Genomic DNA, 57,671 nt, shown 5'->3' on the forward strand with positions numbered 1-57,671 from the left:
GAACGCGCGCTCTCCGCCGCCGTGTTCCGCTGCTTGCGGGCCGCGGCGAGGATGTCCTGCGCGTCCTGCATCAGCGTCCTGCCCGGATCCTCGAAGGAGGTGGCGGGTTTCGGCGGCAGGGAGGCGGGGTGCCGTTGGTCGGCGGGCTGGGCGTTGTAGTGGTCGACGGCCTTGTTGTAGTCGTCGATCTTCTTGCGGTGGGCGTCGGCGGCGTCCTCCGACGCCTTCACCCCCGCCTTCCACAGGTCGATCGCCGTCTGCGCCTGGGCCTGCGCCCAGGTGACGGTGCCCGAGAACGCCTCCAGCGCACCGACCGCACTGGTGCACGCGTCGGCGGCGGTGTACCACTTGGGCGGCTGGGTGCTCACCGCGGTACGCAGCGCCTCGGCCGTCTCGCCCTTGAGACGGGAGGAGTCCAGGCCCTTCAGGCCGCCGCCGGTGGTGTCGAACGCCACCTGGAAACCGCCGAGTTGCTTTACGACAGCGTCGATCCTGGCCGGGCTGCCGTAGATGAGCTTGGTCTTGTCCTCGGTCTGCCCGAGGTCCATCTCGTCGACCTCGGCGCCGAGGCGGTTGGCGACCGAACGGGACTGCTCACGCACCCAGTCGGCGCCGGACTTCCAGCCCACGTCCTGAAGCCGGTCGGCGGTCCAGTCACCCGCGTCCTCGACCTTGCCGCCCACCCACTCGACACCGTCCCCGACCGCGTCCTCGACGGAGTCGGGCGTGATGTCGCTGATGAAGTCGCCGATACCCACGCCTACTTGCCCCCGCCATCACCCTGTTGTTGCTGTTGCTGCTGTGCGCGCTCCTCCGGCGACGGGCCGAAGGTGTCGTCCAGTTCCTTGTTCCATTGGTCGTCGGAGACGCCGGACAGGTAGTTGAGCACCTGCGACTGCCGGCCGCCCTGTCCCTCGGTGACCAGGCTGCGGCCGGTGTCCTTCCAGGTCTGCCCCATGTCGTGACCGGCCTTGTCGAACGAGTCGGCACTCCAGTCGGGGTTCAGGTAGTCCGGCGTGAGGACGTCGCCCCAGCTCTGCTGCTCGATGTCCTCCTCGCTCGCGTGCGGGTTGCCGCCGAACAGGGAGTTGGCGCCCACCTTGAGCGAGCCCGCCACGTACTGGTCGCGTTCCCACAGGGTGCCCGCCGCCAGACCGAGCCGGTTCGCGATCTCACTGGCGTCCCGCACCAGGGCGCGTACGCCCCACTCCCAGCGCTCGCAGAAGTCCTCGAAGTCCTCGGCCAGGCCGTGGTGTCCGGCCTCCATCCCGGTGATGGCCAGCCCCGAAAAGCCCTTGCCCAGCACCGAGCCGGTAGGCCCGCCGAGGTCACCGAGCTGGTCGATGACCGCACCGAGGCCCTGGGTGAACTTGGTGACCGATTCCTTGCCGAGCTGGAGGTCCGCTCCGTCACCGCCCATGACCACGCCTCTCCTCACTGCGACCGGTGTCGACGGCTGCCGCGTCCGGGACGATGCCGGTGACCGGCGGGAAGAACATCGCCCCGTCCTCGGTGGCGATGTCGACGGCGAGGCCGGCGGGTTCACCGAGACCGGGCACGATCTCGTCCACGATGCGCGCGCCGAGCAGCGCGGCGTAGTCCAACGACCGGTCACCGGGTGCGTGATGCACGGCGAAACGCGCCAGCGCCTCCTCGTCCGTGAACCCGCACACCCACCGCACCCCACCCGAATGCGCCGACCACAGACGCCCGCCGACGGACGGAACGAGCAGCACCGAACGCCGCATCTCACCCACCAGTGCCCTGGGGTCGCCGATGCCCGCTCTCCGCTCGGCGATCCGCTCGGCCAACACCGTCCTGGGTTGCTCCACGGCCCCTCCCTCGTCTCTGCCTACCGATGGCCCCGTACATGCAGACGCTCGCGAAGGAGGTAGTGGTTCTCAGCGAGTTCACACCAATGCTTTGCAGGTGTCGCCCAGTTCGGGACAACCGTGGACAGGTTCGTCGCCGAGGCGCAGGCCCGAGCGGCGCTGGGTCGGCAGGAGGCGCGTTCACGAACGCACTGCGCAGGTGAACACGCTGCAGGTGCGCCCGGACCGCAGGGGGTGCCCGGACCGTGGCCCGGCTTCTCCTCGGCACCGAGGGCTGTGTCCCGCGCCCGCATCGCCGGTGCGGCCCGGTGCGGTCAGCCGGCGGGGTGCTGTGCCGCCGGGCGGACGTTCTCGGTGGCGGCCAGTGAGGCGAGCAGGCGCAGGCCCTCTTCCGAGGAGGAGCCGGGTTCGGCGGTGTAGACGGTCATGCTGAGTCCCGGTTCGGCGGCCAGGTCGAGGGACTCGTAGGCGAGCGTGAGGTCGCCGACCGCCGGGTGGTGGAACCGTTTGGTGCCCGTTCCGTGCCGCCGGACGTTGTGGGCGCTCCAGCGGGTGCGGAAGTCCTCGCTGCGGGTGGACAGTTCGCCGACGAGGTCGTGCAGGTCCTTGTCGTGGGGGTCGCGGCCGGCCTCGCGGCGCAGGATGGCCACCGCCATGTCCCCGAACAGGTCCCAGTCCGGGTAGAACCGGCGGGAGGCCGGGTCGAGGAAGTTGAAGCGGGCCAGATTCCGCTGGTTGCCGGGGTTGGCGAGCAGGTCGGCGTAGAAGGCGCGGGCGAGCGGGTTGGCGGCGAGGATGTCCGTCCGGCCGTTGCACACGACCGCGGGCCCCGCCGTGATCGCGTCCAGGGTCCACTGCAGGCTGCGGTGCGGGGTCCACGACCGGGTGGAGCCACGGCGCCGGGGGCGGGTGAGGACGTCCGAGCCGTCGGCGGCCTGGGCCAGGTTCAGGAGGTGGGCGCGTTCGGCGTCGTCCAGCCGCAGGGCGCGGGCGACGGCCTCCAGTACGGCGGGGGAGGCGCCGGCGAGGCTGCCGCGCTCGAGTTTCGCGTAGTACTCGACGCTCATGTCGGCCAGGGCCGCGACCTCGCTCCGGCGCAGCCCGGGGACCCGGCGCCTGCTCCCGGCGGGCAGCCCGGCCTGCTCCGGGGTGATCTTCGCTCGCCGCGAGGTGAGGAACTCGCGGACCTCGTCTCGGTTGTCCACACCTCGACCGTACGGCCTGGCCGCCGTCGGAGGGATGTACTGCCGGTACACCTCTCACCGGTGACTCGTTGCGCGGGCGGAGAACGGGTTACCTGGAGGGTGCGGCTCGCGATCCGCGATCCGTGAGCACGTGAAAAACGTGAAGAACGCAAACAGTGCAAACAGTGCACAAAATGCGAAGACGTAAGGAACCCCTCATGCGCGGAGCAGTGATCCACGCCCCCGGCGACGTCCGCTTCGAGACCCTGCCGGATCCCGAGATCCTCAAGCCGACCGACGCGATCATCCGTACGGCCGTCACCTGTGTCTGCGGCTCCGACCTGTGGCCCTGGCGCGGTCTGGACGTGACCGGTGAGGCGCACCCGATGGGCCACGAGTACGTCGGCTTCGTCGAGGAGGTCGGCAGCGAGGTCACCGCGGTGAAGCCGGGCCAGTTCGTGGTCGGCTCGTTCGCGACCTCGGACAACACCTGCGCGAACTGCCGCAGCGGCTTCCCGTCGAACTGCCTGAACCGCGAGTTCATGAGCACCTGCCAGGCCGAGTACGTGCGTATCCCCAACGCCCAGGGCACTCTCGTCGCCACCGACGGGATACCGGGCGAGGAGCTGTGGCCCGGTCTGCTGGCCGTCTCCGACGTGATGGGCACCGGCTGGTGGGCCGCCGACGCCGCCCAGGTCACGCCGGGTTCCACCGCCGTGGTCGTCGGTGACGGGGCGGTCGGCCTGTGTGCGGTGATCGCCGCGAAGGAACTGGGCGCCGAGCGGATCATCGCGATGAGCCGCCACGCCTCCCGTCAGGAACTCGCCCGCGAGTTCGGCGCCACCGACATCGTCACCGAGCGCGGCGAGGAGGGCGTCGCCCGGATCAAGGAGATGACCGGCGGGATCGGCGCCGACGCGGTGTTGGAATGCGTCGGTACCGCCGAGGCCATGCGGCAGGCCCTGCACGCAGCGCGTCCGGGCGGCAGCGTCGGCTTCGTCGGCGTCCCCCACGACGTCGCCGTCGACGGCCAGGAACTGTTCTTCTCCCACGTCGGCCTGCGCGGCGGCCCCGCCCCGGTACGCCGCTACCTGCCCGACCTGATCGAGCGCGTGCTGTCGGGGCGCATCGACCCGGGCAAGGTCTTCGACCTCACCCTCCCGCTGGAGCAGGTCGCCGAGGGGTACCGGGCCATGGACGAACGCCGCGCGGTCAAGGTCCTCCTCAAGCCCTGACGCCCTCCTCCCGAAGCCCCGCCCCTCCCGCCACCCGCCTCCCGCCACCGGCCGTCCGTAACTGGCCACCCGCCACTCCGCCACGTCCCACGAGTGCACAGAACAGGTACGACCATGCAGATCACCCGAAGCTCGATCGACACCGTCAAGGGTCCCGCCGACTGGTTCACCGGCGATGTCTACATCGACCCCGTCGCCGCCGCACCCGGGCCCTCCCGGCTCAGCGCCGCCCTGGTGCACTTCATGCCCGGCGCACGCACCCACTGGCACCGCCATCCGCTGAGCCAGACCGTCTTCGTCACCGAGGGAGTCGGTCTGTGCCAGCGCCGGGGCGGGCCGGTCGAGGTCATCCGGCCCGGCGACCGTGTCCTGTTCGAGGCCGACGAGGAGCACTGGCACGGCGCCGCACCGAACCGGCTGATGGTCCACCTGGCCCTCAACGAGAGCGACACCGACCATGACGTCGTCCACTGGCTGACCCCCGTCACCGACGAGGAGTACGCCGCCGCCCCGGCCGCTGACTGACCCCCTTGGTCCCTCTGCGAGCCCCGGAGCGGTTCGTGAACCGGTGGGCCTGCCTGACCACGCCGGTGGTAGGCACCGGCAGGTCTGGTTGCCCGGGGGGCCACGACTTCAGGATGAGTCACACGGCCGACGGCACTCACCGGGCGGGTCACGGAAGGGCTGCACACGCAGTGCGGCTGTGCCTGCTCGCCGTGCCGTCGGCCAGGTGTTCCATCCCGACGTCCGTCCGTTCCCGGAGCCGAGGCGAGACCCCGGCCGGCCCGCCGAACCGTCAAGGTGGGCGCGTCCAGCCGCCGGCCACCTCTCTCCGGCTCCCCGCTCCACAAGGACCAAGAAAGAGCCATGCGTACTCGACTGCATCGCATCATCGTCGGGGCGTCCGTCGCCTCGGCGTTCCTGGGCACGCTCACGGCGGGCACCGCCGCAGCCGCGGCGCCGCCGGTCAGCACGTCCTCCGTGCTGCATCTGGACCTGCAGGCAGGCCAGATGCCCGAGAACATCGTGCCCGACCGGCACGGCAGTGTCACCGTCACGTTCGCCGGAGCCCGCCAGGTCGCCCGCATCACGGCGGCGGGCCGCATCCGGGTGCTCGCCACCCTGCCGGCCCCCGCGGACACGACTGCCAGGACGCCGCTGCTGGGATTCCCGCTGACCACCGGCCTGGTCCGTGAAGGACACACGTTCTACGTCCTCTACGCCACCGGCACCGAGGCGGAGACCGGTGTCTGGACGTTCACCGAAGGGCACAGGCCCCGGAAGTTCGCCGACCTCCCCGCCGACGGACTTCCCAACGGCCTGGCCATGGACCCCGGGACCGGCACGCTCTACGTCACCGACTCCGCGAAGGGCGCCGTCTACTCGGTGCCCACCAGGGGCCGCGCGGCGGGCCGGACCGCCCTCTTCAGCGACAGCGACGCCCTCGCCCCCACCGGCTTCTTCGGCGTGAACGGGGCGAAGATCCACGACGGGGACCTGTACGTGTCCAACCTCGACAAGGGCACCGTTCTGCGTACGCCGCTGAGCGGGTCCCGCGCCGGTACGTTCACGGTCTTCGCCGACGGGCTGAAAGGCATCGACGACTTCGAGTTCACCGGCAGGCACGGCAGGCACGACGAGTTCCTGGCGAGTCTCGTCACCGAGAACACGGTGGTGCTGGCCGACGGCCGGGGAGCCCGCAGGACCGTACTGACCCGGGCCGACGGCCTGTCCAATCCCACGTCGATCGCGATCCGCGGCAGCGAGGTCTATGTGCCGAGTGCCGCGTACACGACACAGAGCGACCCGAACGTGCTGTTCGGTCATCTGTCCCGGCCCTGACACGGCGGGCCGTGCCCCCGTACGATGCTTACCGTGCAGGGCACGGCCTCGGCCGAGTGATCCGGGCGGAGGGCGTCCGGCGGCACGGGGGCCATGGGCCGCCGCCTCAGGCGCGGTCCGCGGGGTGCTCCGGACGGGCCGCCGGGCCGGTCGCCTGGGAGAGCAGGCGGAGCGCGGCCTGGGACGGGGAGCCGGGTTCGGCGATCGCGAGCACGATGTGCCGTTCCTCGTCCTGCGGAAGCCGCAGGCTCTGCTGCGTCACGGTGAGACTGCCGACCAGCGGGTGGTGCATCGCGAACACCGTCGCGGCACAGGGGCTGACCCGGTGATCGGCCCACGGCTCGGCGAACTCCGCGCTTTTCATGGCCAGTTCACCGACGAGTGAGGCGAGCAGCGCGTCGTCGGGGTGCCGCCCGGCGGTCATGCGGAGGTTCTCGACAACGGCCCTGGCCTTGCTCGGCCAGTCGGCGTAGAGCGCGCGGATGTGCGGGTCGAGGAAGACCATGCGGGCCAGATTGGGGCGGTTCTCCGGATCCGCCGGGTCGTCCCGGTCGATATGGGACGCGAACAGCGCGTGACCCATCCGGTTCCAGGCCAGTACGTCACTGCGCCGCCCGCTGAGGAGGGCGGGAACGTCACCGAAGGCATCCAGCAGGTTCGAGACCGACGCGTCGACGTGTTCCGCCGGCGGACGGCGGGCGACCACACGCCGCTTGGCGCTGCCCGCCAGGTCGTGGAGATGACGCTGCTCGGCCCCGTCGAGACGCAGGGCCCGGCCGATGGCGTCGAGCACCTCCGGCGAGGCCCCCACGGACTGGCCCTGCTCCAGCCGCGTGTAGTACGACGAGCTCACGCCGGCCAGCAGTGCCAGTTCCTCGCGGCGCAGGCCGGGGACGCGGCGCCGGTCCCCGTAGTCCGGCAGCCCGACGTCCTCCGGCCGCAGCCGGGCCCGCCGGGTCTGCAGGAAGTCCCCGAGTTCTCGCTGTCCGCTCATACGACCGAGTATGCGGACCCCGCCACCCGGCAACCTGCCCCTGCGGGGGACAGGCACGGCCCGGTCCGGTCCGGTCACAAGGCGGTGCGCCCGGCCGGCGGCTGGTCGTTCTTCGTGGCGGCCGTCAAGAGCGGGCGCCTGGCTGGAGGCGTCCAAGGAGCAAGTTGAGGCTTCTGCCCCTGCGCAGGCTGCGACTGGCAGTATGCCAAGGCCGGGGCGCAGTGCCGGTTGCAGGGTGAGGTCATCGCCGAGCAGTGCCGGCGGCTGGCGTCGAGGGCGTACTGGACACGGGTCCGCCGCTGCGGCACCTGGTCGGACGGCGGCTTGCCGCCCGGACCGCGCGGGCCTGCGAGGCCACCGCTCGCGCGAGGCGGAGCGGATCGACCACTGCCTGATCGCGGCCGAGGGCGTCAGTTGTGTTTCCCCCCGTCATCAGGTGCTCAGGCGGTCGGCAGCCCCAGGGCCCTGAGCGTCCCCGGGGAGACGTCCGCGCCGTCGAGGGCGCGGGCGAGACGGAGCGCCTGTTCCGCGATCACCAGGTCCTGCGGGACGTCGGGGACCGGGTCGCCGATGTCCCGCAGGAACGCGGCGACCCGGTCCCAGGAGTAGAGAACCGTCCCTTCACCGGATACGGGTTCGGGGAAGCGCTGGTCCTGGGACAGCTGAGCCAGCGACTGCATGCTGTGTCCGCTGCGCTGGGCGGCTTCGTCGAGTGTCACCGTGCCGGGCAGGGTGGCGCCGACGGGTTGGAGCCCGTCGATGAGCCGGATGCGTTGCACGGCTTCGGCAACAGCGTCCAGCAGGGTCGGGGCTTCGATGTCGCAGGCCAGCTCCCGCAGCATGGCTGAGTCGGCGGAGTTCGGGTGGGCGTGGGGATTTTCCGGGGCGAGGGTGTAAGAGATCGCCCCGTCCGCGAGGGCATCGCAGCGATCGAACGCGTCAGCCTGCTCGCGAGTGAGCGGCTGGTCGAGAAGGACGCTGAAACTCCACTCCACTTCGTACCTCCCTAGTGCATGTGGGCGTTGACGAAACGGTCGATCTTCTTCGCCTCGTTACCTGGGTTCTTGGGCGTGCCGGAGACAGCAAGGCGTGCTCCGCACGAGCAGCAGACGACCCATCCCCACCGGTGACCGTTCTTGTCCGGCACGACTGTGCAGCCGGCCTGCTTGGCACGGTCGAGCGCACTGGCCACGTCCGCGTTCTGGTGCCGCCCTTTGGAAACCACCTGCTGACCGTAGTGGTGATCCTGCTCACCACAACGCGATCAGAGCTCTCTCTGCCAGCCTTGGGTGAGACGTCCCGCTTCGTCGGGCGAGCTCGGTGGATGGCGATCGCGATCTGTCCGGGTTGGTCACGTAGGACAGCGGGCGGCAGTCGTCGCGGATGGTGGAGGGTGGCGGCGACGCTGATGGCGAGGTCGCGCAAGAAGGCCATGGCGCGGGACAGGGAGTCGGTGCGGACCTTGGAGCCGTCTTCGCGACTGACACGGGCTCAGCGGCCCTCGCGGTGATCGTCACGGTGAGGGCCGTCAACGTACCCGCCCTGAAAAATTCGGACATCCGGTACAGGCAAGGCCGCCCGTCCGGAACAATGGGGCCACGATGAGCTCCGAGATCTCCCCGGCCGCCGCGTCCGCCGACTACGCCCCCTTCACCCACCTCACCGTCCCCAACGCACCCCTCTACCGTCAGGTGATGCGGGCCTTCCTCGCCGCCAAGGAGCGGTTCGCGGTGCATCTGCGGCCGGAGGATGTGTACGCCGCGCTGGACGCGGGGAGTCGGCCCGCCGATGTCGAGGCGGTGACCCTGGCGCTGGACAAGCTCGTGGGGTGGGGCAATCTGCGGGCCGATCCGGACCACGCGCACGTCACCACGGTCGAGGACTGGTACCGCCGGCGGTTCATCTACCAGCTCACCCGGGCCGGTGAGGCGGCCGAGGCGGCACTGGGGACGTACGACGAGGTGCTGGGGCGGCGCGGCGAACTCCAGGCGGTCGCGCTGCACGACATCGTCACGCAGCTGCGGGCCCTGCTCGTGATCGCCGCCGAGGACGAGCCCGACCCCGCCAAGACCTACGTCGCCCTGTCCGTGCTGACGGCGCGCTTCACCGACCTCGCCGACAACGCCCGCGCCTTCATGGGCTCGCTCCAGCGCACCATCGACCTGCACGACATCGAGGTCGAGGCGTTCCTCGCCTACAAGGACCGGCTGATCCAGTACCTGGAGCGGTTCATCCAGGACCTCATCACCCTCGGCGGGCGGATCGCCCTGCTGATCGGGGAACTGGAGCAGCAGAAGCGGGTCGGGCCGCTGCTGCGGCTCGCCGCCGCCCGTGAGGCCGCCGACGCCTCGCCGGAGGAGGCCGAGCGGGCGGAGGCGGTGGCGTACGAGAGGTGGGCCGCGCGATGGTCCGGGCTCGCCGACTGGTTCGTGTCGGGGGAGGGGCGGGAGTCGCAGGCCAGACTGCTGCGCGGGCGGGCACTCGGTTCGATCCCGCAGCTCCTCGCCGTCGTACGGCAGCTCAACGAGCGGCGGTCCGGACGCTCGGACCGCTCGGCCGACTTCCGAACCCTGGCGCGCTGGTTCGCCCAGGCACCGGACGACGAGGCGCGCCACCGGCTGTGGCGGGTGGCGTTCGGGCTGCACCCCTCGCGGCACCTCACCGTCGACGCCGACACCCTCGCCGACCGGACGGCCTCCCCGGAGCCGGCCTCCACGCCGTGGGGTGCGGCGCGACCGCTGCGGATCAGCCCCCAGCTGCGCCGCACCGGCAGCTACGAACGGCGCGGCAAACCGCGCCGGGTGGCCGACCGGGGCGAGGCGAAGCGCCGGCTCGCCGAGATCGCCGCCCGGCAGACGGAGGAGACCCGGCGGGCCCGGGACCGCCTCGTCACGGGCGGCCCGGTGCTGCTGTCCCGGCTCGGCGAACTCGACCCGCTCGCCTTCCAGTTGTTCCTGCGGCTGCTCGGCGACGCGCTCGCCGGCTGGCGGCCGGGGACGACGACCACCGTGGCCACCAGCGGGGACGGTTCGATGGAGATCCGGCTGACCGCCCTCGACGACGGGTCGACGGCCGAAGTACGCACACCGGAAGGGGTGTTCAGAGGACCCGACCACCTGATCGACATCGTCGACCTCACGGCCCGGTACGGCGACCGCGGCGCGTCCGTCCCTGTCCCTCCGCCCGAACCTGTCCCCGCGCCAGGTGCGGACACCTACCCCCGCCCCGCGGAGGACCGATGAACGACCCCCTCGCCGAAGTCCTCGACGGCCAGCGCCAGGCGGACCTGCAGAAGGCCGCCCGCGCCCTGCTGAAGGAGCCGCTGCTCACCGCCGACGGACCGCACGCCGACGAGTACCGGCTGGTGCGCCGCCACGCCGCCGAGCTGCGGGACTGGTTCGAACGCAACGTCGGCTGGACGCTGCGTACGGACGCCGACGCCGCACGGCTGCGCAAGACGCCCGGCACCCTCACCGACGCCACGCACCCGGCGCGCGAGGCCGCCCGCAGCGCCCTGCCCTTCACCCGCCGCCGTTACGTCCTGCTGTGCCTGGCCCTGGCCGCGCTGGAGCGGGGCGAGTCGCAGGTGGCGCTCGGACGCCTCGCCGAACAGGTCGTCCTGGCCGCCGCCGATCCCGAACTCGTCTCCGCGGGCATCACGTTCACCCTGGAGCGGCGCGACGAGCGCCTCGACCTCGCGGCCGTCGTACGCCTGCTGCTGCGGTTCGGGGTGCTGCGGCGGGTGGCCGGCGACGAGGACGCCTACGTGAGCGGATCGGGCGACGTCCTGTACGACGTGCGGCGGCGTGTACTGGCCGGGATGCCCGCGTCCCTGCGGGGTCCCTCCCTGGTCGAGGCCGAGGGCTTCGACGAGCGTCTGACGGAGATGACCGCGTGGACCGTGCTCGACACCGACGAGCTCAGGTTCCGGGCGATCCGCTGGAAACTGACCCGCGTCCTCCTGGACGACCCGGTGCTCTACTACGACGACCTCACCGACGACGAACTGGCCTACCTCACCCGGCAGCGCGGCTTCATCACCGCCCGCATCAACGAACTGACCGGCCTCGTACCGGAGATCCGCGCCGAGGGCATCGCCATGGCCGACCCGATGGACGACCTCACGGACGTGCGCATGCCGGAACAGGGCACCCACGGTCACGTCACCCTGCTGCTGGCGGGGCACCTGGCCCAGGCGTCCGGGCCCGTGGAACCGGGGGAGTTGGAGTCCCGCGTACGGGAACTGGCCGTGGAGCACGCCGGGTTCTGGTCCAAGTCGGCGCGGGAACCGGGAGCGGAGTCAGGGCTCGTCGAGCAGGCGGTGGCCAAGCTGGTGGCCCTGGGACTCGCCGAACGCACCGAACGGGGCGTCGTGCCGCGGCCGGCCCTCGCGCGCTACGCGGTCGGCGAGCCCGTCGTCAGGGAACCGGGACGGCACCGCCGGGCCCCCGCCACGACCGTACCGCCGACCCGAGCCGCGCAGCCCGTGCAACCCACGGAGCCAGGGCAACCCGCGCATCCCCCGCAGCCCGCCCAACCCGTCCAGGACGAAAGGTGAACCACCCCGTGACCGCGCCTCCCGGCCCCGCGCTCCCCGCTCCCGCCCCCGGCCGGTGGCGTCCCCTGCGTATCGGGCTCGTCGACCTCTTCCACTACGACACCGAGGAGTTCTGGTTCCGCGACGGCCGCCTGCTGCTGCGCGGCAACAACGGCACCGGCAAGTCCAAGGTGCTCGCCCTCACCCTCCCGTTCCTCCTCGACGGCGACCTCTCCGCCCGCCGCGTCGAACCCGACGGCGACCCGGGCAAACGCATGGAGTGGAACCTGCTCCTGGGCGGCGCGCACCCGCATCCCGAGCGGCTCGGCTACACCTGGGTCGAGTTCGGCCGGCTCGACGCGACCACGGGCGAGGCGCACTTCCGCACCCTGCTGTGCGGACTGAAGGCGGTCGCCGGACGCGGCATCGCCCGCCACTGGTTCGCGGTCACCGACCGGCGCATCGGCGCCGGCCTCGACCTGCTGGACGCGACCGGGACGGCCCTGTCCCGCGACCGGCTCGCGGAGGCCGTCGGCGTCCACGGCATGGTGTACGACACGGCGAAGGCCTACCGCCGCGCGGTGGACGAAACCCTCTTCGGGCTCGGCGAGCAGCGCTACGGCGCCCTCGTCGACCTCCTGATCCAGCTCCGCCAGCCCCAGCTGTCCAAGCGGCCCAGCGAGGCCGCCCTGTCCCGGGCGCTGACCGAGGCACTGCCGCCGATGGACCAGGCGGTCGTCGCCGACGCTGCGGAGGCGTTCCGGTCGCTGGACGAGGAGAAGGAGGAACTGCGGGCGGCGCGCGAGGCCGAGCAGGCGTCCTCGGCGTTCCTCGACCACTACCGCCGCTACGCGCGCCTCGCCTCCCGGCGCCGCGCCCGCCTGCCCCGCCGCGAACACGCCCGGTACGAGAACCTGCAACGGGAACTCGCCAAGGCGCAGACGGACCGGGACCGGGCCTCGGCCGACCGCGAGGAGGCCCGGGCGAAGGGCGACGCCCTCGACGAGCGGGCCGCGCGGCTGGCCGCCCAGGACGCCACCCTGCGGGCCCGGCCCGAGATGCGCGACGCCCGCGCGCTCGACCAGGCCGCGCTGGACGCCACCCGCACCGCCGGAGAGCTGGAGCGGGCCGAGGCGGACCGGCGTACGGCGGCCGAGGCGCACACCCGGGCCCTGGGCCGGCTCGCCACCGCGGACAACCGCCTCACGGCCGCCCGGAAGACGCTGGACGGCATCCGGGACGAGGTGGCCGGGAACGCGGCGGCCACCCGGCTCGATGTCCCCAGGACCGAGGGAGCCCCCGAAGCGGTCCTGCGGAAGGAGGCGGACGAGGCGACCGCGAGCAGGCGGCGCGCCGTCGACCATGTGGCGGAACTCGTCACACAGGCCGAGCGGGCCGCGGAGCGGCACCGGAACGCCCGGCAGCGCGCCGACGAGGCCGACGAGGAGGTCGTGCACGGCCAGGAGCGGCTGGCCGAGGCGGAGGAGGACGTGGCCGGGGCGGGGCGGGCCCTGGTCTCAGCCGTGCGGGAGCACCTGTCCGGGTGCGCGGAACTGCGGGTGCCGGGCCTGCCGGGAGTCCTGGACGCGGTGCAGCTCTGGGCGGGCTCGCTGGACGGTCCGCTCCCGGCCCGTACGGCCGCCACCGAGGCGCACCGCGGCGCCGCCTCCCGGCTGGCCGACCGGGCGGCCGCACTGGCCCACCGCGAGACGGCGGCGGAGGAGCGGCAGCGGCTGGCGGCGGAGGAACTGACCGCCCTCGAAACGGGCGGCGAGCGCGGCCCGGCGGCTCCCCCCACCCGCACCCCCGGGGTACGGGACCGGGGCCCCGGCGCCCCGCTGTGGAAGCTCGTCGACTTCCGCCCGCACGTCACCCCGGCCGGTCGCGCGGGGCTGGAAGCCGCGCTGGAGGCGTCGGGGCTCCTCGACGCGTGGGTGCGCCCGGACGGCTCCGCGACCGCGGCGGACGGCCACGACGTGCTGCTCGACCCGGTCGGGCTGCTCGGCGGGACGGGCCTCGACCGCGCACTGCGCCCGGCGGTCGATCCCGCGGACGCGGGGGCCGCCGCCGTGGGGGAGGAGACGGTCGCGCGTCTGCTCGCCTCGATCGGGCTGGCGGCCGCGGGCGACGGCGACGGGCCCGCGGAGACCGCCTGGGACACCGGCGGCCACGACACCTGGGTCGGCGCGGACGGGCGCTTCCGCGTCGGAGCCCTCACCGGGAGCTGGGCCAAGGACGCCGCCCAGTACGTGGGAGAAGGCGCGCGGGAACAGGCGCGTCGCATCCGCATCGCGGAACTGCACGCCGAGATCGGCACCTTGGCGGCCGAACGGGAACAACTGGCCCAGGAGTCCCGTGCCGTGGCCGGGCGCCGTGCCGTACTCGACGCCGAACTCGCCGCACTGCCCGGTGACGACGGCCTGCGGCGCGCCCACGCACGCGTCACCGCCGCGGCCGAAGCGGTCCGCCGCACCCGCGCCCGGCAGGGCGAACGCGCCGCCGAACTGGCTTCGCAGGCGCACCGGGCCGAGCGGGCGGCGGCCGAACTCACCGAGACCGCCGCCGCTTTGAACCTTCCCACCGACCCCACGGCACTGGGTGCGGTGCGCCAGGCGCTCGCCGACCGCACCGTCCTCCTTGCGGGTCTGTGGCCCGCGCTGCGCGAACGCGGCGAAGCCGAGCGCGCGGTGCTGGCCGAAGGGGAGGAGACCCACCGGGCCGAACGCCTCGTGTCCGCACTCGCGGAGCGCGCGACGGAGGCCGCCCGGGCTGCCGCCGCGGCGGACGAACACCTCACGACGCTCCGCTCCACCGTCGGGGCGGCCGTCGCCGAACTCCAGCGGCAACTGGCCCGGACCGCCGAGGCGGCCCGCGTCTGCGAGCACGAACAGCAGCGGGCCCGGGAGGAGTTCGGGGACGCCGACCGGCGGGCCAGCCGCGCCGAGGGACGTATCGAGCGGCTCACCGAGGACGTCACCGAGGCGACCGCCGCACGGGAGGAGGCCGTCGCGGCGCTCCAGCGGTTCGCCGCGACCGGACTGCTCGCCGTCGCGCTGCCCGACCTCGCCGTACCGGACGACGGCGCGGGAACCTGGGCGGCGACCCCCGCCGTCGCCCTCGCACGCGCCGTGGAGTCCCGGCTCTCCTCGGTCGACGACACCGACGCCGCCTGGGAACGCGTACAGAAGCGGCTGAGCGAGGAGTTCGGCAGGCTCCAGGACGCGCTGTCGCGGCACGGCCACACCGCCACCGCCCGTCCGAGCGAGGACGGCATGCGCGTCGACATCGTCTACCAGGGCCGGGAACGGGCCGTGCCCGAACTCGCCGAGGCACTCGCCGTCGAGGTCGCGGAACTCACCCGCATCCTGTCCGCACGCGAGCGCGAGATCCTCCAGACCCATCTGATCACCGAGGTCGCCGGGACGCTCCAGGAACTGATCGGGGCGGCCGAACGGCAGGTGGCCGCCATGAACAGGGAGCTGGAGGAACGCCCGACCTCCACGGGGATGAAGCTGCGGCTGGTGTGGCGGGCGTCCCGCCGGGCCCCGCAGGGACTGGACCGGGCCCAGGAACGGCTGCGCCAGTCCGCCGACGCCTGGTCGATCGAGGACCGGGCCGCCGTCGGCGCGTTCCTGCAGGAGCAGATCGCCCGCCGGCAGGCCGACGACAGCGCCGGCAGCTGGCTGGAGGACCTCACCGCCGCCCTCGACTACCGGTCCTGGCACGAGTTCGGCGTCGAACGCCACCAGCACGGCAAGTGGGTGCCCGCCACCGGCCCCGCCTCGGGCGGGGAGCGGGTCCTGGCCGCGTCCGTGCCCCTGTTCGCCGCCGCGTCCTCGCACTACGCGAGCGCGGGCGGCGCGCACGCCCCGCGACTGGTCACCCTGGACGAGGCGTTCGCCGGCGTCGACGACGACTCGCGCGCCAAGTGCCTCGGTCTGCTGCGCGCGTTCGACCTCGATGTCGTCATGACCAGCGAACGTGAATGGGCCTGCTACCCCCAGGTGCCGGGCATCGCCATCGCCCAGCTCTCCCGCGTCGACGAGATCGACGCCGTGCTGGTGACGCGGTGGGAATGGGACGGCGGTGAACGGCGCCGCGGGGTGGAGCCGGGGGCGGCTGCCGTCACCGGTGCCGGTGCCGGTGGCTACGGAGAGGGGCCCGGAGGCCCGGTGAGCCCTGCCGGTGAGCCGGGCCGGACCGCCGGTGCCCTCGGCGGCGACGCCCAGGGGGCCCTGTGGACGTGAACCGTCCGGCGACACCGGAGGACGCCCCCGCGGACGCGCCACCGGCAGCAGCTGGCACCGGCGTCGACGCCGAGCGCCTCGGTCGTCTGCTCGGTGATCCCGGCCTCGCCTGGTTCGTGGACCGCGTCCGCCGGCGCATGGCACGCGGCCGGCCGCTCACCGGCTCCGTCACCCTGTCCGACCCCGATGAACCCCAACGGCGCGCCGCCGAACGCCTGCTGGGCCGCGCACCACGCTCCGGCGGCTCCCTCGGCATCCGCCTCGCCACCGTGGACGAGATCCTGCGCCGCTCCGGTGTCAGCCCCGGCGGACTGGCGGCGGCCGTCGAGGCCCTCACCGGGCCGGTCACCCTCCACGCCGAGACACGTGGCGCGGAGGAACGGGCCTGGGCGGAGGCGTACGCCCCGTTCGACAGCCTCGGCAGCCCCGACACGGAGCTGGCCCGCTGGGCCGAGCGGATCCGGGGCGACGGTCTCGTACGGCGCCTCGCCCGCACACCGGAGGCCGCGGTCCCCCTGGTGGAGGCCGCCGTACGCGCGCTGCGCGCCCTGCCCGCCTCACCCCCGACCTCCCGGGCGACGTTCGCGGCACGGAACCTCTCGGGCGCCCATGCCCTGGACGAGGGGACGCCACTGGCCACCCTCGTCCTGTCCGGCATCCGTGCCCTCACCGGCTTCCCCGACGGCTCCGGTGCGCAGTGGCGGCGGGAGGCGTGGGCCTCGGCGGGGCTGCTCAAGGACGACCTGTCCTCGACCGTCCTCACCCTCAACCTGCGCGGCACCCCGGCCCTCGACTGGGCGGCCGACGCGGGGGAACCGACGGTGCTGACGCTCCGCTCCCTCACCCGCCGCGCACCGGTCACCATCGCCTCGGCGACGGGAACCGTCCACCTCTGTGAGAACCCGGCCGTCCTGTCCGCCGCCGCCGACACCTTCGGTGCGGCGTGCCCGCCCCTGGTGTGCCTCCAGGGACAGCCGTCCGCCGCCGCGCTCACCCTGCTGCGCGACCTGTCCGGGGCCGGAGCCGTCCTCCTCCACCACGGCGACTTCGACTGGGGCGGTGTGCGCATCGCCGCGGCACTGGCACGCAGTGTCCCGTGGAAGCCCTGGCGCTTCACGGCCGCCGACTACCGGGCAGCGGTGACCGCGGCAGCCGAGGCCCCGGCCCTGACGGGCGCACCCGCCGCGACCCCCTGGGACCCGGCCCTGGCCGTCGCCCTCACCGAGTGCGGCGTCCGCGTCGAGGAGGAGACGGTACTGGACGACCTGCTCACGGACCTCGGAGCGGCATCCCGATGAGATACGGCCCGGAAGCGCGGCGAGCGCAGGACCAGGCGGTACCGGTCACGCGCACCCAGGACGAGCCCAGACGCGATCCCCGGGCTCACGCATGGCGGAGGAGAAACTGCCTCTCCGGACTTGGGCAGGGGCGGTCGCCCGCGCAACCTCTGCACGGTACGGCTGGTGGGCCTGCCCGTCACGCACCGAATCTACCGTGATGCCGCACACCCCTCCCGGCTCGTGCTGCCGTTCACGGTGGTGGGCGGTCCTGCGGGTGGGTGGGCCGAGTGGTGCTCCAGTGGTGCTGAAGCCGGGACCGGCAGGGTGGTGGTGAGTGGCGGGCGGCCGTGAGGGGCGCCGCAGCGAAGGGAGTTCACCATGTCTCAGCCGGTCGGAACCCTCAGTCCACAGGTCACGGGTGACCTGTACGCCGAGGTACAGACCTTCTACGCGCGGCAGATGCGGCGGGTCGACAGCCTGGACATCGAGGGCTTCGCCGCGACGTTCACCGAGGACGGCGAGGTCGTGCACGCGGGCGGCCAGCGGCAGAGCGGCCGGGCGGAGATGATCGCCGGCATGCGGGCGGCGCTGCCCCGGTACAAGGACATCGCGACCCGGCACTGGTTCGGCCACCTCCTCATCGAGGCCGACCCGGCCGACGAGGACACCGTGCGCGTCTCGTACTACACGCTGGTCACGCAGACCGACCGGGAGGGGAAGGTCTCCTTCCAGCCGACGTTCACCGTGGACGACGTGCTCGTCCGCCGCGACGGCGGACTGCTGACCCGGTCCCGGGTGATCCGCCGGGACAGCCCGTCCGCCCCCGCGGCCTCCTGACGGACCGCGCCGGGCGGCACACGGGAAGAACGGGAAGAGGAGAGGGGCCCTTCGGCGAAGGGCCCCTCTCCTCTTCCCGTACCGGCGGTCGTGTCACGCGGCGCACGGTGCGGTCAGGCGTGGCAGGCGGGCAGGCCACCGTGGAAGGCGGCCATCTCCCGGAAGGACGCCGCGACGTCCAGCCGTTCGCCCGGCGCCAGCCCCTCCAGCTCGGCGTACGCGCGGTGCAGGTTCCCGACGAGGCGTTCGGAGTCCAGCAGACCGGCGAACGCCCCGAGGTCCGCCTCGCGGGCGGCCGTCAGCACACTCGCGCCGCGCCGCAGGCCGTCACGCGCGATCTCCCGGATCCGCCGTACGTACGCCTCCGTCGCGTCCAGGAGTTCCGGGCCGCCGACCTGTCCGTGCCCCGGGACGATCACCGAGGCGCCGAGTGCGCGCATCCGTGCCAGCGCCTCCAGCGACCCGGTGACCGAGCCCATCAGGAGGTACGGGGTCACCCCCGACCACACGACGTCCCCGGTGAACAGCACCCCGCGCTCCGGGACCCACGCGACGACGTCGTTCGGGGTGTGGGCCGGGCCCACGTCGAACAGCTCCGTGCGCGGCCCGCCGGCCCCGTGCAGGGTGAGCCGGTCGCGGAAGGTGAGCGACGGCGGGGTGAGAGGGGTCTCGCCCCACTCCACGCCGGGCCACAGACCGCGCAGCCCGAGACCGGCCTCGCACACGTCGGACCGTGTCCCCTCGTGCGCGACGACCACGGCGCGCGGGACGAACTGGCCGTTGCCGAAGGTGTGGTCGCCGTGGAAGTGGGTGTTGACGACGAAGTCCGGGCCGCCGGGCACCACGCGCTCCACCTCCTCACGCAGCCGCCGGGTACGGGACTCGGTCGCCGCGGTGTCGACCAGGACCGCGCGGTCCCCGCCGACGACGAGGCCCGCGTTGTTCAGGCACCAGCCGCCCTCCGGCTGGACGAACGCGTACACGTCGTCGGCGACCCGGGTCAGAGAGCCGTGCGCCGCCGGGGCGGTCGGCGCCGTCACGCGGCGGCCTCCTGCGGCGCGCCGGACGGCAGGCCGCCGAACCGTCCCTGGTGGAACAGCAGCGGATCCGGCGAGGCCGTGCCGCCGGACAGCGCGACGACCGCGCCGATCAGCAGCGTATGGTCGCCGGCCTCGTACTCGGCGTGCAGGACGCACTCGACGTACGTCTCCGCGGCGGGCAGCACGGCGTTGCCGGTGACCCCCTCCACGGCGGACAGCCGCCGCATCGCGGCGCGCCCCTCCGGCCGGTCGGGACGGCAGAACTCCTGCGCCAGGTCGCGCTGCGCGTGGCCGAGCACGTTCACGGCGAAGCTGCCCGAGCGCGAGATGCGCGGGCGCATCCGGCCGTCCGCCTTGACCGACACCAGGATCAGCATCGGGTCGAGGGAGACGGAGGTCAGGCTGTTGAGCGTCATCACGATCGTCTCGTCACCACTGCCCTGGGTGAGCAGGGTGACGCCGGTCGGGAACCGGCCCATCGCGGTGCGGAAGGCGGCCACGTCCGGTTCGGCCAGCAGCGTGCCGGCGGTCACAGCGGGGGTCATGTCGGTACTCCGTTTCTGCTCGTCCACTCGTCCACTCGTCCACTCGTCAGTAGTTGCCGAGCCCGCCGCACACGTTCAGCGCCTGCGCGGTGATGGAGGCGGCCGTGTCCGACACGAGGTAGCCGACGAGTCCGGCGACCTCCTCGGGCGTCGAGTAACGGCCCAGCGGGATCTTCGCGTTGAAGCGGTCCTGGATCTCCTGCTCGCTCACCCCGTAGTGGCCGGCGTACCCCTGCCGGACCCGCTGGGCCATCGGGGTCTCCACATAACCGGGGCAGACGGCGTTCACGGTGATGCCGGTCGCGGCCAGCTCCTTGCCGACGGCCTTGGTGAAGCCGATCACGCCGTGCTTGGACGCGGAGTAGGGCGCGGCGAGTTCGACGCCCTGCTTGCCGCCCGTGGAGGCGATGTTGATGATCCGGCCCCAGGAGCCGTCGCGCATCAGACCCGTGGAGAGCACCTCGCGGGTGACACGGAAGGTGCCGTTGAGGTTGGTCTCGATCACGTCGTCCCACAGTTCGTCGGGCAGTTCGGCCGTCACGCCGCCCCCGCCCCGGCCCGCGTTGTTGACGAGGACGTCGATGCGCCCGTACGCGGCGACCGCGGCCCGTACGGCCTCCTGGATCTGCGGCAGGGACGTCACGTCGCACACCGTCCCGGACACCTCACGGCCCAGCTCGCGCTGCTCCTTCACCAGGGTGCGCACGTTCTCCGCGTCCCGGGCCACCCCGAACACCGCGACACCGCGCTCGGCCAGCAGCTCGGTCACGGCCAGGCCGATCCCGCTGGTCGCCCCGGTGACGAAGGCGACCCGACGTTGCACATCTGTCATCGTGCTCTCCCCATCGCTCGTGCGGTTCGGTCCACTCCGGCTCGACGGTGGGCCCGCCGCCTTGCGGGGGTCTCGCCCCGGGGTGGAGCCGGGCTGGAGAGCGCACGTTCGAGCGGCACTGGACGGGGGGCCTAGCACGCGCCGCCAGTTTGGGCGTAATCGACCGCGGCCGGGCGGACACCCGGCAGGAGCGAGGAGGCCCCGTGCCCGAGCAGACGCAGACCCTGCCCGATGTCAGGAAGTCGGTGACCGTTGCGACGACGCCCGACGAATGCTTCCGGATCTTCACCGAGAGGCCGGCCGACTGGTGGCCGCCGAGCCACGTCCTGGTGCGCAAGGAACGGGCCGGCCTCGCCTTCGAACCGGGCGTGGGCGGCCGCTACTACGAGTGGGACGTCGAGGGCACGGAGATCGCCTGGGGCCGCGTACTGGAGTGGGTCCCGGGCCGCCGTCTCGTCATGACCTGGCGCATCGACCCCAACTGGCAGTCCCTGCCGACCGACGAGGGCGCCAGCCAGATCGAGGTGGACTTCGAGGCCGTGGACGGCACGCACACCCTGGTGTCGCTCGCCCACGTCAAGCTGGACAACCACGGTCCGGGCGCCGAACGCATCTTCAAGGCGCTCGACGGACCCAGCCCCGGCGAGACGCTGGAGCGCTTCACCCGGGCCGTCGCGAACGGGGCGGCGGCATGAGCGTCGACACCGGCGCCGCGCCCGCCACCGCGCCCGCACCTGCCGGTGCCGTCACCGTGCCCGCACCTGCCGGTGCCGCCGGGCCGGTGTCCGGTCTCGGCGCCGCCGCCGAGCGGCTCCGCACCGTGGCCGCCGCCCACGCGGCCGACGCGGACACCGCCCGCGGCCTGTCCCGCGACGTCGTCGACGGCATCCGGCACGCCGGGTTCGCCCGGCACTTCGTGGCCGCCCGCTTCGGCGGCACGGAGGGCACCTTCGCGGAGCTGACCGGAGCCGTCATGGCCGTCGGCGAGGGCTGTGCCGCCGCCGCCTGGTGCGCCTCGCTGGCCGCGTACTCGGCGCGCTTCGCCGCCCACCTGCCCGAGGCCGGGCACCAGGAGCTGTGGGGCGCCGGTCCCGACACCGTCGTCGCGACCGGCCTGATGCCCGCCGGCCGGGCCCGGCCCGGGAACGGCGGCTGGCACGTCACCGGCCAGTGGGCGTACGTCAGCGCCGTCGACTTCGCCGACTGGGTGATGGTGTGCGCGGCGGTCGCCGGTGCCGAGGGGCCGCCGCGGCTGCGCTTCTTCACCCTGCCGCGCGGCGCGTACACCGTGCGCGAGAGCTGGGACAGCGTCGGGATGCGGGCCACCGGGAGCCACACCGTCGTCGTCGACGACGTGTTCGTGCCGGACCACCTGACCTTCGACCGCGCCGACATGCTCACCGGCCGCAACGGCACCTCCGCCGTGTCCTCCCACAACGTGCCCTTCCAGGCCGTCGGCGGACTCACCTTCATCGCGCCCGTCGCCGGTGCCGCGACCGGGGCACTGGCCGCCTGCGCGGGCTCGGTCACCGGGCGCCGCCGCAACCAGACCGCGGAACTGACCGTGGTCCGCGCCTCCGGACGCGTCGACGCGGCACGCCTCCTCGTGGAGCAGAACGCCCAGGTCCTCGACCAGCGGCTGTTCACCGCCGAGCACATGGCACGCAACGAGCGCAACGCGACGTTCGCCGCCGAGATGCTCCGCGAGGCCGTGACGCTGCTGGTCGGCGCCGCCGGCACCGCCGGGCTCGGCGAGAGGCACGCCCTCCAGCGGCACTGGCGGGACATCACGTCCGCGACGAGCCACGTCGCGCTCCAGTACGACACCGCCGCACGCAAGAACTACTCGGCGGTCCTGCTCGGCCCCGAGGGGTGAGTGCCCGCGGGCCGAGGGGGCGTCCCGTCGCGGACGCCCCCTCGGCCGTCCGGCGCCCACCGCCGCCCGCCCGTCGCGGGCCGGGGCGACCCGGCCCGTGTCCCTCATCCGTACGTCGAGGCCCGACCGTAACGTCCCCAGCGGAGGAACCATCGTGACAGTCACCCAGGAGACGGCCCTTCAGGAGACGGCCGCACCGCAGACGCCCCCACAGAAATCAGCCGGCCCCACGGCGCCGCCGCAGGGCGGCGGCTGCCCGGTGGCCGGCGTCTTCCCCTTCAGCGGCTCCAGCTACCGGGGCCCCGCCCCGGCGTACGGCACGCTGCGCGCCGAGCAGCCGGTGGTGAAGGTGCCCACCGCGGGCGGCGTGGACGCCTGGCTGGTCACCCGGTACGAGGACGTGCGCCGGCTGTCCGCCGACCCCCGCCTCAGCCGCGCCCGGGCGTGCGGCGAGGGGGCGCCGCGGGTGGGCGGCACGATGCACACCACCCCGGAGATGATCATCTCTCTCGACGCGCCCGAGCACTCCCGGCTGCGGAAGCTGGTGGCCGGCGCGTTCACCATGCGCCGGGTCGAGCGGATGCGGGAGAACGTCCAGCGGGTCACCGACGAACTGCTCGACGACATGGAGAGCAAGGACGGGGTCGTGGACCTCGTGCAGCAGCTCGCGGTGCCGCTCCCGCTCACCGTCATCGGCGAGCTGCTGGGCGTACCTGCCCAGGACCTGCGGGAGTTCGAGCAGTGGGCGCGGGCGTTCGCCACCGTCGACGACCGGGCGGGCGGCGAGGAGTCGCTGCACGCCCTGGGCAAGCTCAGCGAGTACATCGTCGGGCTCATCGCCGAGAAGCGTGCCCGGCCCGCCGACGACATGCTCTCCGAACTGATCGCGGCCCGCGACGACAACGACCGCCTCAGCGAACCCGAGCTGGTCACCTTCGGCTTCACCCTGATCGGCGCCGGATTCGACACCACCGCCAACCAGCTCGCCAACTCCGTGCTGGCGCTGCTGGTCGACCACCAGGACCAGTGGCGCCACCTGGTCGAGGACACCTCCCGCATCCCGCGGGCCGTCGAGGAACTCCTGCGGCACGTCAATCTGTTCGCGACCGACACGTCCGGGTTCCCCCGGATCGCGGCCGAGGACATCGAGGTCGGCGGCGTGACGATACCCGCGGGGGACGCGGTGCTGCTCTCCCTGGCCTCCGCCAACCGCGACGCGGACGTCTTCGACGAGCCCGACCGGCTCGACCTGGCCCGCGAGCGCAACCCGCACATCTCCTTCGGCCACGGCATGCACTACTGCCTGGGCAAGCACCTGGGACGCATGGAGATGGAGGTCGCCATCGAGGGCCTGGTACGGCGCTTCCCGGACCTCAGGCTCGCCGTCCCGGAGAGCGAACTGCCCTGGCACGAAGGGGAGATCAACCACACCCTCACCAGCCTGCCGGTGGTCCGCGGCAACTGACCACGCGGCGCGCACGCGCGGCACGGAAGGGGCTGCGGCCCCGGCGCCGGCCCCTGGAACCCGCCTCCCGGAGGAGTTCCAGGGGCCTTTCCCGTGCCGCCGCACGCAACGCCGCCGCACACCACGCCGCCACCGCAACGCCGCCACGGAGCACTGCAACCGGCGCCGGGTGTCGTGCGGCAGCCGGTGCGCGGGGCCTCGAGGGCGTGGGGGACTGCTTGCCGGGCGTTCGACGGTGTCGGGCGACGTCCGTCGAGGTCCGTCGGGCCCGCCGCCGCCCGCTCGCCTGTGCCGGCACCCGGGGGAGACACGGCCGCGCCCGGCTCCAGGAGGAGCCGGGCGCGGTACGGAAGGCGAAAAGGAGCGAAGGCCGGGTCAGGAGGCCGGTACCGGGGAGACCCAGGTGGCCTTGCTGTCGACGGCGATGGGCCCCTCGGGCGCGGCCCCCGGCGCGGTGAAGACGAACGCGTAGGCCGCCGTGGCGAAGTGCGTGCCCGTGATCTTGCCGACGTGCTCGGCCTGGACGGTGCCGGGGATGGCGCCGCCCTCGGACGCACCGCCGTGGGTGATGTAGAAGGCGATCGTGCCGTCGCTCCGCTGGTTCCAGTAGCCCGTGGCCGCGTAGAGCGGCGAGCCGCTGTCGTCCGGGGGACCCTCGGCGGTCAGCTTGTGGTCCGGCGCGAACGTGAACCGGGGCGTCGTCACCGAGGTGCCGCCGTCGGGCAGGTGGACCGTCACCGTCAGGTCCCACACGCCGGCCAGCGGCTTGTTCCTGACCTCGTGGTGGACGCGGGCCGGTGAGGCCGACGCGGTACCGACCCCCGCCAGGACGGCCAGCACGGCGAGGAGCGCACCGAGCAGCCGCAGCGCGGTCGGACGCGGACGCGGACGCCGCGTCGGTGCGGCTACGGGGGATGTCGTGCCCTCGGGCGTCGACGTGGTCTCAGGCATGGACGGACAGCCTTTCCTCGGATGCGGAGCCGGACGGGGATGCAGTGGGGGTGGGTGGGGCGGATGGAGCGGGTGGGGTCTGTGGGGTGCGGGGGAGTTTCTTGAGGTCGAAGCCGGGTGCGCGGACCTCCGCGGGCGTCAGCCGCGTGCCGGCGGCCAGCAGCCGGGCGGCGATGCCGTGGTCGGCGGGACGGTTCACGGACTCGACACCGGTCAGCCGGCCGGCGCGGAAGCAGAAGACGGAGAACCGGTCACCGTCCGGATCCCCCGAGGTGACGGTCTCGTCGTGGCCGGACGTCAGGCCCGCCGTCTGGATGCGCATCGCGTACTGGTCGGTCCAGAACCGGGGCACGGCGGTGTACGGGCGGGGCTCGCCGCAGATCGCGGCGGCCACGCACCGCGCCTGGTCGGTGGCGTTCTGCACGGATTCGAGACGGATGCGGCGGCCGGCGTGCACACTCGGGAAGGCGGCGCAGTCGCCGACCGCCCAGATGCCCGGGTCCGCGGTGCGCAGCCCCTCGTCCACCACGACACCGTCGTCGACGGCCAGGCCCGCGGCCAGCGCGAGCCCGGTGTCGGGCAGCACCCCGATGCCGACCACCACGAGGTCGGCGTCGATCCGCTCGCCGTCCGCCAGCTCCACGGCCCGGACCCTGCCGCCGCCCGCGCCCGCGCTTTCGCCCTCGTCCGTGCCCTCGCCGTGCAGCGCGGCGACCTGACGGTCCATCAGGACACGCACGCCGTGGGCGCGGTGCTCGGCGACGATCCGGTCGGACACCAGCGGTGTGAGCGCGCGGGCCAGGGCCCTCGGCTGCGCCTCCACCACGGTCACGTCATGGCCCAGACCCCGCGCGGTGGCCGCCACCTCGAGCCCGATGAACCCGGCGCCGATCACGACGAGCCGCACCGGCGTGCCGTGCAGCCGCTGCCGCAGGGCCTCCGCGTCGGCCAGCCCGCGCAGCGTCCGCACCCCGGCGAGCGAGGCGCCGGGCACCGGCAGCGGCCGCGGGCGGCAGCCGGTCGCCAGGACCAGCGCGCCGTACGGCAGCCGCAGGCCCGACTCCAGCAGGACCGTGTGCCGCTCCCGGTCGACGGAGGCCACCACGTCGCCGGTCAGCAGTTCGATGTCCTGCCCGGAGTAGAACGCCGCCGGCCGCAGCGGGACGTCCTCGGCGGACACGGCACCGGTCAGGTAGCCCTTCGACAGCGGTGGCCGGTGGACGGGACCGGGCGGCTCGTCGCCGACGAGCGTGACACGGCCCGGGTAGCCGCGGGCCCGCAGGGCCGCCGCCGTCTCCAGACCGGCCTGGCCCGCGCCGGCGACCACCACCGAGCGCGGCGCCATCAGCTCTGCGCCTCGGGCAGATGGACCAGCAGACCGTCCATCTCCTCGGACACCGGGAGCTGGCAGCTCAGACGGCTGAACTCGGTGCGCTCGCACGCCGTGCCGTACAGGACGTCGTCCTCGACCTCGTGCATCGGCGGCAGCGGCAGGAGGTTCGCCCCGTCGATGTACACATGGCAGGTGCCGCACTGGGCGGACCCGCCGCACTGGGCCTCGATGCCGTCGACGTTGTTGAGCTTGGCCCCGCGCATGACCGTGTCGGGGGCCTCGACGTCGACGACGGTGACGGTTCCGTTCGGATGCTTGTAGGTGATCTTGGCCATGGCGAGGTCTCCTGGGCTGTCGTGCGGATCAGGTCGGGATCAGGTCGCGGAGGAGGGATCCGACGCGGCGGGACGCCTTCGGCCGGGGTCCGAAGTCGGTGACCGAAGTCGCTGACCGAAGTCCGAGTTCGACGCCGGAAGCCGAAGTCCGCAGTCCGAAGGCCGCGGCCCGGCAGCCCCCGGGGGACCGCCGGCCGTCCGTGCGGAGGTACGGCACCGAACTGTGGCGGCCGTTCCTTCAGCCGCGGTGGAGGGTTTCTGGACCGGCCGGACGCGCTCGACCCGGTCACCACCGCCGGTCCATCGGCGCGGCGCAGCGTGCCGTCATGACTGTCACCGATCGGACCGAGGAGAGGACCGCCCGCCCCCGCAGGGGCGGTTCTGGACCACACCTCCGCCTCATACTCGCCGCCTGCTGCCTCGGCCAGTTCATGAACGTGCTGGACGCGTCGGTGGTGAACGTGGCCCTGCCCGTCATCTCCGCCGACCTGCGCTTCACCCAGCACAACCTCCAGTTCGTCAACAACGCCTACACCGTGGTCGTCTGCGGTTTCCTGCTGCTCGGCGGCCGTCTCGCGGACCTCTTCGGCCAGCGCCGCGTCTTCCTGTGCGGAGTCGGACTGTTCACGTTCGCCAGCCTCGTCGGGGGAGCGGCCGACGCACCGGCCGCCCTGGTGCTCGCCCGCGCGTTCCAAGGGCTCGGCGCCGCCGTCATGGCACCCGCCACCCTCACCGTGCTGGGCACGACCTTCACCGAACCGGGCGTCCGCGCGAAGGCGTTCGGCTGGTGGAGCGCGGTCTCGGGTGCCGCGGGCGCGATCGGTGTGCTGGCCGGCGGGGTGATCACGGAGTGGTTCTCCTGGCGCTGGATCTTCCTCGTCAACGTGCCCGTCGGCCTGCTGCTGTTCGCCGGGGTGCGCTGGGTCGTCCCCGAGACCCGGCCGCGCCGGACGGGCCCCTCCCGGGGCCTCGACCTGCCGGGCGCGGTGACCGTGACGCTCGGCCTGATGTCCGTCGTGTACGCGGTCTCCCAGTCGCACGCCTACGGCTGGGGCTCGGCCCGCGTGCTGGTCCCGCTGGCGGGCGGCGCGCTGCTGCTCGCCGCGTTCCTGCTGATCCAGGCCCGCTTCGCCCGCCATCCCCTCGTGCCGCTCGGCATCTTCCGCAACCGGTCCGTCGCCGCCGCCAACCTGGTGGCCTTCTTCGGGGTCGCCGCCCTGTTCAGCACCTTCTACTTCTTCACCCTGGTCCTCCAGCAGGTCCTCGGCTACAGCCCGCTGCGCACCGGACTGAGCTATCTGCCGCTGTCGCTCGGCATGGCCCTGGGCGGCTGGGGCATCGCCCCTCTCGTACCGCGCACCGGCCCGCGTCCGATCCTGCTGGGCGGCCTCACCCTTACCGCCGCCGGACTGCTGCTGCTGTCCCGGGTGGACACCGGGGCCGGCTACCTCACGGACGTCCTCGCCCCCTGCCTGCTGCTCGGCTTCGGCATGGGCGCCGTCCTCAACGCCACCACGAACGCCGCCACCGCCGGACTCGCCCCGCACCAGGCAGGGCTGGCCTCCGGGCTGCTGAACACGACCCGCCAGCTCGGCAGCGCGGTGGGCCTGGTGACCCTGGCCGCGCTCTCCGCGTCCCGTATCGACGCGCGGACCGCCGCCGGCGCGCGGACCGCCGCCGGCGCGCGGACCGCGGCCGGTACGCCGACCACCGACGCCCTCGCCTCCGGCTACGGCCTGGCACTCACCGGGGCCGCCCTGTTCGCGCTGGCCGGACTGGCCGCCGCGCTCCTCGTCCCGGTCCGGAAGCAGTCCAGCCCCCCTCAAGGCCGCACCGAGAAAGTGGCGGCCTGACGAGAACGGAGGTTTGCGGTGGTGAGCGAGTTCCACACACAGCGGCCCAACTGGTCGCCCGCACCCGGTACGGACCACGTCGAACACGCGACGATCGAGGTCCCCCGCGACTACGCCGAACCGGAGGGCGAGCGGATCACCCTCGCCCTCACCCGCCGCCGCGCCACCGACCCGGCGCGGCGCCGCGGCATCCTGCTGGCGGTCAACGGCGGCCCCGGCGGCGACTGGGGACGCGGCAGGGACCTGCCCGCGGCCTACGCCGGCACCCCCCTCGCGGAGGTGTACGACCTCATCGGGTTCGACCCGCGCGGCACCGGCGAGTCGACCCGGCTGTACGCCGAGGTCACCGTCCCCCGGGTCCCCTTCGACTCCCGTCCGCCCGACGACGCCTTCCCGGCGATCGCCGAGGACATGCGGCGGCGCGAGGAGGCCTGCGCCCGCGCCGGCGGCGAGCTGCGCCCGCACATCAGCACCCGCAACACGGCCCGCGACATGAACGTGATCCGCGCGGTGCTCGGCGAGGAGCGGATCAGCTTCGTCGGGTACGCGTACGGCGCCTACGTCGGCGCCGTCTACGGCAGCCTCTTCCCCGCGGCCCTCGACCGGCTCGTCCTCGACTCCTGCGTCGGCCCCGACTGGACCTGGCGCGAGCAGTTCCTCCAGCAGGGCGACGCCGTGCAGCGCAACGTCGACCTGTGGGCGGCCTGGGCGGCCGAGCGCCACGGTGCCTTCGGCATCGGCACCTCACCGGAGCGGGTGCTGGGCACCGTCGAGGAGGCGGTCGCGGCCCTGGAGCGGCTCCCCGAGGACGGTGTGCGGCTGCGCACCCTGTTCGACGGCGCCGTCGGCAACCGGGCCGCCGACCGGGGCAGGTGGGCGGCGCTGGGCACCCTGGTCGGCGACCTGCGCCGGGCCGCGGCCGCGGGCGACGTCACGGCCTGCCGGGAACTCCTCGCCGAACAGGGCACCTGGCGGCCCGCCGACAGCGAGGGCGACCTGCGCGTCGGCGTCCTGGAGGCCATCACCCTGGAGCACGCCTGGCCCGCCGACCCGGAGGTCTACCACCAGGACATGCGGGAGTTCCGGAAGCGGTTCCCGTACGGGTACGGCGTGCTGCGGGCCTCGCCCTGGGTGGGCGCCTTCCGCACGTTCGAGGCCCCCGAGGAGCCCGCCGTGCTCACCCGTGACGGCTACCCGGTGGGACTGATCGTGCAGGCCGACGGCGACCCCATGGACCACTACGACGGCGGCGTGGCCATGGCGGAACGCCTGGGCCACCATCTGCTCACCGTCGAGGACTCGGGGGAGCACGAGGTGTTCGTGCTGGGCGGCAACCCCCACGTCGACGCCGTCGTCCACGCCTACCTGGTGGACGGCACCCTGCCGCCCGCGCGTTCCTCCTGCCCGGGCCGCACCCCGCGGCCGGACGTCCCCGCCGACGCCGGCTGAACCGGCGCCGCACCACCGTGTCCCACCCTGTCCAGCCGTGTCACCTGTGGAGGTGCTGTCTTGAACGTGACCGATGAGGTCCAGGAGACCCTGACGTTCCCCCTCGCCGGTTCGTCCTACCGCTGCCCGGCTCCGCAGTACGCCGGGCTGCGGGCCGGCGGGCCGGTCGTGCGGGTACGCACGGAGGGCGGCGTGGACGCCTGGCTGGTGACCGCGTACGAGGAGGCGAAGGAGGCCCTCGCGGACCCCCGGCTGAGCCGTGCCGAGACCGTGAAGCCGGGGGCGCCCCGGATCGGCGGGGCGATGACCTCGACACCCGAGATGATCATCTCGATGGACGGTGCCGAGCACGCCCGGCTGCGGCGGCTCGCCGCGGGGGCGTTCACCGCCCGCCGTATCGAGCGGATGCGGCCGGGCATCCGGCGGATCGCCGACGGCCTCCTCGACGGCCTGGCCGGTGCCGCCGACGCCGGCGCCACCGTCGACCTGGTCGAGCGGTTCACCGTGCCGATGCCGCTCACCGTCATCGGTGAGCTGCTGGGCGTCCCGATGAAGGTGCTGCGGCTGTTCGCGGCCCACGCGCGGGACTTCGTCACCGTCGACGACCAGAGCGAGGGCTCCGACTCCGTCAACGGCCTGGCGAAACTGAACGAGTACATGATCGACGTCGTCGCCGAGAAGCGCGCGCACCCCACCCGGGACCTGCTGTCCGACCTGGTCGAGGCCAGGGACAGCGGGGACCGGCTGAGCGAACAGGAACTGGTGACGTTCGCGTTCACGCTCATCGGCGCGGGCTTCGACACCACCGCCAACCAGCTCGCCAGTTCGGTGCTCGCGCTGATCGCGCACCACCGCGACCAGTGGAAATGGCTGGCCGAGGACCGGACCCGCATCCCCCGGGCCGTCGAGGAACTGCTCCGCCACGTCAACCTGTTCTCCACGGACTCCGCCGGCAACCCGCGCATCGCGGTGGAGGACCTGGAACTCGGCGGCGTGCGGATCGCCAAGGGCGACGCGGTGGTCATCGCCATCTCGGCCGCCAACCGGGACGGCGGCGTGTTCACCGACCCCGACCGCATGGACCTGGCCCGCGAGCACAACCCGCACCTCTCCTTCGGCCACGGCATGCACCTGTGCCTGGGCAAGCAGCTGACCCGGATCGAGCTGGAGATCGCCCTCGACGGCCTGGTGCGCCGTTTCCCCGACCTGGCGCTCGCCGTCCCCGAGAGCGAGATCCCCTGGCACCCGGGCGGCATCAACCACGCGCTCGGCACCCTGCCGGTGACGCTCAAGCCGTAGGGGGCCCGGAGCGCGTCCCGGGAGCCCGCCGTGTCCGCCCCCCCCACGGACGCGGTCGGCCCGCTCCGCCCCGCTGGTGCCCCCAGCGGGGCGGAGCGCTGTGCGCACGGCGGGGGCGGGCGCGGGCGCAGTCGGACTTCTGCCGGTGATCCGGGAAGGGAACACGACGACGGCCTGTGCGACCCTCTCGGGGTCGCACAGGCCGTCGTCACGCGGGCTCTCACCGTACGGCCGTCGCACGGACCTGTCGGTGCGGGCCGCCCCGGGCTCAGGCGCCGGGTGCGTCCTGGGCCACCGCCGCGGGGTCGGCGCCCGCGATCCAGGCGTCCATGGACGGTTTCATGAGGGTGTTCAGCAGCTCGATCCGGACACCGCCCAGACCCCGGTGGTAGACCCACATGAGGATGCCGTCGGCGGCCACGTCGTTGGACGCCTCCACCGCGAAGCCCTGCGCGACGAGCTCGGCGGACATGTCCGCGATCCGCTCGTTCTCCGCCCAGTACCCCACGTGGTGGGCGCCGTTGCTGCCGTCGGACACCCACACCGTCCCCGGGACCGCCTCGACGAGCTCGAGCCGGGGCTCCTCCAGGGAGAGCGCGAACCGCTGGGAGGCGTGCTGGAGCCCGTCCGGGGTGCGCGCCGTCACCTCCAGCTCCATCACGGTCGTGAAGCGGTAGCCGGCCAGCGCGCCGAACGTCTTCATCGCCAGGTCCAGGTCCTCCACGACCAGGCCGGTGTGGAACAGGGCCTCGGGGGAGAGCACCGGGCCCGCTGCCGGGCGGTCGTGCCCGTCCGCTGTCTGCGGCATCGGTGTGCGTCCTTTCTTCCGTACGGAGGATGGGAGATGAGGAAGGGGCCGGGGTCAGACCTGGCGGGCCCGCACGAGGTCGGCGCCGCCGTCCATCGTCAGGATCTGGCCCGTCACCCAGGCGCTGCTCGGTGCCGCCAGCAGCGTGATCCACTGCGACACGTCCTCGGGGACCCCGGTCACCCCCAGCGGCACCCCGGTCGCCGCCTGCGCGAACAGCTCGTCCACCTGCTGCGGCGTCATCCCGCTGCGCTCGTAGACCTCGGTGCGCACCCAGCCCGGGGCGACCGCGTTGACCCGGACGCCCCGCGGCGCCAGTTCCAGCGCCCAGGAACGGGTGAACGTGTTCACCGCGGCCTTGCTCGCGGCGTACACCGACGCCATGGGCGTCGGGTTGTGGCCCGCGGGACTGGTGACGAACACGATGCTGCCGCCCGGCGAACGCAGCGCGGGCAGCAGCCTGTTCGTCAGGACGACGGCGCCCAGGACGTTGATGTCGAACAGTTCGCGGGCGGCGGCCGGGTCGATCTCGCCGACGGCGCCGATGGTGTGCACACCCGCGTTGTGGACCAGCACGTCGAGGGTGCCGCCGAACTCCTCGACCGCCGCGGCGACGGCGTCGGCGCCCTCCTGGGTGCTCACGTCGGCCCGTACCGGGACGAGGGCCGGGTGCAGCGCCGCCGCCTCCGCCAGCCGGTCGGCGCGCCGGCCGGTGACGATCACCCGTGCGGCGCCCTGCTTGGCGAAGTCGAGCGCGGCGGCCAGGCCGATGCCGGTGGCACCACCGGTGACCACCACGTACGTGTTCGTGAACGGCTGATCGGTCATGTTCCGTTTCCGTCCTTTCCCCGCCGCCCTTGCGGCACGGACTCAGATGTAGATGGACTTCGACGTCCAGTCGGGGGTGGGCAGCGCCTTGCGGTCGGTCTTGCCGTTGCCGGTGACCGGCAGCCCGTCCACCGCGACGAAGGCGGCCGGGATCATGTGCTCGGGGACCCGCTCGCGCAGGTACGCCCGCAGTGCCCGCCGGTCCAGGCCGTCGCCCTCCGGCACCAGCCACGCCACCAGGCGCCGGTCCCCGACGTGGCTGTCGCGCAGCCCGACCGCGGCGCCCCGCACCTGCGGATGACCGGCGAGGGTGCTCTCCAGCTCGCCCGGCTCGATACGGAAGCCGCGCAGCTTGAACTGGTCGTCGTTGCGTCCCAGGAACTCCAGGACACCGTCCGGGCGGCGCCTCGCCAGATCGCCGCTGCGGTAGAAGCGGCCGGCCGCGGGGTCCCACGGCGCGGTGACGAACGCGCGCTCCGTGAGCTCCGGGCGCCGCCAGTAGCCCCGGGACACCCCGGCCCCGCCGATCCACAGCTCGCCCGCGGTGCCGTCCGGCACCGGCCGGCCGTCGTCCCCGACGATCCGCACGTCGACGTTCTGGACGGGGGTGCCGATCGGCACGGAACGGCCCAGGTCCTCGTGGACGCCGATCCGGTGGCACACGGCGAAGGTGGTGGTCTCGGTGGGCCCGTACCCGTTGACGATCCCGCAGCCGGGCACCGCCGAGCGCAGTTCGTCGAGGTGCGGGACCGACAGCACGTCACCGCCCGCGAGGACCGTGCGCAGCCCCGCGAACGCCTTGACGTCCACGTCGATCTGCCGGTGGAAGAGGGCCGCGGTGAGCCACAGCACGGTGATGCCCTCGTCCCGCAGCAGCGCGCCCAGCTCCTCCGCCTGGACCTGCTGCGCGGGCGCCAGCACCAGCCGGGCGCCGTTGAGCAGGGCGCCCCAGATCTCGAACGTGGCGGCGTCGAAGGCGACCGGCGCCAGCTGGAGGATCCGGTCCGCCGGGCCGAGCGTGACGTAGTTGGGGCCGGTGACGAGATTGACGATGTTGCGGTGCTCGACCATCACGGCCTTGGGACGCCCGGTGGACCCCGAGGTGTACATGAGGTACGCGAGGCCGTCGGCGCGGGCGGCGGACCCGTCTCCGGTCTCCGGCGCGGCGCCGGGCCCCGCCTGCGGCACGCCGTCCGGCCCCGTGTCCGGGCCGGGCCGCGCCGGTACGTGCAGCACCGGCACCCCGTACGGCGCGAAGCGGTCCGCGTCGTCCGGCTCGCACAGCACGGCCCGCACCCCGGCGTCCTCGAACACCTCGGCGACGCGTGCCGCCGGGTCGGTGAGGCCGACCGGGACGAACGCCGCGCCCGCGTCGAGCACGCCGAGCAGCGCCGCGATCAGCCCGGGGGAGCGTTCCAGGCACACGGCGATCCGGTCGCCCGGCACCGTGCCGGCGCCGGTGAGCAGGCCGGCCACCGCACGGGTCCAGCGATCGAGCCCCGCGTAGCTGAGCAGGTCGTCACCGGCGGAGACCGCCACGGTGCCGGGTGCGTCGGCCACCCGCCGGCGGAACGCCGCGACTACCGATGTCATGGGCTGACTCCTTTCGATGGTCCCGGTCCGGCAGGGTCCGCCCGGCTGCTCGACTGCCGGTGGAATCCCGGCGCCCCCGCGGGCGGGTCGAGGCACGCTCGAGCGGAGCCCGCTTGACTGAACTGCCGGCTCCGCTTGGCGCCCGTCCCCCGCGATCCGCCGGACAGGCGCCCAGACACGCCCCGGGCCCCGAGCGACAGGAAGAGCAGGAAGAGAGCGACAGGAAGAGATGCGGAAGGCCCCCGAAGGGCCGCTCGCGGGTCTCCCCCACCGTCCCGGACCGGCACCGCACCCGATGGGAGTACTTTTCGTGACCATCCTTGTAACCGGCGCACGCGGCAACGTCGGACGCCGCGTCCTGGACCGTCTGCACGCCGCCGGCCACGACCTGCGCGCCTCCGGACGCACGCCCGGGGACCTCACCGTCCCGGACGGCGTGGAGACCGCCGAACTCGACCTCACCCGTCCCGCCGGTTTCGACGCCGCGCTGAACGGTGTGGACAGCGTGTTCCTCTACGCCGAACCCGACGGGGCGAAGGACCTCTTCGAGGCCGCCGCGCGCGCGGGCGTCCGGCACGTCGTCCTGCTGTCGTCGGCCACGGTCTCCGGCCCGGCCGCCGCGACCGACCCGCTGGCCCTGCACCACGCCGCCGTCGAGGACGCCCTCGCCGCGTCCGGCGTGCCCGGCACCGTGCTGCGGCCCGGCGCGTTCGCGGGCAACGCGCTCGGCTGGAGCCACACGATCGGCGCCGGGCAGCCCGTCCGGCTTCCGTATCCCGACGCGCACACGGCGCCCGTCCACGAGGACGACATCGCGGACGTCGCCGCCGCCGTGCTCGGGGACGCGTCGTCCGCCGGCCGCACCCTCACCTTCTCGGGGCCGCGGTCGATGACGTTCCGCGAGCAACTGGCCGTGATCGGCGGTCTGCTGGGGCGTGACGTCCCCGTGCACGAACTGACCCGGGACGAGGCCGCCGACGAGATGGGGCGGTTCATGCCCGCCCCGGTCCTCGCCTCGCTGCTCGACCAGTGGGCCGCCGCCGTCGGCCGGCCCGCCGAGGTGCACGACGTGACGGCCCTCACCGGCCGGCCCGCCCGCACCTTCGAACAGTGGGCCCGCGAGCACCTGGACGCGTTCACCGCCCGGACCTGAACCGGGCGCGTCCGCACCCGCGGCGCGCGACCCGGACCGCCGGGGTGCCACCCGGATCGCCGGGGCGCACAGCGCGCTGTCGAGCGGGTCTCGAGACGAGGCTGCGATGGTGCCCTGAGATCGCCCCCGAGCTCGGTGGGCCGGGCGGGACCCCGCCCGGCCCACCGCCGAACCGCGGGGTTCTGTCCGTGACTTGGAGGCCGGAATGTACGACGTCATCGTGGTGGGGGCTCGCGTCGCGGGTGCCGCCTCGGCTCTGCTCCTGGCGCGGGCGGGCCATCGGGTGCTGCTCGTCGACCGGGCGCGGTTCCCCAGCGACACCCTGTCCACCCACTACATCCACCAGCCCGGCATCGCGCGGCTCGCCCGCTGGGGCCTCCTGGACGCCGTACGCGCCACGGGGTGCCCCGCGCTCGACCGCACCGTCTACCAGGTCGGTGACGACGTCCGGCTGGACGGCGGCACCGTGCCCCACGACGGCCAGTCCGCCGCGTACGCGCCGCGCCGCTATCTGCTGGACAAGATCCTGGTCGACGCCGCGGTCGCCGCCGGCGTCGAGTTCCGCGAGAGCTGCTCGGTGTCCGGCCTGGTCTTCGACGGGGACCGTGTCGTGGGCGTCAAGTGCCGCTCCCGGGACGGCAGGCCGGTCGAGGAACGGGCCCGCCTGGTGGTGGGCGCCGACGGGATGCGCTCGTCGGTCGCCCGCGCCGTGGGCGCCCCGTTCACCGTCCACGACCCGCTGATGTCCTGCATCTACTTCACCTACTGGCAGGGCATCACGGCACAGTTCGAGCTGTACGAACGCCCCGGCCGCTGGATCGGCGCCATCCCCACCAACGACGGTGCCACCCTCATCGCCGCGTACTTCCCGCAGGCGGAGTTCGACCGCGTGCGCGGCGACGCGCTGGCGAACTACCTGGAGAACATCCGCACCACCGCGCCGGACCTGTACGGGCGTGCCATGGACGGCGGTGAGCGCGTCGAGCGGCTGCGCGGCACCGGCGACCAGCAGAACTTCTTCCGCACCCCGAGCGGCCCCGGCTGGGCCCTGGTCGGCGACGCCGCGCACCACAAGGACTCGATCACCGCACGCGGTATGAGCGACGCGTTCCTCCAGGTGGACCTGCTGGCCTCCGCGGTCTCCGGTGTGCTCGACGACCCGGTCCGTCTGGAGGAGGGGCTCCGGCACTACGGGGAGCAGCTCCAGGACGACCTCTTCGAGGGATACCGCAACACCCTGTTCGTGAGCCGCCTGGAGGTCACCCCCGACCGGCTCGCGATGCTCCGCATGATCCAGCACTCGCCGGACCTGACGGAGCGCTACTTCGCGGTCGCCGCCGGCGGGATGTCCGTCGACGAGCTGTACGACGAGGAACTGCACAGCCGGCTGGAGACGGAGGCGGCGGTATGACGCCCCCCGGGCTCCCGGCGCACGACCAGCCACCCACCCAGACGCACGAGACGACGGAGGCCCCGGTGACCGAGACCGAGTGGGAGAACGAACTGCGTCTGCTGTTCGGCGAGGTGCTCGGCCTGCCGGACGTGGACGCCGACGACAGCTTCTTCGACCTGGGCGGCCACTCGCTCCTGGCGTCCAAGCTGACCCGGCGCGTCCACGAGGCGTTCGGCATCAGGATCCCGGTGCGCCGCATCTACCAGGTGCCCACCCCCGCCACCCTCGCCGCCTACCTCCGCGCGGCCTGAAGGAGAGACCGACATGCGCTGGAACGACCTGTACGTCGCCGGTACGGGCGGCTACCTGCCGGAGCGGATCGAGACCGCCGAGGAGGCGATCGCCGACGGCAGGTACACGCAGAAGAAGCAGTCCCTCAACGGGTTCCGCTCGGTCCATGTGGCGGCCCCGCACGAGACCGGCCCCACGATGGCGGCTCAGGCGGGCCGCCTGGCGGTCGCCCGCTCGGGGCACGGGCACGACGAGTTCGGCCTGGTCCTGCACAGCTACATCGGCCACCAGGGCCTCGACTTCTGGACGCCCGCCAGCTTCGTGCAGCGCGAGACGGTCGGCGGCACCGGTCCGGCGTTCGAGATCAAGCAGGGCTGCAACGGCATGCTCGCCGCGTTCGAGGTGGCCGCCTCGTACGTGACGGCCCGCCCGGACGTCACGGCCGCGCTCATCACCGGCGGCGACGCGTTCCGGATGCCGTACATCGACCGCTGGGGCTCCGACGAGCAGAACGTCGACGGGGACGGCGCCGCCGCGCTCGTCCTGTCGGGCCGCGGCGGCTTCGCCCGGGTGCTGTCCACCTGGTCGCACGCCGACCCGTCGCTGGAGCCGATGGGCCGCAGCGGCGCGAGCTGGACCGACGCCCCGTTCTCCGGCGGCGCACCGGTCGGGGTCAGCGAGCGCAAGTCGGACTACCTCCTCGCCGAGGACATGGACTTCGACGACGCGATCGAGAAGATCTCGGCCAGCGTCCAGCTGTCGATGAAGCAGGCCCTGCACGACGCGGGGGCGGACCTCTCCGACGTCCGGTACTTCCTGCACCAGAACCTCGCGCTGTCCATCGTGACCCACGGCCTGTACGGACTGCTGGGCGTCGACCGGGAGCGGACCACGCACGAGTGGGGCCTGTCGACGGGGATGGTCGGCACCGCCGACCCGGTCCTCGGACTCGACCGGGTGCTGGGGACGGGCGACGTGAAGCCCGGCGACCTGGTGGTGCTCCAGGCGGCCGGCGCCGGTTACGTGTGGACCACCGTCGTCCTGGAGATCCTCCGGACGCCGCACTGGGCCGGCTGACTCCCGGGCCGTACGCACCGAGGGCGGGGGGAAGGACCGGGACGGTCCTTCCCCCCGCCGCGTACCCCCGCCGCGTACGCCGTGCCCGCGGCCGGGGCTCAGACGAAGCGGACCTCGTGCGAGGCGGCGGAGTCCGCGGCGAACGCGAGCAGCCGGCCGCCCTCCTCGGCGAGCGCGGCACGGTCCCCGGCGCCCAGCGCGCCGAAGGGCTCCAGGACGAGGACGGCCACGCCGCGCGTCTGCTCGACGCGCCACAGGCCCGCCACGAACCCGTCCACCAGGAACGTCGACCTGATCAGCCCGTTGCGGGTGAAGACGGCCTTGCGGTGCTCCTCCGTGAGGATGCGGGCGCGGTCGGCGTGGGAGAGCAGGATGTTGTCGAACTCCGGCAGGAAGCGCACCGCGGCGGGGGTGTCCCCGGCGGGACGGGGGGCGTCCGGCAGGTCGAGCAGTTCGCGGCCGTTCTCGTCGCGGAAGACCGCGAGCCGCGGCCGGAGCCGGTTCACCACCCCGGCGAGCCGGGTCATGCCGGACCACACCTGCATGTCCTTGACCGTGGCGGGACCGAAGGCCGCCAGATAGCGCTCGACCATCAGCTCCGCTGCCATCGGCTCCGGTGCCGCCGGCCCGGCGGCGGTCCGGCCGAGCCACGCCTCGGCGCTGGTGTGCACGGCCTGCCCGCTCTCGCCCCACAGCCCGCGCGGCGGCACCTGCACGAGCGGCACCAGGTTGCGTACGGCGTTGGCGAGGGCGAAGGGGTCCCGGTCCGGCCACCGTTCGGCGAGCAGGGTGCCCAGACCGCCCAGGGTGAGCGGCTCCCGCTCGACCAGCTCGCGTCCCAGCTCGGCCACCTTCTCGAGGTCGAGCCCTTCGAGTTTGCGCCCGAAGGTGCCCTTCAGCCCCTGCCGCAGGGCGTCCCGCAGGACGGAGCGCAGGGCGACGCAGTCCTCGGCCGTGACGAGGTGGATCGTGCCGCGCATCAGCACCAGCCGCACCACCTCCCGGTTCCTGACGAGGGAGGCCAGATCCTCGACGCGGAAGCCGGTGAGCCGCGTCCACAGGCCGATGTAGGGCGGGTTGGGCGCCTGGGCCTGCATGCCCACCAGGTGCGCGACCGCCCGCGCCGCCGGCATCGCGGACCGCTCCAGCAGTAACTGCCGGGCCAGCAGGCTCCGGTTGAGCGCCCGCCGGTCCAGCACCTTCATGTCTCCTGTCACCACGACGGGATTCCCTTCCTCGTTTCCGCTCACGACGACACGGTGGCGTCCCGGACCCGGTGACCGGGTCCGGGACGCCACCGTCGCACTCCGGTGCGTTCAGCTCATGCGTACCAGCACCGTCCCGCTGTACCTGCGCTCGAGCAGGGCGACGAACGCCGCCGGCAGTCGGTCGGTGCCGCCCTCGACGACCGTGTGGGGGAACACGATGCGTCCCTCCCGCAGCCACGGGCCGAACCGCGCGTTCCAGTCCTCGATCTGGTCCGGCGTGTGCAGCGTGGCGAAGCCGCGCAGCGTCAGGTCCTTGGTGATGGCCGACATCAGCGGCAGCCGCGGGCTGCCGCCGTCGCCCCCGCCGTGCTGCCCCGACAGGGCGCCGCACAGCGCGAACCGGGCGCCGCGGGCCGCGACCTGCACCGCCGCCTCGAACTGCTCGCCGCCCACGTTGTCGAAGACCACGTCCAGACCCTCGGGCGCCAGCTCGGCGAGCTGGTCGGCCACCGGTCCCTCGTGGTAGTCGAAGGCGGCGTCGAAGCCCAGCTCGTCCACCAGGAAGTCGATCTTCTCCTTGGAGCCCGTGCTGCCGATGACGCGCTTCGCGCCCCGCAGCCTGGCGATCTGCCCGGCCAGCGCGCCGACACCGTTGGTGGCGCCCGACACGAACACCGTGTCGCCCTCGCCGACGTCGGCCGTGCCGACCATGCCGTGCCAGGCGGTCGGCCCCTGGGACAGGAAGTACTCCGGCCCCGGCAGCAGCGCGCGGTCCCGCTTGAAGAACCCGCGGGCGTCCCCGGTCGCGTACTCGCGCCAGCCCAGGAAGTGCTCCACGAGGTCACCCACGGCCAGCAGGTCGCTGTTCGACGCGACGACCGTGCCGACGGTACGGCCCCACATCGCCACACCCGGCAGGAAGACCGGGATCGGCAGCTTCGTCGCGGGGTTCATCTGGTCGCGCGCCACGGACCCCAGCGTCATCCAGTCGTTGCGCACGACGACCTCGCCCGGGGCGGGCGCCGACAGCTCGGCCTCCCCGAACTCGAAGTGGTCCAGGGTCACTTCGCCCTCGGGGTAGGCCGCCAGGCGGACCTCCCTGCTGACGGCGGGAAGCTCGACGCTGCTCATACGGTGCTCCTTCTCAGGTGAACGGGGAGGCTGACGAGGTTGTGGTTCACGTCGCCGGCCCGCCACAGCAGCTCGCTCTCCGGCACGGCCAGGCGCGCGTCGGGGAACCGGCGGGTCAGCTCCTCCAGCGCGACGGCCAGCTCCACCCGGGCCAGCGGCGCGCCCAGGCAGCGGTGGATGCCGTGGCCGAAGGCCAGGTGCGGGTTGTCCGTCCGGCCGAAGTCCACGGTCTCCGGGTCGGGGAAGACCGCCGCGTCGCGGTTGGCGGAGGCGAAGGAGAGGAAGACGGCGTCGCCCGCGGGGATCGTCGTCCCGCCGATCTCCACGTCCTCGGTGGCGATCCGCGGCAGGCCCGAGGTGTCGTTGCCGGTCAGGTTGACCGTGCGCAGCAGCTCCTCCAGGGCGGCGGGCACCTCCTCCGGACGCGCGCCGAGCCGGTGCCACACGTCCCGGTGGCGGTCGAGCAGGGTGAGGACGAAGTTGGAGATCTGCCCGGCGGCCGAGTCGAAACCGCCGCCCAGCAGGGTGTAGCCGAGGCCGACGAGTTCCCCGAAGTCGAGACGGTCCTCGCCGTCGCGCGCGGTGATCAGCGCGGACAGCACGTCGTCGGCGGGCGCGGACTGCTTGCCGGCCACCAGCCCGGCGATGTAGGCGCCGAGGTTCTCGCGGCCCTCCACGGCCAGCTCCTCGGGTCCGGACACATCGGCGAACTGCCGTACCCAGGTGAGGAACCGGTCCCTGTCCTGCTCCGGGACGCCGAGCAGTTCGCAGATGACCCCCATGGCCAGCGGCGCGGCGAAGCCCTCGACGAGATCGACCGCCGTACCGGCCGGTTCCTTGTCCAGGGCGTCGAGCAGCCGGCCGGCCAGCTCGCGCACCCGCGGACGCATGCCCTCGATCCGGGCGGGCGAGAACGCCTGCTCGGCCAGGACGCGCAGCCGGGTGTGGTCCGGCGGGTCGAGCGAGATGATCATCCCGGGCGGTGCCTGGAACAGGCCGCTGAACTTCGGGGCGTCGGGCGCGTAGGAGGCTGCCCGGCTGAACCGGGTGTCGTCCAGCACCGTCCTGATGTCCTCGTGGCGCGTCACCAGCCAGGCGTGACCGCCGCCGCTCCAGCGCACACGCACCACGGGACGTTCCTCGCGCAGCCGCGTGAAGATCGGGTCCGGACCCCGGTAACTCGTGTCCGGGAAGGGGAAGTCGGGCAGTTCGTCACTCACCCCGGTGGATCGGGCGGTCATGGCAGTGCCTCCGGAAATCGGGAGCCGGGAGAACTCGGGGTCGGGATCGGGGTTGTGAAACGGGGCCGACGGCGACGGACCGCGGTGGTGGTCCGCGGTGGTGCGCCGTGGCGCGGCCGTCAGGTCAACGGGGCCAGGAACGAACGCAGTTCGCCGACGAGCAGACCGGGCTGTTCGAGCGCGGGGAAGTGGCCGCCGTGCTCGTGGTCGGTCCAGCGCCGCAGATCGGTGAACCGGTGCTCGCACCAGGCGCGCGGCATCCGGCCGTCCTTGGGGAAGAGGGAGCAGGCCGTGGGCACGTCGACCCGGCCCAGCGCCATCTTGTTGTGGCTCTCCCAGTAGATCCGGGCGGACGACGTGGCCGTCCCGGTCAGCCAGGTGACGGTCACGGCGTCCAGCAGCCGGTCGCGCGGGATGACCTTCTCCACGTCACCGTCGTGGTCGCTCCACGCCCAGTACTTCTCGATCATCCAGGCGAGCTGACCGGCGGGCGAGTCGGACAGCCCGTACCCGAGCGTCTGCGGCCGGGTGGCCTGGAGCACCGAGTACGCGCCCTCGTTCGCCTGGAACTCCTTCAGCGCGGCCAGGCCGGCGAGGTCGCGCTCGTCCAGTTCGACCTGCTCCTGCGGCGGCCTCGCGAAGGGCATCGCGAGGTGGATGCCGGTCAGGTGCTCCGCGTCGGTCTCGCCCAGGATCGCGGTGAGGAACGAGCCCCAGTCGGTGCCGTGGGCCGCGTACCGCCCGTAGCCGAGCCGGCGCATCAGCTCCGCCCACGCGGCGGCGGTGCGCTCCACGGTCCAGCCCGTCGTACGCGGCTTGTCGCTGAACCCGAAGCCGGGCAGCGACGGGCAGACCACGTGGAAGGCGTCGGCCGGGTCCTCGGGGTCCGTCAGCGGGCCGATCACGTCCAGGAACTCGATGACGGAACCGGGCCAGCCGTGGCTGAGCAGCAGCGGCCTGGCGTTCTCGTGCCGGGACCGGACGTGCAGGAAGTGGATGCCGAGCCCGTCGATCTCGGTGCGGAACTGGGGCAGGGTGTTGAGCCGCGCCTCGGCCGCCCGCCAGTCGTAGCCGCTGTGCCAGTACGCGGCGAGCTCCCGGAGGTAGGCCACGGGCACGCCCTGCGACCAGTCGTCGACGGTCTCCTCGTCCGGCCAGCGGGTCCGGGCGAGCCGCTCACGGAGATCGGCGAGGTCCCGCTCCGGGACGTCGACACGGAAAGGAGTCGGTGCGGTGCTCATGCGTCGTCCTCCTGGGCTGCCGGGGGCTCCTGGCCCGCCGGGGGCCGGGGTCCCGGCCTCGGCGACACGCTACGGACGGTGGCTGGAGCGCCGGTCGACCGTGCCCCCGGTGCGCCGTACGCCCCGGGAGAGGCGGCCCCGGCCGGGGTCACCACGTCACGGGCAGCTCCCACAGCCCGTAGATCACCGCCCCCTCCTTCCGAGGGATCTCCAGGAAGGGCTTGGCGAGCCGGAGGGTGGGGACGCGCTGGAACAGCTTGCTCCAGACGATCTCCAGTTCCAGCCGGGCGAGGTCGGCGCCGATGCAGTGGTGCACGCCGTGCCCGAAGCCCAGGTGCTTGCGGCTGCCGCGGGTGATGTCCAGCTTCTCCGGGTCCGGGAAGACCTCCGGGTCCCGGTTGGCCGCGAGACCCAGGCACAGGATGCCGTCGCCCTTGCGGATGACCTGGCCGCCGATCTCGATGTCCTCCATCGCCACCCGGGGCACCGCGGCGTCACCGATCGTCGCGAACCGCACCAGCTCCTCGACCGCCGGCCTGACCAGCGACGGGTCGGACAGCAGCAGTTCGAGCTGGTCGGGGTTCTCGAGGAGGCAGGCGGTGCCGAGCGAGATCTGGCTCGCGGTCGTCTCGTGGCCGCCGTTCATCAGCAGCCGGACCATGTTGAACAGGTCGCGGTCGGTGTACTCCTCGCCGGACGCCTCGTAGTCGGCCATCGCACGGCTCAGCAGGTCCTCGCCGGGCTCGCGCTTCTTCAGCTGGATGAGGTCGCTGATGTACGCGTTGACCTCGACGATGGCGGCCTGCCGCTCCTCGGTCGTGCTGTGACCGCCGAGCAGCGCGGTGCCGTGCTTGATGAAGAACTCGTGCCGGTCCTGCGGGATGCCCAGCAGTTCGCAGATGACCGTCATGGGCACCGCCAGGGAGAACACGCGGTGGAAGTCCACCACGGGCGTCATCGCCAGCAGCCTGTCGAGGTGGTCGTCGACGATCTCCTCGATGCGCGGCCGCAGCCGCCGCACCTGACGGGCGGTGAACGTCAGGGCCGCCTTGCGGCGGGTCTCGCTGTGCGCCTTGCCGTCGTAGCCGATGAACGACGTCTCCGTGCGGTACTCCGGCGGGGCGATGAAGTAGAAGGGGAAGTTGTCGTGCTTGCGGGACGCGCTCACCCGCGGGTCGGTGAGCAGGGTGCGAATGGTCTCGTAACCGGCGATCGTCCATATCCGCAGGCCGGATCCGGTCAGGGTGACCTGGGAGACGTCCTTCTCGACGATCTCCGCGTACTCCTTCGGCGGGGTGAACGGGCACTGCCGCCGGTAGGGAAAGGTGGCGGTCTCCGCCTCGGCGGCGCCCCGCTCCGTGGCACTGGTGGTCACGGTGAATCCTTCCTCGTCGGTGTTCCTTGCTGCTGTTCCGCGCTGCTTTTCACGGACGGACAGGAGTTCCCGCGACACGGTGTCAGCGCCGCCTCGGGCACAGGTGGAGTCCGTGCGGGGCCGCTCCAGAGGGCCCCGAGGACGGCTCCGGCAGCCGCCCGCAGCCTTGCGCGATGGCTATCGCAACGACGGAGGGCGGGTTCCGCGGAACCGGCCCGCTGAGCGGGCTGCGGGTGGTGGAACTGGCGGCGATCGGGCCGGTGCCCTTCGCCTGCATGGTCCTCGCCGACCTCGGCGCCGAGGTGATCCGTGTCGAACGGGCCGACGGGCGCCGCGCGTTCGAGCAGTGGCACCGGGAACTCGACCGGGGTCGGCACCGTGTCGCGCTCGACCTGAAGGACGCGGACGACGTGGCGGAACTGCTGCGCCTGGTGGACGGCTCCGACGTCCTCGTCGAGGGATTCCGTCCGGGTGTCGCGGAACGGCTCGGCATCGGACCGGACGTGTGCCTCGGCCGCAACCCGGCCCTGGTCTACGCCCGGATGACGGGCTGGGGCCAGGACGGGCCGCTGGCCCACACCCCCGGCCACGACATCAACTACCTGGCGCTGACCGGTGCGCTGCACGCGATCGGTGAGGCGGGCGGTCCGCCCGTCGTCCCGCTGAACCTGCTGGGCGATTTCGGCGGCGGCGCCATGTTCCTGGTCGCCGGCGTGCTCGCCGCGCTGTACGGCAGGGCGTCGACCGGCGCCGGACAGGTCGTCGACGCGGCGATCGTGGACGGGGTCGGCGCGATGCTCGGCATGCTCGTCGGCATGCGCTCCGCCGGACAGTGGCGGGACGAGCGCGGTGTGAACCTGCTGGACGGCGGCGCCCCGTTCTACACCTGCTACACCTGCGCGGACGGCGGTCACCTCGCCGTCGGCGCCCTGGAGGAGCGCTTCTACGCGGCCCTGCTGCACGGCCTCGGCCTCGACCCGGCGGCCCTGCCCGACCGCGACGACCCCGCCAACTGGCCCTTCCTGCGGCGGGAGTTCGCGAACCGGTTCGCCACCCGCGGCCGTGACCACTGGGCCCGGCTCTTCGAGGCCACGGAGGCGTGCGTGACACCGGTGCTGACCGCCGACGAGGCCGCCTCCCACCCCCACCACCTGGCGCGCGGCAGCCACCCGGCCGCCGCCGCACCGCGTTTCCGGCGCGCTCGAGCGGGACTCCACTGACGTCCGGCATCCTGCACCTCCGGTGCTGTGAGGCCGTCCAGCCACGTGTGGCGTTTTCTCCCAGGGCTCCTTCCGGTTTCTCCCCCAGATCTGAGAGGTACACCATGGCTATTTCCTCCGAGCAGGCTTCGCCCACGGAAACGGAGGTGACACCGGGCGAGAGCGCCCCGGCGGCTTCCGGCGGCGCGGCGGCGCCCGACCCGAAGCGGTGGATGGCCCTTCTGGTGCTGCTCGTCGCGGCGTTCATGGACATGCTGGACGGCACCATCGCCAACGTGGCGGCGCCCGCCGTGCAGCAGGGCATCGGCGGCGGCTACTCCATCATCCAGTGGGTGCTGGTCGGCTACCAGCTCAGCTTCGCGCTGATGCTGATCCTCGGCGGCCGTCTCGGCGACATCTACGGCCGCAAGCGGATGTTCCTGCTCGGCGTCGTCGGCTTCACCCTGGCCTCGCTGGGTGCCGGCGCCGCACAGGAACCGTGGCAGCTCGTGGCCTGCCGCATGGTCCAGGGCGCCTTCGCGGGCATCATGGTGCCGCAGATCCTGGCCATCATCCACGTCACCTTCTCGGCCAAGGAGCGTGCCGGCGCGTTCGCCATGTACGGGGGAGTGGCCGGTCTGGCCGCCGCCGTCGGCATGGCCGCGGGCGGACCGCTCGCCGAGTGGGACCTCTTCGGCCTCGGCTGGCGGATGATCTTCCTCATCAACATCCCCGTCGGCGTCCTGGGCATGATCTACGCCCCGCGCGTGCTGCGGGAGTCCCGGGCCCCGCACGCCCTGAAACTCGACGTCCGAGGCGTCGTCCTGGCGACGGCGGGCCTGCTCCTGCTGATCTTCCCGCTGCTCCAGGGCCGTGAACTGGGCTGGCCGCTGTGGGGCTTCGTGTCGATGGCGGCCTCGGTGCCGGTCCTCGCCGCGTTCGTCCTGTGGCAGCGGCGCCGTACGAGCCTGGACGGTTCACCGCTGGTGGAGCTGGCCCTGTTCCGCATCCGCAGCTTCTCCTCCGGCCTCGGCGTCAACCTCGCGTTCTACGTCGGCATCGGCATGTTCAACATCGGCTGGACCGTCTACATGCAGGTCGGCCTCGGCTGGTCGCCGATGCGGGCCGGTCTGACGAGCCTGTCGTTCTGCATCGGCGCGTTCCTGACCTCCTCGGCGGCGATGGTCGCCCTGGTGCCCAAGTTCGGCCGGAAGGTGCTCCAGGTCGGCGCGGTCGTCACCGTGACCGGCGCGCTGACCTTCCTGTGGGCCGCGGGCCACTACGGCAGCGGGATCAGCTCGTGGCACCTCGTGGTGCCGATGCTGCTGGTCGGCCTGGGCTTCGGCCTGATCGCCGCCCCGCTGCCGCAGATCGTGATCTCCGAGGTGCCGCAGAAGGACGCGGGTTCCGCCTCGGGCATCGTCCACACCAACGCCCAGCTCGGCTTCGCCGTCGGCGGCGCGCTCGTCAGCATCGTCTTCTTCGCCGGCCTCGCGGGCAACACCGGCTCGACGATCGACGACCAGGCCGCGCACCTGCGCAGCGACCTCGTCGCCACCGCGCACCTCACCCCCGGCCAGGCCGACACGACCGTCGCCGCCTACCGCGCCTGCGCGGTCGACCGGGTCGACGAGAAGGACCCGGCGACCGTGCCCGCGAGCTGCACCGCGGCGCCGCTGCGGGACCAGCGGGTCGCCCCGGTCCTCGCCGGCTACTCCAAGGACGCGACGGGTGTGTCCTTCGCCCTCAGCCTGAAGACCACCCTGTGGGTCTTCATCGGCGTCGTCGCCCTCGCCTTCGCGCTGATGTTCGCGATCCCGCGGCAGATGCGCCTGGAGGCGCCCGAGGACGAGGAGAACGAGGGCGGCAGGGAGCCGGAGGCCGCCCCGGCCTCCTGAACCTCCCGCACCGTCTGCACCACCCGCACGACACCGCACCACCTCCCGCGCGGCGGGACCGGAGGGGACCTGTGTCCCCTCCGGTCCCGCCGCGTCGTCGTCGGCCCGGTCCATCCGGGCTCAAGCCCTTCTCCGGGCCGTCGCCGGACGCTGGGCACATCCGAGAGCGGCCGGTACCACCGGCCCACAGAGCAAGGGAGGGGCGATGGCCGAGCGGAGCTTCCAGCTCTACGACACGACCCTGCGCGACGGTGCCCAGCAGGAAGGCATGACGCTGACGGTCGAGGACAAGCTCGCCGTCGCACGCGAACTCGACGGACTCGGCATCGGGTTCATCGAGGGCGGCTGGCCCGGCGCCGTCCCCCGGGACACGGAGTTCTTCCGCCGGGCCCGTACCGAACTCGCCCTGGAACACGCCGTACTGGCCGCCTTCGGGGCCACCCGCAGGCCCGGCGGCCGGGCCGCCGACGACCCGCAGGTACGGGCGCTGCTGGCGTCCGGGGCACCCGTGGTCACCCTCGTCGCGAAGAGCCACACCGGGCACGTCCGGGACGCGCTGCGCACCACTCTCGCCGAGAACCTCGCCATGATCGGCGACACCGTGCGCCACCTCGTGAGCGCCGGCCGGCGGGTCTTCGTCGACGCCGAGCACTACTTCGACGGCTACCAGCTCGACCGCGAGTACGCCCTCACCGTCGTCCGCGCCGCCGCCGAGGCCGGCGCGGAGACCGTCGTCCTGTGCGACACCAACGGCGGCTCGCTGCCCGACGAGGTGTCCTCCGTCGTCGCCGAGACGCTCGCCCTGACCGGTGTGCAGCTCGGCATCCACTGCCACAACGACACCGGCTGCGCCGTCGCCAACACCCTGGCGGCCGTGGACGCCGGCGCGGTCCAGGCCCAGGGCACCGCCCACGGCTACGGCGAACGGTGCGGCAACGCCGACCTGTTCACCGTCATCGCCAACCTCGTCCTCAAGCGCGGCCGGGAGATCGTCCCGCTGGAGCGGCTGGCCGCCCTGGCGGCGACCGGGCGTGCCGTCGCCGAGCTGACCCAGCTGCCCGGCGCCGCCGCCGCGCCGTACATCGGCGGCTCGGCGTTCACCCACAAGGCCGGGCTGCACGCCTCCGCCCTGCGCGTCGACCCCGACCTCTACCAGCACACCCGCCCGGCCCTCGTCGGCAACGCGATGCGCACGCTGGTCTCCGACATGGGCGGGCGCTCCTCCGTCGAGCTCAAGGCGCGCGAGCTGGGGTACGACGTGGAGGCGGGCTCCGACGCGGTGGCCCGCGCCGCGACGCGGGTGAAGGAACTGGAGAACGCCGGCTACAGCTTCGAGTCCGCGGACGCCTCCTTCGAGCTGCTGCTGCGCGAGGAACTGACGGGCACGCCGCGGCCCCGCCCGTTCGAGGTCGAGTCGTGGTCCGTCGGCGTCCTCGGGACGGGCGGCGACGAGGTGCGCACCGAGGCGGGCGTGGCCCTGCGGGTCGGGGGCCGGTCCGTGACGGCGACCGGCCGGGGCAGCGGCCCGGTCGACGCCCTCGACGCGGCGCTGCACGCGGCGCTCGACCCCTGCTTCCCCGCCCTCGCCCGGCTCCGGCTCGTCGACCACCGGGTGCGGGTCCTCGACGGCACCGCCGCCCGCGTCCTCGTCTCCTACCGCGACGGCGGCCGCCGCTGGAACACGGTCGGCGTGGACACGAACACGACCGCGGCAAGCTGGCACGCCCTGCTCGACGCGATCCACTACGCCCTCCTCGACACCGGCCCCACCCCCGACCACCGCGTCCCGGCGACCGCCACGGTCCCCGATCCCCGGCCCGGTACGACGGCTGCCGTCAGCCTCGGGGCCCTCGACCCCGCCACCGGCCCCGACCGGTTCCGCCCCTGACGGGCCCACGGCCGACGGCCCCGACCGGTTCCGTCCCGACCCCGCACACGGCCCCCGGCCCCGAACCGTTTCGCAGAGTGGGAGAGACAGTGCGTCTGGAAGACGTCTACATACGGGGGACCTCCACTCGGCTCCCCTCCCGCCTCCTGATCGCCGATGCCGTCGCCTCCGGGGCGTGCCCGCCCGCGACGGCCACCGCCACCGGTATGGAATCGGTGGCGTACTCGCCCGACGAGTCGGCCGCCGAGATGGCCGCCGCGGCCGCCCGTACCGCCCTGCGCCGGGCCGGTACCGACGGCGGCGACGTGGACCTGCTGCTGCACGCCGACACCTACCACCAGGGCCAGGACCTGTGGCCGGTCGCCTCGTACATCCAGCGCGAGACGCTCCGCAACACCTGCCCCGCCGTCGAGATCCGCCAGATGTCCAACGGCGGACTCGCCGCGCTCGACCTCGCCGCCGCCTACCTCCGCGCCGGCCACGGCCGCAGCGACGCCCTCATCACCACCGCCGACCGCTTCTGCGCGCCCGGCATCGACCGCTGGACCACCGACCCCGGCACCCCGTACGCGGACGGCGCCACCGCGCTGGTGCTCTCCCGGCGCGGCGGACACGCCCGGCTCGTCTCGCTGGCGCTGCACGCCGACCCCGAACTGGAGCCGCTGCACCGCGGGGACGACCCGTTCACCGAGGTGCCGTTCGGCCACCGCATGCCCGTCGACTTCGAAGCGGCCAAGCGGGCCTTCGTCGGCCGGGCCGGCATCTCGTACGCGATCACCCGGACCTACCACGGCCAGCAGACCGTCATCAAGCAGGCGCTGGCCGACGCCGGTTCCGAACTCGCCGAGGCCGACTGGGTGGTGCTGCCGCACTTCGGCCGCCGCCGGCTGACGTCCATCTACTACAAGCCGTTCGGCATCGACCCCGCCCGCACCACCTGGGACCACAGCCGCACCGTCGGACACCTCGGCGCGGGCGACCAGTTCGCCGGACTGGACCACCTGACCGTCTCAGGGCGGGCGGCACCGGGCGACCGGGTGGTCCTGGTCAGTGTCGGCGCCGGCTACAGCTGGGGCTGCGCCGTCGTCGACATCCTCGAACGGCCCTCCTGGGCAAAGGAGTTGCCCGTTTAGCCGGTCCGGCCGTCCCGCAGGGGCCGGTCCGCCCGGCGGGAGCCGGCGGTCCACCGTTACTCCAGTTCCGCTCCACCCGTTCATGCCAGCCTTGAGATCCGCCCTGTTGCGGACTGTCCGAAGGGAGGGTTTCGCCGTGGTGCCGACCGCTACGTCCGAGACCGAAGCACTCCATGTCACCGAGCACTCCATCACCGTGGCCGCGTCCGCCGAGACCGTCTACGCGCTGGTGGCCGACGTCACCGAATGGCCCCAGGTGTTCGGCCCCACGGTGCACGTCGAGGTGCTGGAGGAGGCCCCCGAGCAGGGCGGCGAACAGCTCCTGCGGCTCTGGGCCGTCGCCGGCGACAAGGTCCGCACCTGGACCTCGCGCCGCTTCCTGGACCCGGTGGGCCGCACCGTCACCTTCCGCCAGGTCGTCACCGCCCCGCCCGTCGCCGCCATGGGCGGCGAGTGGCGCGTGAGGGAACTGGAGGACGGCACCACCCGCGTCACGCTGCTGCACGACTACCGCGCGGTGAACGGCGACCCGGCCGCCGAGGAACTGATCGAGCGCGCCGTGGACGGCAACAGCCGCGCCGAACTCCTCGCCCTGAAGAACACCGCCGAACTCGGCGACGCCCGCGAGGAACTCCACTTCACGTTCAGCGACTCGGAGACCGTCTTCGGCGCGGCCGGTGACGTCTTCGCCTTCCTGGACCGCGCCGACCTGTGGCCCGAGCGGCTCCCGCACGTGGCCCGTCTCGACCTCACCGAGGACGAGCCCGGCATCCAGTACATGGACATGGACACCGCGAGCCCGGACGGCTCCACCCACAACACCACGTCGGTACGCGTCTGCTTCGAGGACCGCAACGTCATCGTCTACAAGCAGCTCAGGGTGCCGGTCGCGATGAGCGGTCACACCGGACGCTGGGTGATCGAGTCCCTCGGCGACGGCACCGTACGGGCCACCTCCTGGCACACCGTGACCCTGGACCCCAGCGGGGTGCGCACCGCGCTGGGCCCCGAGGCCACCCTGGCCGAGGCCCGCGCGCTGGTGCGCAGGGCGCTGGGCACCAACAGCTCGACCACCCTGCGTCACGCCAAGCAGTTCGCGGAGGAAGCGCGTGCGCAGTCGTAGGCAGGACGCACCCCTCACGGTGATCAACCGGTTCGAGGTCAAGGGGGACACCGAACGCTTCGAGCGCGCGTTCCGCGACCAGTCCCAGTACCTGCGCGGACGGGAGGACTTCGCCTTCCTGGTGACCGTCCGGCTCGTCGAGCGCCCCGACGTGTACGTGCACCTCGGGCACTGGCGGACCACCCGCGGCTTTCTCGACACCGTGCACGACGACACCTTCCAGGCCTACGTCAGGAAGCTCGGCCCCATGGTCGACGCCCAGGTGGACCAGGCCGTGAGCGTGGCTCGGGTGCTGCGGGAGAAGGCCGCGGTGGGCGGGGAGAACGTTGTCCTGCTCCGGGCCAGGACGTTCGGCGGCACCTCCGGCTTCGAGAAGCTGTTCGGACAGACGACCGAGTACTTCGAAGGGCTCGACGGCTTCGGCGGCAGCGACCTGCTGCGCTCGACGCTGCGCCCCGACCTGTGCACGGGCGTCCACTGGTGGCGCAGCACCGAGGACTGCGACCGGGCGCTGAGCGGCCCCGGCCACGCGGCGCTGCTCGAACGGATGAGGAGCACCGCGGACATCGAGGTGGAACGTACCCGGCACGTCGCGTACGAGTGCGTTCTTGCCTGACACGACGCGACGCGACGCCCCACCGGAGCCGGACCGGAGCGGGAGCCGGAGCCGGACCGGAGCGGGAGCCGGAGCCGGGGACCCGGACCGTGCCGGACACGGCCCGGCGGTCCCCGGCTCCGCCGCTTCCCCGCCGCTTCCGGCACGCGAGCCCGCTTCGAGCGGCCCGGCGCACGCTGTCCCCATGGCGAACCCGATGCGTATCAAGGTGATCCACGGCCGGCCCGACGAGACCGAGCTGGCGGCGGTCACCGCCGTACTGATCGCCCTGGTGCGCCGCGCCGCCGGGTCCGGCGGCGCGACCGGGCCCGCGTACGCCGGCTGGACCGTCCAGAGCGGCGGCCACCGGCCCCGGCCCGCCCGGAACGCACCGTGAACGGAAGCCCGCGGCACGGCCGCACATCCAAGGGCGCGGCGGAGGACCCCTCGACGAGGGCCGTACCTCCGGCCCGCCGACAGCAGAGCCGGCCGCCGGCCGTCCCCCGGGACGGCCGCACGGCGGGGGAGGGGGAGGCGTGAACGGTCACCAGACCTTGACGGAGCACATCCGGGCCCAGGCGGCGGCGACGCCGGACCGGGAGGCCCTGATCCTCCTCACCGAACACGAGAGCGGCCTGCGGCCCGAGACGGTCACCTACGCCGCGCTCGACCGCTCGGCGCGCGCCCTGGCCGCCGTACTGGCCCGGCACGTCGGCCCCGGGGACCGGGTGCTGGTCACCCACCGCTCGCCGGGGCTGTTCGTCACCGGCTTCCTCGCCTGCCTCTACGCCGGGGCGGTCGCCGTCCCCGTCGCCCCGGCCGGCGGACGCGGCCACCACGACGAGCGGGTCGCCGGGATCCTCAAGGAGACCGTGGCGGCCTGCGTGCTCACCTCCGCCGCCGAGGCGCCCGAGGTGTCCCGGCTGCTGGCCCGCACCGGGCACGGCGACGTCGTCTGCCTGCCCTCCGACGGCCCGGCCGCCACCGCCGACCCCGGCCCGTTCGAGCCGGTCGTGCCGGACCCCGGCTCGGCCGCCTACCTCCAGTACACCTCCGGCTCGACCCGCGACCCGCGCGGCGTGATCGTCACCCACCGCAGCCTGCTCGCCAACCAGCGCGCCATCCGGCAGGCCCTGGGCACCCGCCCCGGGGCCCGGGTGGGCGGCTGGCTGCCGCTGCACCACGACATGGGCCTCGTCGGACAGCTGCTGCACCCGCTGTGGCTCGGCGGCACCGCCGTCCTGCTGTCCCCGGCCGCCTTCGTCAAGCGCCCCGCGAACTGGCTGGAGACCGTCTCGTGCTACCGGCTGACCGTCAGCGCCGCCCCCGACTTCGCGTACGAGCTGTGCCTGCGCCGCGTCAACGACTCCCAGCTCGCCGGCCTGGACCTGTCCTGCTGGGAGACCGCCGTCGACGGCGGCGAGCCCGTCGACGCCGCCACCCTGGCCGCGTTCGCCGAGCGGTTCGCCCCGGCCGGACTGCGCCCGGAGGCCCTGACCCCCTGCTACGGACTGGCCGAGGCGACCCTCATGGTCTCCGGCGCCCGCGGCACCGCCGGGACCGCCGTGCGCGCCGTCGACGCCGCGGCCCTGGAGGGCGGCCGGCTCGACGAACCCGCCGGCGCGGCCCGCGACCTGGTGCCCTGCGGGCCGCCCGCCTCCGCCGACGTACGGATCGTCGACCCCGCCACCTGCGCGGAGCTGCCGGACGGCCGGATCGGCGAGATCTGGGTCCGCGGCGAGAGCGTCGGACCCGGCTACTGGGGCCGTCCCGCCGAGACGGCCGCCGCGTTCGGCTGCCGGATCGCCGGCCTGGGCGGCGGATACCTGCGCACCGGCGATCTCGGTGCGCTCCAGGGGGGCCGGCTGCATGTCACCGGACGGCTCAAGGACACCATCGTGATCGCCGGCCGCAATCTCTACCCGCAGGACCTGGAACGCGCGGCCCAGCAGGTCAGCGGACTCCTCGGCGCGGCCACGGCCTTCGCCGTGCCCGGCGTCCGGGAACGCGTCGTCATCGTCCAGGAACTGCGCGCGGGCAGCCGCTACGACATCGACCTCGCCGCCCTCGCCGCCGCCGTCCAGCAGCGCATCACCGAGGAGTACGACGTACGGCCCGCCGCCGTCCTGCTGGTCCGGCCGGGCACCGTCCGCCGGACCACCAGCGGCAAGGTCGAGCGGGCCGCGATGCGCCGCCTCTACCTGCGCGGTGAACTGCCCGCGCTGCACCGGCGTGTCGAGCCCGGCGCCGAGCAGCCGCTGACGGCGGGGAGGGGACAGTGAGCGGCACGGAGGGGGCGGTGGGCGGCGCTGCGGAGCGGGCCGACGCCCTGGAACGGGCGTTCGGCGCGCTCGACGACCCCGCCAACCCGCTCGGCGCCGACGCCCTCCTTGCCGCCGACGCGGCCGGCACGGTCCTGCCGGAGGCCGAGCGGGTGCTGGACACCTTCGGCCTCAACGCCGAGTTCGTGCCCGCCGACGTCGGCGGACGCCTGGAACGGATGGACGACCTCGGCAGACTCCTGCGCCCGGTGTTCCGCCGCGACGCCTCCCTCGGCTTCGGCCACGGGCTCAACTGCTTCTTCGCCGCCGCCCCGGTGTGGACCGCGGGGAACCCGCGGCAGCGCCTGCACGCCGCCCGGCTGCTCCTGACCGGCCGCCGCATCGCCGTCGCCCGGCACGAGGTCGCCCACGGCAACGACTTCGTCCGCGACGAGTTCACCGCGCGGATCGTCCCCGGCGGACTGGTCGTGGACGGCAGCAAGTCGGCCATCGCCAACGCCTCCCGCGCCACCGGTCTGGTCGTCTTCGCCCGGACCGGGGAGACCGCGCGGGGCCGCAGCCACACCGTCCTGCTGCTCGACCGCGACGAACTGCCCGCCGGCCGCGTGACCCACCTGGGCCGCCGCACCACGACCGGCATGCGCAGCACGGAGTTCGGCGGACTGGCGATCTCCGACTGCCCGGTGCCCGCGAGCACCGTCCTCGGGGAGATCGGCGACGGCTACGAACTGTCGCTGCGCTCCTCCCTGCTGATCCGCGGGCTCATCCCGTCGATCGTGCTGGCGGGCGCCGACACCGCGCTGCGCACCGTGGCGCGGTTCGCCGTCCGCAGCCGCACGGACGGCCGTTCGTCCCTGGACGTGCGGCACGTACGGGACGTCCTCACCGGGGGCTTCCTCGATCTGCTCGTCATCGACTGCCTCGCCCTGGTCGCCACCCGCGCCCTGCACCTGCTGCCCCGGCAGATGAGCGCGTACGCGGCCGCCGCCGCCTACCTGGCGCCCAAGCTCGTGGCGGAGAGCATGGACGAGATGTCGTCCGTGCTCGGCGAGGAGACGTTCGCGCAGGACGGCGCGTACGGGATGTTCCAGAAGCAGCGGCGCGATCTGCCCGTCACCTCGCTCGGGCACGCCGGCAGCGCCGGACGACAGGTCAGCATCCTGCCCCAGCTGCCGTACTTCGCGCGGCACGCGTGGTTCGCCGACCCCGAGCCGCCGCCGTCCCTGTTCCGGCCCGACGAGGCGCTTCCCCCGCTCGACCTGTCCCAGCTGGTGCTGCTGGGGGACGGCGACCCGCTCGCCGCGACCCTCGTCGCCTGCACCGACCTGCTGGAGGCCGCCCGGCCGCCGCACGGGGAGGGCGGGCCCGCCCTGCACTTCCTGGTCCGGGTCCTGACGGGCGAACTGGGCGATCTGAAGAAGGCGTTCGAGAACGTCGCCGAGGGCGACCGCGCGGCCCTGGCCAGCCCCCGCAGCTTCGGCCTCGCGGACCGGTACACCCTGGTCCTCGCCGCGGCGGCCTGCCTCGGCGTGTGGCGCGGCCAGCGGTCCGCCCCGGCGGGCGGCGCGAACGCGTTCCTCGCCGCGCCCGCCTGGGTCACCGCCGTGCTGTACCGGCTGGTCGGACGGCTCGGGCTGCCGCTGCCCGACCGTCCGCACGGCCAGGAACGGCTGGTGCTCGACGAGGTCGTCGCACGGCTGCACAACCGCCGCAGCTACGACCTCTACGCCTCCCGGCTCCCCTGACTCCCACCTCCCCCCACCCCAAGAGCAGCACAGGGAGCACTCCATGCAGGAACGACCCCCCGGAGAACAGGACGATTTCGCCGTCGCCCACCGGGAATGGCTGAGCGAACGGGTCGCCCACTACCTAGGGCACCCCGTCGGGGACACCGTGCCGCTGGCCGAGGCGGGCCTCGACTCGGTGGCGGCCCTGAGCCTCTACGGCGACATCGAGAACGAGTTCGGGACGCTGATCGACCCGGACGACGTCTGGGCGTACCCCACCGTGCGCCGCCTCGCGGAGTTCCTCGCCATGCGGGACGCGCGCCGGGACCCCGGCCGGGTCAGGACCGCCTTCGTCCTCACCGGGCAGGGCTCCCAGCACCCCGGCATGACCGCGGGGCTCTACCGGAACTCCACCGGCTACCGGGCGTTCCTGGACGAGGCCGACGCGGCCGTCCGCCCGTGGGCGGGGGAGTCCGTGGTGGACCTGATCCTCTCCGGCGACCCGCGCGTCCACCGCACCGCCCTGACCCAGCCGGCCCTGTTCGCCGTCGGGTACGCCCTGGCACGCACCCTGGAGGAGGCCGGGGTCCGCCCGGTCGCCGTACTGGGCCACGGCATCGGGGAGTTCGCGGCGGCGGTCGTCGCGGGCGCGCTCACCCTCGCGGACGCGGCCAGGCTGGTGTCCGTGCGCGGCGCCCTCATGCAGGAGCTGCCCCCGGGCGGCGGCATGACGGCCGTCTGCATCACGCCGTACGAGGCGGCCGAACTCGTCGCCGCGGAACCGGCGGTGGGTATCAGCGCCGTCAACGCGGCCAAGGCGGTCGTGCTCTCCGGCGACCGGGCCGCCCTCGGGCGCATCGAGACCCTGCTGGCCGGACGCTCGCTCCGCTGCCGCCGGCTGAGCGTCTCCCACGCCTTCCACTCCCCGCTGATGGCGCCGGTCGTCCCCCGGTTCGAAGCCGTGCTGCGCACCGTGCCCGGCCGCGCGGCCCGGGTGCCGTTCTACTCGACGGTGCACGGCCGGCTGGCCACCGGGCCGCTCCACACGTCCTACTGGGCCGAACAGATCACCGCCCCGGTCCGGTTCGCCGACGCCGCGCGCGGCCTGCTCACCCAGCAGGTGCCCACCCATGTCGTGGAGATCGGCCCGCGGCCCGTCCTCACCCCGTACCTGCGGCGCATCGGCGGCGGACCGCGCGGCCCCGTCTGCCTGCCCGTGTGCCAGGGCCCGGCGAGCGACGCCGTCGACCTGGCCGGGGTGATCTCCGCCCTCGACGCCGGGCCGCTGGCCGAGGCCCTCCAGGGCGGCAGGGGATGAGGGCGCGGACGGGACACCCGGTGTGCGTCGCGGGACCGGACGGACCCTGGGACGAGACCCGTGCCGAACTGCGGCGCACCGGCAGCGTCGTGCTGTACACCCGGATGCGCCCCTGGCTGCCGGACGGCGGCTCGGAGGGCGAACTGCGGGACCGGCTCGGACCCGACTGGCGGCGCTACGAGAGCCTGCGCCGGCCCGGCGCC

49 protein-coding genes and 1 pseudogene are annotated in these 57,671 nt (G+C 73.5%); 29 read left to right on the forward strand and 21 right to left on the reverse strand.

Going from position 1 to position 57,671, the window contains the following annotated elements; translation table 11 throughout:
• From ABZ862_RS00005 to ABZ862_RS00020, 4 genes are all read right to left on the reverse strand, one after another.
• On the reverse strand, positions 1-758 hold a 758-nt coding region (locus ABZ862_RS00005), incomplete at its 3' end, for a putative T7SS-secreted protein (protein WP_360949545.1).
• Between the two features lie 2 nt (positions 759-760).
• On the reverse strand, positions 761-1,420 hold the full coding sequence (locus ABZ862_RS00010; protein WP_360949548.1) for a hypothetical protein: 660 nt from the start codon (positions 1,418-1,420) through the stop codon (positions 761-763).
• Positions 1,410-1,832 (reverse strand): hypothetical protein, encoded by a 423-nt coding sequence (locus ABZ862_RS00015; protein WP_360949551.1) that lies wholly within the window; start codon positions 1,830-1,832, stop codon positions 1,410-1,412. Before ABZ862_RS00015 ends, ABZ862_RS00010 begins: the two co-directional genes overlap by 11 nt.
• A gap of 314 nt (positions 1,833-2,146) precedes the next feature.
• Positions 2,147-3,037 (reverse strand): helix-turn-helix transcriptional regulator, encoded by an 891-nt coding sequence (locus ABZ862_RS00020; RefSeq protein ID WP_360949554.1) that lies wholly within the window; start codon positions 3,035-3,037, stop codon positions 2,147-2,149.
• A gap of 197 nt (positions 3,038-3,234) precedes the next feature.
• Here ABZ862_RS00020 and ABZ862_RS00025 point away from each other — a divergent pair, with 197 nt between their 5' ends.
• The 3 genes from ABZ862_RS00025 (at position 3,235) to ABZ862_RS00035 (ending at position 6,093) form a co-directional block, all read left to right on the forward strand.
• Positions 3,235-4,251, forward strand: coding sequence for a zinc-dependent alcohol dehydrogenase family protein (locus tag ABZ862_RS00025; protein WP_360949557.1), 1,017 nt, complete (start codon positions 3,235-3,237; stop codon positions 4,249-4,251).
• Between the two features lie 114 nt (positions 4,252-4,365).
• Positions 4,366-4,776 carry a cupin domain-containing protein gene (locus ABZ862_RS00030; protein ID WP_360949560.1) on the forward strand — a complete coding sequence of 137 codons (411 nt, stop codon included), beginning with the start codon at positions 4,366-4,368 and terminating at the stop codon, positions 4,774-4,776.
• A 342-nt stretch (positions 4,777-5,118) separates the two neighbouring features.
• Positions 5,119-6,093 (forward strand): hypothetical protein, encoded by a 975-nt coding sequence (locus ABZ862_RS00035; RefSeq protein WP_360949563.1) that lies wholly within the window; start codon positions 5,119-5,121, stop codon positions 6,091-6,093.
• A 106-nt stretch (positions 6,094-6,199) separates the two neighbouring features.
• On the opposite strand, the gene ABZ862_RS00040 is transcribed toward ABZ862_RS00035, so the two are convergent.
• Complete coding sequence (locus ABZ862_RS00040) at positions 6,200-7,087, reverse strand: helix-turn-helix transcriptional regulator (protein ID WP_360949566.1); 888 nt, start codon at positions 7,085-7,087, stop codon at positions 6,200-6,202.
• Positions 7,088-7,229: 142 nt separating this feature from the next.
• On the opposite strand from ABZ862_RS00040, the pseudogene ABZ862_RS00045 reads away from it, so the two are divergent.
• Positions 7,230-7,502: pseudogene (locus tag ABZ862_RS00045) on the forward strand (RNA methyltransferase); the annotation flags it as partial.
• Between the two features lie 25 nt (positions 7,503-7,527).
• On the opposite strand, the gene ABZ862_RS00050 reads toward ABZ862_RS00045, so the two are convergent.
• Together ABZ862_RS00050 and ABZ862_RS00055 are read right to left on the reverse strand one after the other, a co-directional pair.
• Positions 7,528-8,082, reverse strand: a complete 555-nt coding sequence (locus ABZ862_RS00050) for a hypothetical protein (protein ID WP_360949569.1) — start codon at positions 8,080-8,082, stop codon at positions 7,528-7,530.
• An 11-nt stretch (positions 8,083-8,093) separates the two neighbouring features.
• Positions 8,094-8,312, reverse strand: coding sequence for a hypothetical protein (locus ABZ862_RS00055; protein WP_360949571.1), 219 nt, complete (start codon positions 8,310-8,312; stop codon positions 8,094-8,096).
• Between the two features lie 376 nt (positions 8,313-8,688).
• Here ABZ862_RS00055 and ABZ862_RS00060 point away from each other — a divergent pair, with 376 nt between their 5' ends.
• The 5 genes from ABZ862_RS00060 (at position 8,689) to ABZ862_RS00080 (ending at position 17,988) form a co-directional block, all read left to right on the forward strand.
• The gene (locus tag ABZ862_RS00060) at positions 8,689-10,329 is read left to right on the forward strand and encodes a TIGR02677 family protein (protein ID WP_360949574.1); all 1,641 of its coding nucleotides are present in this window, start codon (positions 8,689-8,691) and stop codon (positions 10,327-10,329) included.
• On the forward strand, positions 10,326-11,645 hold the full coding sequence (locus tag ABZ862_RS00065; protein WP_360949577.1) for a TIGR02678 family protein: 1,320 nt from the start codon (positions 10,326-10,328) through the stop codon (positions 11,643-11,645). Before ABZ862_RS00060 ends, ABZ862_RS00065 begins: the two co-directional genes overlap by 4 nt.
• Before the next feature lie 8 nt (positions 11,646-11,653).
• Positions 11,654-15,871 (forward strand): TIGR02680 family protein, encoded by a 4,218-nt coding sequence (locus ABZ862_RS00070; RefSeq protein ID WP_360949580.1) that lies wholly within the window; start codon positions 11,654-11,656, stop codon positions 15,869-15,871.
• Entirely contained in the window at positions 15,862-17,169 is a 1,308-nt protein-coding gene (locus ABZ862_RS00075) for a TIGR02679 family protein (RefSeq protein WP_360949583.1), read from the forward strand. The genes ABZ862_RS00070 and ABZ862_RS00075 overlap by 10 nt, the downstream gene beginning before the upstream one ends.
• 360 nt (positions 17,170-17,529) lie before the next feature.
• Positions 17,530-17,988 (forward strand): nuclear transport factor 2 family protein, encoded by a 459-nt coding sequence (locus tag ABZ862_RS00080; RefSeq protein ID WP_360949586.1) that lies wholly within the window; start codon positions 17,530-17,532, stop codon positions 17,986-17,988.
• Positions 17,989-18,101: 113 nt separating this feature from the next.
• Here ABZ862_RS00080 and ABZ862_RS00085 read toward each other — a convergent pair whose 3' ends face one another.
• Genes ABZ862_RS00085 through ABZ862_RS00095 form a run of 3 tightly spaced genes read right to left on the reverse strand, consistent with a single transcriptional unit; the run spans position 18,102 to position 20,405 of the window.
• Entirely contained in the window at positions 18,102-19,028 is a 927-nt protein-coding gene (locus ABZ862_RS00085) for an MBL fold metallo-hydrolase (RefSeq protein WP_360949589.1), read from the reverse strand.
• The gene (locus ABZ862_RS00090) at positions 19,025-19,573 is read right to left on the reverse strand and encodes a flavin reductase family protein (protein ID WP_360949592.1); all 549 of its coding nucleotides are present in this window, start codon (positions 19,571-19,573) and stop codon (positions 19,025-19,027) included. The genes ABZ862_RS00085 and ABZ862_RS00090 overlap by 4 nt, the downstream gene beginning before the upstream one ends.
• A gap of 46 nt (positions 19,574-19,619) precedes the next feature.
• Positions 19,620-20,405 (reverse strand): SDR family NAD(P)-dependent oxidoreductase, encoded by a 786-nt coding sequence (locus tag ABZ862_RS00095; RefSeq protein ID WP_360949595.1) that lies wholly within the window; start codon positions 20,403-20,405, stop codon positions 19,620-19,622.
• Between the two features lie 203 nt (positions 20,406-20,608).
• On the opposite strand from ABZ862_RS00095, the gene ABZ862_RS00100 reads away from it, so the two are divergent.
• From ABZ862_RS00100 to ABZ862_RS00110, 3 genes are all read left to right on the forward strand, one after another.
• A complete protein-coding gene (locus ABZ862_RS00100) occupies positions 20,609-21,100 on the forward strand; it encodes an SRPBCC domain-containing protein (protein WP_360949598.1) in 492 nt (163 codons plus the stop codon).
• Complete coding sequence (locus ABZ862_RS00105) at positions 21,097-22,281, forward strand: hydrolase (RefSeq protein ID WP_360949600.1); 1,185 nt, start codon at positions 21,097-21,099, stop codon at positions 22,279-22,281. The genes ABZ862_RS00100 and ABZ862_RS00105 overlap by 4 nt, the downstream gene beginning before the upstream one ends.
• A 154-nt stretch (positions 22,282-22,435) precedes the next feature.
• Positions 22,436-23,746, forward strand: coding sequence for a cytochrome P450 (locus tag ABZ862_RS00110; RefSeq protein ID WP_360949603.1), 1,311 nt, complete (start codon positions 22,436-22,438; stop codon positions 23,744-23,746).
• Positions 23,747-24,121: 375 nt separating this feature from the next.
• Here the strand turns inward: ABZ862_RS00110 and ABZ862_RS00115 are convergent, their stop codons facing one another.
• Genes ABZ862_RS00115 through ABZ862_RS00125 form a run of 3 tightly spaced genes read right to left on the reverse strand, consistent with a single transcriptional unit; the run spans position 24,122 to position 26,365 of the window.
• Positions 24,122-24,697 carry a hypothetical protein gene (locus ABZ862_RS00115; protein WP_360949606.1) on the reverse strand — a complete coding sequence of 192 codons (576 nt, stop codon included), beginning with the start codon at positions 24,695-24,697 and terminating at the stop codon, positions 24,122-24,124.
• Positions 24,690-26,042 (reverse strand): FAD-dependent oxidoreductase, encoded by a 1,353-nt coding sequence (locus ABZ862_RS00120; protein ID WP_360949609.1) that lies wholly within the window; start codon positions 26,040-26,042, stop codon positions 24,690-24,692. The genes ABZ862_RS00115 and ABZ862_RS00120 overlap by 8 nt, the downstream gene beginning before the upstream one ends.
• Complete coding sequence (locus tag ABZ862_RS00125) at positions 26,042-26,365, reverse strand: 2Fe-2S iron-sulfur cluster-binding protein (RefSeq protein ID WP_360949612.1); 324 nt, start codon at positions 26,363-26,365, stop codon at positions 26,042-26,044. The genes ABZ862_RS00120 and ABZ862_RS00125 overlap by 1 nt, the downstream gene beginning before the upstream one ends.
• Before the next feature lie 326 nt (positions 26,366-26,691).
• Here ABZ862_RS00125 and ABZ862_RS00130 point away from each other — a divergent pair, with 326 nt between their 5' ends.
• The 3 genes from ABZ862_RS00130 to ABZ862_RS00140 all read left to right on the forward strand — a co-directional run bounded on the left by ABZ862_RS00130 (position 26,692) and on the right by ABZ862_RS00140 (position 30,966).
• Positions 26,692-28,218 carry an MFS transporter gene (locus ABZ862_RS00130; RefSeq protein WP_360949615.1) on the forward strand — a complete coding sequence of 509 codons (1,527 nt, stop codon included), beginning with the start codon at positions 26,692-26,694 and terminating at the stop codon, positions 28,216-28,218.
• Positions 28,219-28,239: 21 nt separating this feature from the next.
• Entirely contained in the window at positions 28,240-29,667 is a 1,428-nt protein-coding gene (locus ABZ862_RS00135) for an alpha/beta fold hydrolase (protein WP_360949618.1), read from the forward strand.
• Between the two features lie 66 nt (positions 29,668-29,733).
• Positions 29,734-30,966 (forward strand): cytochrome P450, encoded by a 1,233-nt coding sequence (locus tag ABZ862_RS00140; RefSeq protein ID WP_360951334.1) that lies wholly within the window; start codon positions 29,734-29,736, stop codon positions 30,964-30,966.
• A 268-nt stretch (positions 30,967-31,234) separates the two neighbouring features.
• Here ABZ862_RS00140 and ABZ862_RS00145 read toward each other — a convergent pair whose 3' ends face one another.
• The 3 genes from ABZ862_RS00145 to ABZ862_RS00155 are packed head-to-tail and all read right to left on the reverse strand — an operon-like array spanning position 31,235 to position 34,195.
• A complete protein-coding gene (locus tag ABZ862_RS00145; RefSeq protein WP_360949621.1) occupies positions 31,235-31,774 on the reverse strand; it encodes a VOC family protein in 540 nt (179 codons plus the stop codon).
• A 54-nt stretch (positions 31,775-31,828) separates the two neighbouring features.
• Positions 31,829-32,602, reverse strand: coding sequence for an SDR family oxidoreductase (locus tag ABZ862_RS00150; RefSeq protein WP_360949624.1), 774 nt, complete (start codon positions 32,600-32,602; stop codon positions 31,829-31,831).
• A gap of 42 nt (positions 32,603-32,644) precedes the next feature.
• Positions 32,645-34,195, reverse strand: a complete 1,551-nt coding sequence (locus ABZ862_RS00155) for an amino acid adenylation domain-containing protein (protein WP_360949627.1) — start codon at positions 34,193-34,195, stop codon at positions 32,645-32,647.
• Positions 34,196-34,505: 310 nt separating this feature from the next.
• Here ABZ862_RS00155 and ABZ862_RS00160 point away from each other — a divergent pair, with 310 nt between their 5' ends.
• The 4 genes from ABZ862_RS00160 to ABZ862_RS00175 all read left to right on the forward strand — a co-directional run bounded on the left by ABZ862_RS00160 (position 34,506) and on the right by ABZ862_RS00175 (position 38,109).
• Complete coding sequence (locus tag ABZ862_RS00160; RefSeq protein WP_360949630.1) at positions 34,506-35,348, forward strand: NAD(P)H-binding protein; 843 nt, start codon at positions 34,506-34,508, stop codon at positions 35,346-35,348.
• Between the two features lie 205 nt (positions 35,349-35,553).
• Positions 35,554-36,759 (forward strand): FAD-dependent oxidoreductase, encoded by a 1,206-nt coding sequence (locus ABZ862_RS00165; RefSeq protein ID WP_360949633.1) that lies wholly within the window; start codon positions 35,554-35,556, stop codon positions 36,757-36,759.
• Positions 36,756-37,052, forward strand: a complete 297-nt coding sequence (locus ABZ862_RS00170) for an acyl carrier protein (RefSeq protein WP_360949636.1) — start codon at positions 36,756-36,758, stop codon at positions 37,050-37,052. Before ABZ862_RS00165 ends, ABZ862_RS00170 begins: the two co-directional genes overlap by 4 nt.
• Before the next feature lie 13 nt (positions 37,053-37,065).
• Entirely contained in the window at positions 37,066-38,109 is a 1,044-nt protein-coding gene (locus ABZ862_RS00175; RefSeq protein WP_360949639.1) for a ketoacyl-ACP synthase III family protein, read from the forward strand.
• Positions 38,110-38,207: 98 nt separating this feature from the next.
• Here ABZ862_RS00175 and ABZ862_RS00180 read toward each other — a convergent pair whose 3' ends face one another.
• The 5 genes from ABZ862_RS00180 to ABZ862_RS00200 all read right to left on the reverse strand — a co-directional run bounded on the left by ABZ862_RS00180 (position 38,208) and on the right by ABZ862_RS00200 (position 44,305).
• Positions 38,208-39,359 (reverse strand): winged helix DNA-binding domain-containing protein, encoded by a 1,152-nt coding sequence (locus ABZ862_RS00180; RefSeq protein WP_360949642.1) that lies wholly within the window; start codon positions 39,357-39,359, stop codon positions 38,208-38,210.
• 66 nt (positions 39,360-39,425) lie between these two features.
• Positions 39,426-40,448 (reverse strand): NADP-dependent oxidoreductase, encoded by a 1,023-nt coding sequence (locus ABZ862_RS00185; RefSeq protein WP_360949645.1) that lies wholly within the window; start codon positions 40,446-40,448, stop codon positions 39,426-39,428.
• Positions 40,445-41,689 (reverse strand): cytochrome P450, encoded by a 1,245-nt coding sequence (locus tag ABZ862_RS00190; protein ID WP_360949648.1) that lies wholly within the window; start codon positions 41,687-41,689, stop codon positions 40,445-40,447. Before ABZ862_RS00190 ends, ABZ862_RS00185 begins: the two co-directional genes overlap by 4 nt.
• A 119-nt stretch (positions 41,690-41,808) precedes the next feature.
• The gene (locus tag ABZ862_RS00195; protein ID WP_360949651.1) at positions 41,809-42,930 is read right to left on the reverse strand and encodes an epoxide hydrolase family protein; all 1,122 of its coding nucleotides are present in this window, start codon (positions 42,928-42,930) and stop codon (positions 41,809-41,811) included.
• A 148-nt stretch (positions 42,931-43,078) separates the two neighbouring features.
• On the reverse strand, positions 43,079-44,305 hold the full coding sequence (locus ABZ862_RS00200) for a cytochrome P450 (RefSeq protein ID WP_360949654.1): 1,227 nt from the start codon (positions 44,303-44,305) through the stop codon (positions 43,079-43,081).
• Positions 44,306-44,478: 173 nt separating this feature from the next.
• On the opposite strand from ABZ862_RS00200, the gene ABZ862_RS00205 reads away from it, so the two are divergent.
• The 10 genes from ABZ862_RS00205 (at position 44,479) to ABZ862_RS00250 (ending at position 57,468) form a co-directional block, all read left to right on the forward strand.
• Entirely contained in the window at positions 44,479-45,525 is a 1,047-nt protein-coding gene (locus ABZ862_RS00205) for a CaiB/BaiF CoA-transferase family protein (RefSeq protein WP_360949657.1), read from the forward strand.
• 104 nt (positions 45,526-45,629) lie between these two features.
• Positions 45,630-47,402, forward strand: coding sequence for an MFS transporter (locus ABZ862_RS00210; protein ID WP_360949660.1), 1,773 nt, complete (start codon positions 45,630-45,632; stop codon positions 47,400-47,402).
• 205 nt (positions 47,403-47,607) lie between these two features.
• Positions 47,608-49,290, forward strand: coding sequence for a citramalate synthase (gene cimA / locus ABZ862_RS00215; RefSeq protein WP_360949663.1), 1,683 nt, complete (start codon positions 47,608-47,610; stop codon positions 49,288-49,290).
• Positions 49,291-49,379: 89 nt separating this feature from the next.
• The gene (locus ABZ862_RS00220; protein ID WP_360949666.1) at positions 49,380-50,423 is read left to right on the forward strand and encodes a ketoacyl-ACP synthase III family protein; all 1,044 of its coding nucleotides are present in this window, start codon (positions 49,380-49,382) and stop codon (positions 50,421-50,423) included.
• A gap of 136 nt (positions 50,424-50,559) precedes the next feature.
• On the forward strand, positions 50,560-51,546 hold the full coding sequence (locus tag ABZ862_RS00225; RefSeq protein WP_360949669.1) for an aromatase/cyclase: 987 nt from the start codon (positions 50,560-50,562) through the stop codon (positions 51,544-51,546).
• Positions 51,533-52,162, forward strand: coding sequence for a hypothetical protein (locus ABZ862_RS00230; protein ID WP_360949672.1), 630 nt, complete (start codon positions 51,533-51,535; stop codon positions 52,160-52,162). The genes ABZ862_RS00225 and ABZ862_RS00230 overlap by 14 nt, the downstream gene beginning before the upstream one ends.
• A gap of 184 nt (positions 52,163-52,346) precedes the next feature.
• Positions 52,347-52,538, forward strand: a complete 192-nt coding sequence (locus tag ABZ862_RS00235; RefSeq protein WP_360949675.1) for an acyl-CoA carboxylase subunit epsilon — start codon at positions 52,347-52,349, stop codon at positions 52,536-52,538.
• Positions 52,539-52,677: 139 nt separating this feature from the next.
• Positions 52,678-54,423, forward strand: a complete 1,746-nt coding sequence (locus ABZ862_RS00240) for a fatty acyl-AMP ligase (RefSeq protein ID WP_360949678.1) — start codon at positions 52,678-52,680, stop codon at positions 54,421-54,423.
• Entirely contained in the window at positions 54,420-56,168 is a 1,749-nt protein-coding gene (locus ABZ862_RS00245) for an acyl-CoA dehydrogenase (RefSeq protein WP_360949680.1), read from the forward strand. The genes ABZ862_RS00240 and ABZ862_RS00245 overlap by 4 nt, the downstream gene beginning before the upstream one ends.
• Before the next feature lie 43 nt (positions 56,169-56,211).
• Positions 56,212-57,468: an acyltransferase domain-containing protein gene (locus ABZ862_RS00250; protein WP_360949683.1), complete on the forward strand. Its 1,257-nt coding sequence runs from the start codon at positions 56,212-56,214 to the stop codon at positions 57,466-57,468.
• Positions 57,469-57,671 lie beyond the last annotated feature (203 nt).

The organism is Streptomyces sp. NPDC047000, assembly GCF_040644295.1.
Lineage (GTDB): Bacteria > Actinomycetota > Actinomycetes > Streptomycetales > Streptomycetaceae > Streptomyces.

Coding starts and splice junctions, on each gene's coding strand:
- ABZ862_RS00010 (WP_360949548.1), bottom strand. CDS start 1,420: ATGGGCGGTGACGGAGCGGACCTCCAGCTCGGCAAGGAATCGGTCACC.
- ABZ862_RS00025 (WP_360949557.1), top strand. CDS start 3,235: ATGCGCGGAGCAGTGATCCACGCCCCCGGCGACGTCCGCTTCGAGACC.
- ABZ862_RS00030 (WP_360949560.1), top strand. CDS start 4,366: ATGCAGATCACCCGAAGCTCGATCGACACCGTCAAGGGTCCCGCCGAC.
- ABZ862_RS00035 (WP_360949563.1), top strand. CDS start 5,119: ATGCGTACTCGACTGCATCGCATCATCGTCGGGGCGTCCGTCGCCTCG.
- ABZ862_RS00040 (WP_360949566.1), bottom strand. CDS start 7,087: ATGAGCGGACAGCGAGAACTCGGGGACTTCCTGCAGACCCGGCGGGCC.
- ABZ862_RS00060 (WP_360949574.1), top strand. CDS start 8,689: ATGAGCTCCGAGATCTCCCCGGCCGCCGCGTCCGCCGACTACGCCCCC.
- ABZ862_RS00065 (WP_360949577.1), top strand. CDS start 10,326: ATGAACGACCCCCTCGCCGAAGTCCTCGACGGCCAGCGCCAGGCGGAC.
- ABZ862_RS00080 (WP_360949586.1), top strand. CDS start 17,530: ATGTCTCAGCCGGTCGGAACCCTCAGTCCACAGGTCACGGGTGACCTG.
- ABZ862_RS00090 (WP_360949592.1), bottom strand. CDS start 19,573: ATGACCCCCGCTGTGACCGCCGGCACGCTGCTGGCCGAACCGGACGTG.
- ABZ862_RS00095 (WP_360949595.1), bottom strand. CDS start 20,405: ATGACAGATGTGCAACGTCGGGTCGCCTTCGTCACCGGGGCGACCAGC.
- ABZ862_RS00105 (WP_360949600.1), top strand. CDS start 21,097: ATGAGCGTCGACACCGGCGCCGCGCCCGCCACCGCGCCCGCACCTGCC.
- ABZ862_RS00115 (WP_360949606.1), bottom strand. CDS start 24,697: ATGCCTGAGACCACGTCGACGCCCGAGGGCACGACATCCCCCGTAGCC.
- ABZ862_RS00120 (WP_360949609.1), bottom strand. CDS start 26,042: ATGGCGCCGCGCTCGGTGGTGGTCGCCGGCGCGGGCCAGGCCGGTCTG.
- ABZ862_RS00125 (WP_360949612.1), bottom strand. CDS start 26,365: ATGGCCAAGATCACCTACAAGCATCCGAACGGAACCGTCACCGTCGTC.
- ABZ862_RS00130 (WP_360949615.1), top strand. CDS start 26,692: ATGACTGTCACCGATCGGACCGAGGAGAGGACCGCCCGCCCCCGCAGG.
- ABZ862_RS00145 (WP_360949621.1), bottom strand. CDS start 31,774: ATGCCGCAGACAGCGGACGGGCACGACCGCCCGGCAGCGGGCCCGGTG.
- ABZ862_RS00150 (WP_360949624.1), bottom strand. CDS start 32,602: ATGACCGATCAGCCGTTCACGAACACGTACGTGGTGGTCACCGGTGGT.
- ABZ862_RS00155 (WP_360949627.1), bottom strand. CDS start 34,195: ATGACATCGGTAGTCGCGGCGTTCCGCCGGCGGGTGGCCGACGCACCC.
- ABZ862_RS00165 (WP_360949633.1), top strand. CDS start 35,554: ATGTACGACGTCATCGTGGTGGGGGCTCGCGTCGCGGGTGCCGCCTCG.
- ABZ862_RS00170 (WP_360949636.1), top strand. CDS start 36,756: ATGACGCCCCCCGGGCTCCCGGCGCACGACCAGCCACCCACCCAGACG.
- ABZ862_RS00175 (WP_360949639.1), top strand. CDS start 37,066: ATGCGCTGGAACGACCTGTACGTCGCCGGTACGGGCGGCTACCTGCCG.
- ABZ862_RS00185 (WP_360949645.1), bottom strand. CDS start 40,448: ATGAGCAGCGTCGAGCTTCCCGCCGTCAGCAGGGAGGTCCGCCTGGCG.
- ABZ862_RS00190 (WP_360949648.1), bottom strand. CDS start 41,689: ATGACCGCCCGATCCACCGGGGTGAGTGACGAACTGCCCGACTTCCCC.
- ABZ862_RS00195 (WP_360949651.1), bottom strand. CDS start 42,930: ATGAGCACCGCACCGACTCCTTTCCGTGTCGACGTCCCGGAGCGGGAC.
- ABZ862_RS00205 (WP_360949657.1), top strand. CDS start 44,479: ATGGCTATCGCAACGACGGAGGGCGGGTTCCGCGGAACCGGCCCGCTG.
- ABZ862_RS00210 (WP_360949660.1), top strand. CDS start 45,630: ATGGCTATTTCCTCCGAGCAGGCTTCGCCCACGGAAACGGAGGTGACA.
- cimA (WP_360949663.1), top strand. CDS start 47,608: ATGGCCGAGCGGAGCTTCCAGCTCTACGACACGACCCTGCGCGACGGT.
- ABZ862_RS00235 (WP_360949675.1), top strand. CDS start 52,347: ATGGCGAACCCGATGCGTATCAAGGTGATCCACGGCCGGCCCGACGAG.
- ABZ862_RS00250 (WP_360949683.1), top strand. CDS start 56,212: ATGCAGGAACGACCCCCCGGAGAACAGGACGATTTCGCCGTCGCCCAC.